Here is a 50,357-nt window from a genome sequence, read left to right on the forward strand (position 1 = left end):
GCTCCCACGCCGGATGCAGAGCGTCGCAGGATAGCCGGATTATCGTTCCGCACGCCACAGCACTTAGCGTTACACAAGTCTGCTTTTGATTCTGGCCGAAGGCCGTGGGAGCGAACTTGTTCGCGAAAGGGCTCGTATAGTCGCCGAAAATGCATCGACTGAAACATCGTCTTCGCGAACAGTTTCGCTCCCACGCCCTTCGGGCAGAAGCATGGAGACAATCTGCCACACAACCACGTCTAACCCGACATAAAAAAACCCGCATTTCTGCGGGTTTTTTCAATGCTCAGTCAACTCAGTTGACCTTGGCATCCAGTTCGCCACGGGCGTAGCGTTCGAACATGGCGTCCAGAGAGATCGGTTTGATCTTCGAGGCGTTGCCAGCGGTGCCGAAGGCTTCGTAACGCGCGATGCACACGTCACGCATGGCCACAACCGTCTTGGCCAGGTACTTGCGCGGGTCAAACTCGCTTGGGTTCTTGGCCATGAATTCGCGGATGGCACCGGTAGACGCCAGGCGCAGGTCAGTGTCGATGTTGACCTTGCGCACGCCGTGCTTGATGCCTTCAACGATTTCTTCGACCGGCACGCCGTAGGTTTCTTTGATGTCGCCGCCGAACTCGTTGATGATCTTCAGCCATTCCTGTGGGACCGACGAAGAACCGTGCATCACCAGGTGAGTGTTCGGGATGCGCTTGTGGATCTCTTTGATCCGCTCGATCGCCAGGATGTCACCGGTAGGCGGCTTGGTGAACTTGTAAGCGCCGTGGCTGGTGCCGATGGCGATGGCCAGTGCGTCAACCTGGGTGCGCTTGACGAAGTCAGCCGCTTCTTCCGGGTCAGTCAGCATCTGGCTGTGATCCAGAACGCCTTCAGCGCCAACGCCGTCTTCTTCACCGGCCATACCGGTTTCCAGCGAACCCAGCACGCCCAGCTCACCTTCCACGGAAACGCCGCAAGCGTGAGCGAAGGCCACAACGCGGCGGGTCACGTCGACGTTGTAATCGTAATCAGCTGGCGACTTGCCATCTTCGCGCAGCGAGCCGTCCATCATCACCGAGCTGAAGCCCAATTGAATCGAGCGCTGGCAGATGTCCGGGCTGGTGCCGTGGTCCTGGTGCATGACCACCGGGATGTGCGGGAATTCTTCGATGGCCGCGAGGATCAAGTGACGCAGAAACGGAGCACCGGCGTATTTGCGGGCACCCGCCGAAGCCTGAACGATCACCGGGGAGTCGGTCTTGTCGGCCGCTTCCATAATGGCGCGCATCTGTTCCAGGTTATTTACGTTGAAAGCTGGAACGCCATAGCCGAATTCGGCTGCGTGGTCCAACATCTGGCGCATGCTGATAAGTGCCATTGTCTGTCTCTCTCCCGGTAGGGTCGTTATCGTGCAAGCCTGCCGTAGTGGCGGCTGCTATTCAAGTTATAAGCATCGGCCATGAAGGCCATGCGTGTGATCCGAGTTATCTGGCCTTGCAGCCGCGACCGATCAGATCGTTGGTAGCGTCCCAGTAGACCAGGCCTTCGCTACCCTTGTTGACGAATGCCAACACGTTGTTGCTGTAAAGCGTTCCGCTGGCAGCGCCGGGTTCAGCCTTGAGCCTGAAGACCTGATCGCTCTGATTCAGACGGACATCGACTTCCTTTTGTGACGAGTCGATGTAGCGCCAGTGAACCTCTGCGTTGCTGTCGCAAACCCAGCGATTCCATGGATCATTCTGCTGCGGGGTGCCCATGCTCGAACAACCGCCGAGCGCTGCCAAAGCCACAAGGGCAAACAAGCCTTTCATCACGTCTCCTGCCTGCCCTGCCGAACCGGAATATCAGGGGCAGTTCTGTTCCTGTTTACTGTCGTCGGCCGGTTCACCCGTAACGTGCGCCTCGACCCGTTGAGTATTCTCGGTCGTAGGCACATTCACAGGGGCCGGGCTGAATAGTTGGCATGTCTTGGCGTGCGAGCCAGAACCGGTACAGCCAGCCAGTGCAACAACGCTTATCAGCGCCAGGGCAGCGATCTTCATGGTGAAACTCCTTCCTCGGAAAAAACATCCACTCAATAAAGACCGCTGAAGCCCGTCAATGTTGCCAGGCAGGTTTCAGGCCCCCGCTACAGGCAACCAATGTTGCCTGTGGCTCTGGGCATGAATTCATACCGATCCCACACTTCCTGACCGCCACGCTTATAGATCACCGGCACTGTCTCGGCCTGCCAGCCCGCCTGATAACAGCTCAACTGGAGCGGCTGGGTCGGGGAGTCACCCTCCACTTCTTCCGCCACTGGTTTGCCTGCGCAACCGGCCAGCAAACCTGCAACAAGAAACCACGGTAACGCCCTGACCATTGACCACTCCTTGTCCAAGGGCATTATTCAGGCCTTGGCACGTTGTTCGAGCATTTCAACCGCAGGCAGAACCTTGCCTTCCACGAATTCGAGGAACGCGCCGCCACCGGTCGAGATATAGGAAATCTGTTCGGCCACACCGTACTTGTCGATAGCCGCCAGCGTGTCACCCCCACCGGCAATGGAGAACGCCTTGCTTTCGGCAATGGCCTTGGCCAGCGTCTTGGTGCCTTCGCCAAACTGGTCGAATTCAAACACGCCGACCGGACCGTTCCACAGGATAGTCCCCGAAGATTTCAACAATTCGGCAAAGTGCGCAGCCGTCTGCGGGCCGATGTCCAGAATCATGTCGTCATCAGCAACGTCGGCAATCAGTTTGACGGTCGCAGTGGCGCTTTCAGCGAATTCCTTGGCAACCACGACATCGGTCGGCAAAGGCACGCTGACCTTGGCGGCGATGGCGCGAGCGGTGTCGAGCAGATCAGGCTCGTACAGCGATTTGCCCACCTTGTGACCGGCCGCAGCCAGAAAGGTATTGGCAATGCCGCCGCCGACAATCAACTGATCGCAGATCGCGCTCAGGCTGTTGAGTACGTCAAGCTTGGTGGACACCTTGGAGCCAGCCACGATGGCGGCCATCGGTTGTGCCGGCGCACCCAGAGCCTTGCCCAGCGCGTCCAGTTCGGCGGCCAGCAATGGGCCTGCCGCTGCCACCTTGGCGAACTTTGCCACGCCGTGGGTCGAACCCTCTGCGCGGTGAGCGGTGCCGAAAGCGTCCATCACGAACACATCGCACAGCGCCGCGTACTTTTGCGCCAGCTCGTCGGCGTTCTTTTTCTCGCCCTTGTTGAAGCGAACGTTCTCGAACAACACGACATCACCAGGCTTGACGTCAACGCCGTCCAGATAATCAGCCACCAGCGGAACGTCACGACCCAGTGCCTTGCTCAGGTAGTCAGCCACCGGTTTAAGGCTGTTTTCAGCAGAAAACTCACCCTCGGTCGGACGACCCAGGTGCGAGCAGACCATGACCGCAGCACCTTTTTCCAGGGCCAGCCTGATGGTCGGCAGCGATGCAAGGATACGTGCGTCACTGCTGACAACGCCGTCCTTGACCGGGACATTGAGGTCTTCGCGGATCAGTACACGTTTACCCTGCAGATCGAGGTCGGTCATCTTCAACACGGTCATGAGCATTCCTGTTTTTACTGTTATTGGTCAGCGACGCGCAGAAAATGATCAGCGACGTCGAGCATTCGGTTTGCAAAACCCCACTCGTTATCGAACCAGGCCAGCACATTGACAAGCCTCGGGCCGGAAACGCGGGTCTGACTCGCATCGACAATGGCCGAATGCGGGTCATGGTTGAAATCGCAGCTGGCGTGCGGCAGCTCAGTGTAAGCCAGCAAGCCTTTGAGCGGGCCGAGAGTGGCGGCCTCACGCAAAAGACGGTTGATCTCCACGGCGTCCGTGTCGCGCGACATCTGCAGCGTCATGTCCAGACACGACACATTGACGGTCGGCACACGAACAGCTTTGGCCTGAATTCGGCCGGCAAGTTCCGGAAGCAGCCGTTCGATTCCTCGGGCCAGACCGGTGGACACCGGAATGATCGACTGGAAAGCCGAGCGGGTGCGGCGCAGATCCTCATGGTGATAAGCGTCGATCACCGGCTGATCATTCATCGCCGAGTGAATCGTGGTGATGGTGATGTATTCAAGACCAATGGCCTGATCCAGCAACCGCAACAGCGGCACGCTGCAGTTGGTGGTGCAGGACGCCGCCGACACCAGCAACTCGCGCCCGGTCAGCCTGTGCTGGTTGATGCCGAACACCACGGTGGCGTCGACATCGCGCTCACTGGCCATCGGCTGGGAAAACAGCACACGCGGCGCACCGGCGTTCAGAAAACGCTGGCCGTCTTCCCGGGTGTTGTAGACACCTGAACACTCCAGCACCAGATCGACTTCCAGACCGGCCCAGTCGACACCTTCCGGCGTCGGGCTGCGCGAGACCCTGATGCGGTGATCATTGATGTGCAGGTATTGCCCTTCGACTCGCACCTCGCCAGGAAACCGGCCGTGGGTAGAGTCAAAGCGCGTGAGGTATTCGAGGCTGGCCATGTCGGCCAGATCGTTAATGGCAACCACTTCAAACCCGGCCTTCGCCCCCCGCTCGCACAGCGCACGAACAACGCAACGACCGATACGACCGTAGCCGTTCAGAGCAACTTTATAAGGGCGGGGCTGAGACATGGAGTTTTCGCCAAGGGATGGATCAGATTGCGTAAAGCTCGATAGGTATGGTGATGAATATGTGGGAGCGGACTTGTCCGCGAATGGAGCACTGCGGAATATATGATTCACCGCAATGCCCTCTTCGCGGACAAGTCCGCTCCTACAACATCAGTATCAAGCAGCTGATCAGTCTTCCAGCAGCTCTTCAGCAATGCTCAGGACGTTTTCCAGCGTGAAACCGAACTCTTCGAACAGGGCAGGCGCCGGGGCCGACTCGCCGAAGGTGGTCATGCCGATCACGCGACCTTCCAGGCCGACGTATTTGTACCAGTAGTCCGCATGAGCGGCCTCGATAGCGATACGCGCGCTGACCTGAAGTGGCAGAACGGATTGCTTGTAGCCCGCATCCTGGGCTTCGAAGACGCTGGTGCAGGGCATGGAAACGACACGGACGTTGCGACCCTGAGCGGTCAGCTTGTCGTACGCCTCGACGGCCAGACCGACTTCCGAACCGGTAGCGATCAGGATCAGTTCGGGCTCTGCAGCGCAATCGCGCAACACGTAACCACCACGGGTGATTGCATCCAGTTGCTGCTCGTCACGCGCCTGATGGGTCAGGTTCTGGCGGGAGAAGATCAGCGCCGAAGGACCGTCGTTGCGCTCAAGCGCGTATTTCCAGGCCACCGCCGACTCGACGGCATCTGCCGGGCGCCAGGTGTCCAGATTCGGCGTGGTGCGCAGGCTGGTCAATTGCTCGATCGGCTGGTGCGTCGGGCCGTCTTCGCCCAGACCGATGGAGTCGTGGGTGAACACATAGATCACACGCTTCTTCATCAGCGAGGCCATACGCACCGCGTTGCGCGCGTATTCCATGAAGATCAGGAAGGTTGCGCCGTACGGCACGAAACCACCGTGCAGAGCGATACCGTTCATCATGGCGGCCATGCCGAACTCGCGAACGCCGTAATGCAGGTAGTTGCCGTTAGGGTCTTCGCCGGTGATGCTCTTGCAGCCTTTCCAGATGGTCAGGTTGGAACCTGCCAGGTCAGCCGAACCGCCCAGAATTTCAGGCAGCAACGGGCCGAGTGCGCTCAAGGCATTCTGACTGGCTTTGCGGCTGGCGATGGTTTCGCCCTTGGCGTTGACTTCTGCCACATAGGCCTTCGATTTTTCAGCGAAGTCCGCTGGCAGCTGACCGCTCATGCGACGGATGAAATCGTTGGCCAGCTCCGGAAACGCGGCAGAGTACGCAGCAAAACGCTGGTCCCACTCAGCTTCGACCGCCAGGCCTTTTTCCTTCGCATCCCATTCGGCGTAGATATCAGCCGGAATCTCGAAAGGACCGTGGTTCCATTTCAGTGCCGTACGGGTCAGGGCGATTTCGTCGGCACCCAGCGGCGCACCGTGGGACTCTTCCTTGCCCTGCTTGTTCGGCGAACCGAAACCGATAGTGGTCTTGCAGCAGATCAGGGTGGGCTGATCGCTCTTGCGAGCCGTGTCGATGGCCGTTTTGATTTCTTCCGGGTCGTGACCGTCGACATTGCGGATCACCAGCCAGCCGTAGGCTTCAAAGCGCTTCGGCGTGTCATCGGTGAACCAGCCCTCGACTTCGCCGTCGATGGAAATGCCGTTGTCGTCGTAGAACGCAATCAGCTTGCCCAGTTGCAGCGTACCGGCCAGGGACGCGACTTCGTGGGAAATGCCTTCCATCATGCAGCCATCACCCATGAACACGTAAGTATTGTGATCAACAATGGTGTGGCCTGGACGGTTGAACTGTGCAGCGAGGGTTTTCTCGGCAGCGGCAAAGCCGACGGCGTTGGCAAAACCCTGACCCAGCGGACCAGTGGTGGTTTCGACGCCTGGGGTGTAACCGAATTCCGGGTGGCCCGGAGTACGGCTGTGCAACTGACGGAAATTCTTCAGGTCGTCGATGGACAGGTCGTAGCCGGTCAGGTGCAGCAGCGAATAGACCAGCATCGAGCCATGACCGTTGGACATGATGAAGCGGTCACGGTCAGCGAACGAAGGGTTCTTCGGGTTGTGCTTCAGGTAATCACGCCACAGTACCTCGGCGATATCCGCCATGCCCATCGGGGCACCCGGATGGCCGCTGTTGGCTTTTTGCACGGCATCCATGCTTAGGGCACGAATAGCATTGGCACGCTCACGACGGCTTGGCATCGCTGATCTCCTGGGGATTGAGAAATAGGACTGAGAAAATAAAGAGGGCCATTTTCCCTCACGGACAGGCCGGGGGCAATCACAGATAATCGACCATAGGCTTTTTTCCTGTGTAACGGACATTATTTAGCCTGTAAAGACTGGATCACCTGCACGCACGACAAGTTCATGAAGGTTGACCAGCGTCACTCGCCGGCAATATCAAAACTTTTTGATATTGCCCTTGCAGGGTCAGGAATCGCTCTCTAGACTGCGATGCCTATGAACCTGCGCGTACCTGCCATTCGCCATGATGCATGCGACGACCTCTCTGCTCTGTGCAAGGCCGGCGGCGATCCTTTACGGCTGAATGTATTGCGCGCACTGACCAACGATTCATTCGGCGTGCTCGAACTGGCGCAGATTTTCGCGATTGGCCAGTCAGGCATGAGCCATCACCTGAAGGTCCTGGCGCAGGCTGATCTGGTGGCAACGCGGCGGGAAGGCAACGCGATTTTCTATCGCCGCGCCCTGCCCCATACCGCGCTACCGGGTGGCAGGCTGCACGCGGCATTGCTTGATGAGGTCGATACGCTGGACCTGCCCGATGACGTTCAGGGGCGTATCGGCCTGGTCCATCGGCAACGCGCACTGGCCAGCCAGGATTTCTTTGCCCGGACCGCCGAAAAATTTCGCGCCCAGCAGGACCTGATCGCCGGCCTTGCACAGTACAGCGAAAGCCTGCTGACGCTGCTCGACAAACTGAGCTTCGGCGCGCAGGCGACCGCCCTGGAAGTAGGCCCCGGTGACGGCGGCTTCCTGCCGGAACTGGCACGGCGCTTCGGGCAGGTCATTGCGATGGACAACAGCCCGGTCATGCTGGACATGGCACGTGGCGTCTGCGAGCGTCGCGCGCTGGCTAACGTTGAGCTGAGACTGGCCGATGCACTGACCGGCAGTAAAGTCAGCGCCGATTGCGTCGTACTCAACATGGTGCTGCATCATTTTGCGGCACCGGCCGAAGCCTTGAGGCAATTGGCTGAACATGTAAAACCCGGCGGTAGCTTGCTGGTAACAGAATTGTGTAGTCATGACCAGAGCTGGGCCAGGGAGGCCTGTGGCGATCTCTGGTTAGGTTTCGAGCAGGAAGACCTGGCCCATTGGGCCATCGCTGCGGGGCTAGTTCCCGGGGAAAGCCTTTATGTAGGCTTACGTAATGGTTTCCAGATCCAGGTTCGCCATTTTCAGCGACCGGCTGGCGACACTCACCATCGGTAAAATGAAGGAAACCCGTAGAGATGAGCGAATACTCACTTTTCACCTCCGAGTCCGTGTCCGAAGGGCATCCGGACAAGATCGCCGACCAGATTTCCGACGCGGTTCTGGACGCCATCATCGCTGAAGACAAATACGCCCGTGTAGCGTGCGAAACACTGGTCAAGACCGGTGTGGCAATCATCGCTGGCGAAGTGTCGACGTCGGCCTGGGTCGATCTGGAAGACATCGTGCGTAACGTCATCCTCGACATCGGCTACAACAGCTCCGACGTCGGCTTCGACGGCGCGACCTGCGGTGTGATGAACATCATCGGCAAGCAGTCGGTGGACATCGCCCAGGGCGTTGACCGCAGCAAGCCTGAAGATCAGGGTGCTGGCGACCAGGGCCTGATGTTCGGCTACGCCAGCAACGAAACCGACGTGCTGATGCCAGCGCCGATCACCTTCTCTCACCAGTTGGTGCAGCGTCAGGCTGAAGCCCGCAAATCCGGCCTGCTGCCGTGGTTGCGCCCGGATGCAAAATCCCAGGTCACGTGCCGCTATGAAAACGGCAAAGTGGTCGGCGTCGACGCCATCGTGCTGTCGACCCAGCACAACCCGGATGTGTCCTATAAAGACCTGCGCGAAGGCGTGATGGAGCTGATCGTCAAGCACGTCATCCCTGCGCACCTGCTGCACAAAGACACCCAGTTCCACATCAACCCGACCGGCAACTTCATCATCGGCGGCCCGGTGGGCGACTGTGGCCTGACCGGCCGCAAGATCATCGTGGACACCTACGGCGGCATGGCCCGTCACGGTGGCGGTGCATTCTCCGGCAAGGATCCCTCGAAGGTTGACCGTTCGGCGGCCTACGCCGGTCGTTACGTGGCCAAGAATATCGTGGCGGCCGGTCTGGCCGAGCGTTGCGAAATTCAGGTGTCCTACGCCATTGGCGTCGCTCAGCCGACGTCGATCTCGCTGAACACTTTCGGCACCGGCAAGCTGTCCGACGACAAGATCATCAAACTGGTCCGTGACAACTTCGACCTGCGTCCTTACGCCATCACCACCATGCTCGACCTGCTGCACCCGATGTACCAGGCCACTGCGGCCTACGGCCACTTCGGCCGTACCCCGGTCGAAATGACCGTTGGCGATGACACCTTCACCGCCTTCACCTGGGAAAAAACCGACCGCGCCGACGCCCTGCGCGCTGCTGCCGGCCTGTAACCCCCCAGAAAGAAGCCCCGGACGACCTGGTCGTTCGGGGCTTTTTTTTGCCATCTATCGTGCCGATGCCGGAGCGTACGGAACGATAATCTCAACTATCGTGCCGACGCTCCGCGTCCGGTCTTGAGTGTGCGGCGCGGTTCGGAATTGTGACGCGGAGCGTCACGAACTGCATTCCGACGCCGGAGCGTGCGGAACGATAACCTCAACTATCGTGCCGACGCTCCGCGTCCGGTCTTGAGTGTGCGGCGCGGTTCGGAATTGTGACGCGGAGCGTCACGAACTGCATTCCGACGCCGGAGCGTGCGGAACGATAACCTCAACTATCGTGCCGACGCTCCGCGTCCGGTCTTGAGTGTGCGGCGCGGTTCGGAATTGTGACGCGGAGCGTCACGAACTGCATTCCGATGCCGGAGCGTACGGAACGATAACCTCAACTATCGTGCCGACGCTCCGCGTCGGCATGCCTTTCTGGACGCTCTGCGTCCGATCTGGAGCCGGCGGCGCAGGGCTCTGGCAAAACCCGGTAACCAGGCCATCCTTCTACACGCATCGCCAGCGGCTAGCCTCATCGGGCCAATCCCTAAAGCAAGGATGCTTCGATGCTGCCCACCGTTCGCCTGATGTCTTGCGCCCTTCTGTTTCTTCTCCCCGGCCTCGGCCATGCCGCCCCCTGCCCTGACTGGTCTGCGACCAAAGCAACCAGCGAAATAAATGCCCTGCAACAGAGAATCGCCGTGTGGGACGACAGCTACCACCGGCAAGGCATTTCGCAAATCCCTGACGAGCTTTACGATCAGGCGCGACAAAAACTCAGCGCATGGCGTTCGTGCTTTGCAGTGTCGACGCCTGAAGCCAGCCCGTTAAAGACAGCGGCTGGCACGGTGGCACATCCCGTTCCGCACACAGGCGTTAACAAACTGGCGGACGAAAGCAGCGTCAAAGCCTGGCTCAAAGGACGCACCGACCTCTGGATTCAACCCAAGATCGATGGTGTTGCCATCACGCTGGTCTATGACGAAGGCCGGCTCGTGCAGGCGATCAGTCGTGGTGACGGGCTCAAAGGCCAGGACTGGACGTCTCAGGCTCGGCTGATCAAGGCGATCCCTCAGCAGGTGCCCCAGCCTGAGCGCCTGATTCTGCAAGGCGAACTGTACTGGCGACTGACCGATCATGTGCAGGCGGCGGCCGGCAGCGTCAACGCCCGCAGCAAGGTCGCAGGCCTGCTGGCACGGCAGACGATTACCCCGCAACAGGCCGACGCCATCGGCCTGTTCGTTTGGGACTGGCCGACCGGCCCCAGTGAAATGAATCAACGGCTCAAGGGGCTGCAAGCCTTGGGTTTCAACGACAGCGTGGCTTATACGCAGCCGCTGGAAAATTTCACGCAGGCTGCCCAGTGGCGCAAGCACTGGTATCGCAACCCGCTGCCGTTCGCCACCGACGGTGTGAACATGCGCCAGGGGCAGCGTCCGTCTGCACAGCGCTGGCAGGCCAATGCGCCTTACTGGATTGCGGCATGGAAACACCCCTACGCCCAGGCCCTGGCCGAAGTGCGCAAGGTCAACTTCAATATCGGTCGCAGCGGCAGGATCACCCCGGTACTGGAATTGACGCCGGTACGGCTCGACGACCGCACTGTCAGCCGCATCAGCGCAGGCTCACTGCAACGCTGGCAAACGCTGGATATAAGGCCCGGCGATCAGATAGCCGTGAGTCTCGCCGGCCTGACAATTCCACGGCTCGATGGCGTAGTCTCCCGCGCCGCCGAACGGGCAGAAATGACCATCCCGCAAGCCAGTGATTTTCATGAACTGAGCTGCTGGCAAGCCACCCCCGGCTGCGAAAGCCAGTTTCGCGCCAGGCTGATATGGCTCAGCGGCAAGAAGGGTCTGGCGTTACCCGGCGTGGGTCCGGGTGTCTGGGACAAGCTTGTTGAACACGGCCGAATCTCGGGCTTGCTCGATTGGATGACGCTGAATCATGCTGAGCTTGCTAACATTCCCGGTTTCGCCGAACGCAGTAGCGCTAAACTGCTCGCCAGCCTGCAAACAGCCCGCGAAAGGCCGTTTCAGGCATGGCTCAAGGCCATCGGCGTGCCGCCGACAGGGAACGCGAAACTGCCGGATAACTGGGACGATCTGGCGGCACGCAGTGTCGAACAATGGCAGGCAGAGCCGGGTATAGGCCCCGGCCGCGCAGCGACACTCAAGGCATTTTTTCAGGACCCTCAGGTACACGCCCTGAGCCAGCAATTAAAGGCACAGGGTATTTCAGGTTTTTAAGTAGCGGACTTTCATTTTTTCGTCCGGGCATCGTCATCTTCAAACGGAGTTCATATGAAGTTTTTATCACCACTGATCCTTTTCACCAGTTGCACGCTGCTGACGACCACACTGTTGGCTGACGAACAGGCACCACCGCCTTCCGAGTGTCTGGTCAAAAGTCAGGAAATCAGCAGCAAGATTCAGGACGCCAAGACCGAGGGCAACAAGGCCGAGCAGACCGGACTGGAGAAAGCGCTGGTCGAGGTCAATGCCAACTGCACGGAAACCTCGCTGCTCAAACAGCGCGAGCAAAAGGTGCTGGACGCCAAACGCGAAGTCAGCCGCCGTCAGAACGACCTGAACAAGGCCATGGACAAGGGTGATCCGGAGAAGATCAACAAACGCAAAGACAAGCTTGCCGAGTCCCGCAAGGAACTGCAGGAAGCACAGACCGATCTGGAAAAAGTACAGCCGGACGACTGATAAATACGCTTGCGACACTGCCCGTCATGGGCAGCGTCGCAACCGGGCATTCAGGCCGCTGCCGGAAAGGCCGAGACGCCGAACAGCGCGACGATCAGGCCCATGCCGACCAGCCACACCAGCGAACGCAGGGCGGCCAGGTCGGCCAGATAGAAAATGATGTACAGCAGACGACTGGTGATGAACAGCACCGCCAGCACGTCGATGGTCACCAGCTGCGCATTGCCGGCAATGTGCGCAATGATCACTGCCGCAGCGAACGCCGGAGTCACTTCAAAACTGTTGAGCTGAGCCGCGTGAGCCCGACGAGGGAACCCCTCGAGCTTGTCGAGAAAGGCGCGCGGGTCATGATTGTGTCCGCTGCCGAATTTGCCGCTGCCGAACTTGGCAATGCCGGCACATAGAATCGGCAGCAATATCGCGACCAGCACGCACCAGAAAGCAACTGTCATACGTCCATCCTTATCGTTTTGGCTTCATCAGAAGCATTCGGGCAAAGCCCGCTCACAGACTATGAGCCGGGCGGTCCGCGAAAGGTTCTTGAAGAACGACCACCACCTGACGCATTTACACCAGTTTAGGAAAGATCAGGCTGAACGTGGTGAATTTTTCCGGCTCGCTCTGCACCGTTACCTGCCCCTCATGCAGGCTCATGATCGAGCGCACAATCGCCAGCCCAAGCCCCGTGCCGCCCTGCTGCCGTGCGCGGCTGACGTGTACCCGGTAGAAACGGTCGAACAGGCGTGGCAGGTGTTCGGCATCGATGCCATCGCCCGCATTGCGCACCGCAAGCACGACCTCATCTTTCAGGGCAGTGAGCTTGACCGTGATGACGCTGCCGGGCAGGCCGTGGCGGATGGCGTTGGACAACAGGTTCGAAATCGCTCGCTGAATCATCAGCCTGTCACCCATCGCTTTCGCGCTGCCCTGAACCTGCAAGGTGATCTCGCGCTCTTCAGCCGAGGACGAAAACAGTTCGGCGACCTTGTCTGCCTCTTCCCGGAGATCAATGACCTCGACCGGCAGCGGCGCAGCCGGCTGACTCACGCTGGCCAGAAACAGCATCTGGCTGATCATGCGCGACATGCGCTCCAGTTCTTCGGTGCAGGATTCCAGCGCCTGCTTGTACTCTTCGGAAGGACGGGGCCTGGACAGCGTGACCTGCGCCTTGCCCATCAGGTTGTTCATGGGCGAACGCAACTCGTGCGCCAGGTCGTCCGAAAACTGCGCCAGTTGCTGCACATCGCCATCCAGCCGGTGAAGCATGAAGTTCACCGCATGGGCCAGATCCCGCAGCTCGTCAGGCAAGCCCTTGACCTTCATGCGGTGGGACAGGTCGCGGGCCGAAATCAGCGCGGTCACTTTGCGAAACGCATTCAATGGCCTGAGGCCACGACGCACTGTCCACCAGACACCGAAGCCGATCAGCAGCAGAATCACCGGCAGCATCAGGAACGTCGACGTCATGTAGGCATGCAGCAATTCGGTGTCGCTTTCCCGGTCTATCGACAGCCTGATCAGAATGTCCTGATCCGTCCTCAGGCGTATCTTCTTGTAGCCCAGCAAAATCTTGTGACCCTTCGCCGAGGTCAACTCCTGGAAGCCCTGCGGCGGAACGTCGGCCTCCAGGACCGGCAGATTCCGTCCTTCCTCGTTACCGACACTCATCAACTGCTGACGAGGGGTGCCCGCGTCGAGGATGGTCAGCGCGAAGCTGTCGTGCCCGACGATCTGGTCGCGCAGCGTGTGGGGGTACTGAACGATGTCCTCGACGGCCAGAAAACCTTCGCTCAGGCCGTGTTCGATCTGCGCGAACTTCTCTTTCAGCGCATCTTCGGCACGCAGGTCCAACTGATGGGAAATGGCCGCGTACGCGAACGTCTCCATCACCAGCACCAGAAACGCGATCAACGCCGTCACCGTCAACCCCAGGCGCGTCGAGAGACGGGTCGGCGTCATTCGCGCACTTCCAGCACGTAACCGACGCCGCGCAGGGTGTGAATCAACTTGGTCTCGAACGGATCATCGATCTTCGCGCGCAGGCGCCGGATCGACACTTCCACCACGTTGGTGTCGCAATCGAAGTTCATGTCCCAGACCAGCGAAATGATCTGCGTACGCGACATGACCTCGCCACTGTGGCGCATTAACAGGTGCAGCAGCGCGAACTCCTTGGTGGTCAGGTCAATGCGCTGCTTGCCGCGAAACGCCCGATGCCGCCCCTGGTCCAGTTCCAGATCACCGACCTGCAACACCTTGGCGGTCGTGGTCTGCTCGCTGCGGCGCATCAGGGTGCGAACCCGCGCCAGCAGCTCGGGAAACTCGAATGGCTTGACCAGATAATCGTCAGCGCCCATTTCCAGCCCTTTGACTTTCTCCTCCAGGCGACCGCGTGCGGTGACCATCATGATGCGCGTGTTGACGGTTTTCCTCAGGCGGCTCAGCACTTCCCAGCCATCCATCTCGGGCAGGTTCACGTCCAGAATGACCACGTCATAAGCCTGATGCTGCGCAAGGTAAAGCCCGTCAAGGCCAGTGGCGGCGATATCGACGACATAGCCACTTTCGGTCAGACCCTGATGCATGTACTCGGCAGTTTTCGGCTCGTCCTCTACGACAAGGATTCGCATAATCAGGCTTCCTGTTTGATGAACGGATAATGACGATGCCGTGCAGTGTACTGAAAAGAAACACCCTTTCCGCCGGATAACAGAATCGTAATTTTCCGGCAATCCCTGTGATAACTCCCATTGCCTAAAGTCCTCCCAGCCAACTTCAGCGCTCAGGTGCCTGTTTGTTATTTTCTGCTTTGACGGGGTGATTCATGGGACTGGAGAACAGCGTACGCCTTCGACGTATCGATGGGTTGGCAGGGAGCCCGACATGAGGGCACGCGCGTTGTGTCTGTTGTTATTACCGTTTGTGGCACCCGGTGTTGCATCCGCCCAAGGCATCAGCCTGCCTCAGGCACTGGAAGCCGCATTTGCTCGCAACCAGGAGCTTGCCGCAGCCCAATGGGAAATCGGCATTGCGCAGGGTGATCGCCAACAGGCCGGGCTGATTCCCAACCCGGTGCTGTCGTGGGAGGTGGAAGACACCCGCCGCGACACCAGCACCACCACCGTGATGCTCAGCCAGGCACTGGAATTGGGCGGCAAGCGTGGCGCACGTGTCGACACCGCGAGCAAAGGCCAGGACGCGGCTCGACTGGAACTGGAACAGCGCAGCAACGAATTGCGGGCCGAGGTGGTTCAAGCATTTTATGCCGCAGCCCGGGCGCAGGCCGGTCTGGAGCTGGCGCGCCAATCCAGAGCGCTGGCCGAGCGTGGCCTGCATGTCGCCGAAGGGCGTGTGCGGGCGGGCAAGGTGTCACCGGTCGAAGCCACCCGCGCGCAGGTGCAGCTGGCGGAAACCGACCTGCTGGTGCGCCGCGCCGAAACCCTGAAAATCAACAGCCACCGTGAACTGGCCCGCGCCACCGGTTCACCGACCGCGTCTTTCGAACGTCTGGATTACACCGACCTCTCGCCGGGCCGACTACCGCCGACAGCGACAATGCTGACCGCCCTCGATCAGTCCGCCGAACTGCGCCTCGCCCAGACCCGGATCGAACAACGCGACGCCGCACTCGGCTCGGAACGCGCCAAGCGCATTCCCGACCTGACCGTCAGTGTCGGCAGCCAATACAGCCGCGAAGAGCGCGAACGCGTCAACGTTGTGGGCCTGTCGATGCCGCTCCCGCTGTTTGATCGAAACCAAGGCAATGTGCTCGCCGCCTCACGTCGGGCAGACCAGTCCCGTGACCTGCGCAATGCCGTCGAACTCAAGCTGCGCACACAGACCCAATCTGCCCTCGATCAATGGCGCACCGCGGCACAGGAAGTCGAGTCATTCGACCGCGTCATCCTGCCTGCCGCGCAACGCGCCGTCGACACCGCCACGCGCGGTTTCGAGATGGGCAAGTTCGGCTTTCTGGACGTGCTGGATGCGCAGCGAACACTGATTTCGGCCCGCAGCCAGTACCTGGAATCACTGGCGACGGCCACCGAAGCGAGGGTCGCCATCGAGCGGATCCACGGGGATCTCAACCGGTTCAGTCTCACCCCCTGACTGCCTTTTTCCGCCTACATCGAGCGTATCCAGAGGTGCTGCACGTACCTGATCGCCGGGAGCTTTCATGAATAACAAACGAAGCATTGCCATTGCGCTGGCGGTGGTGGTCATCATTGGTCTGGGCAGTCTGACGGTGAACCCGCAGATGCTGCCCTTCGCAACCGGCCCGGAGCCGTCTGACGAGGAACACGCCCACGATTCCGGGTCAGACCATACTGACGAACAAGGCCACAGCAACGAAACGAAAACACCAGGCGCTGCCGCATCAGAGCCACCCCACGAAGAAGAGGAAGAAGGGCACATCGAACTGACGGCCGAGCAGATCAGGACGGCCGGCATCGAGCTGGCCACCGCCGAGCCTCGGCAAATGAGCACCACCGTGACCTTCCCCGGTGAAATCCGCTTCGACGAGGACCGCACCGCGCATGTGGTACCTCGGGTCAGCGGCGTGGTCGAGTCGGTCAAGGTCGATCTGGGTCAGACCGTGAAAAAGGGCCAGGTGCTGGCGGTGATTGCCAGCCAGCAGATCTCGGACCAACGCAGCGAACTGAACGCCGCCCAGCGACGTCAGGAACTGGCGCGCCTGACCCTGCAACGCGAGAAGAAACTGTGGGAAGACAAGATCTCCGCCGAACAGGATTACCTGCAAGCGCGCCAGGATTTTCAGGAAGCCGACATCAACCTCACCAATGCCCGGCAGAAGATCAGCGCCATCGGTGCCAGCCTCAGCCCTTCCGCAGGCAACCGTTACGAACTGATCGCACCGTTCGACGCGATGGTCGTGGAGAAACACCTGGGCATCGGCGAAATGGTCAGCGAAGCGAGCAACGCGTTCACCCTGTCGGACTTGTCACGCGTATGGGCGACCTTCGGTGTCGCACCGAGGGATCTGGACAAAGTGGTGGTCGGACGCCCGGTCGTTGTCAGCGCGCCGGATCTGAATGCGCGGGTCGACGGCAAGATCGGTTATGTCGGCAGCTTGCTGGGCGAGCAGACCCGCGCCGCCGCCGTGCGCGTCACCCTTGCCAACCCGCAGGGCGCATGGCGTCCCGGCCTGTTCGTGTCGGTCGAGGTCGCCGCCGAGCAGTCCAGCGTTGCGGTCAGCGTGCCTGAATCCGCGATCCAGTCGATTGAAGAACAGCCGTCGGTTTTCGTGCGCAATGCTGAAGGTTTTCAGCTGACGCCGGTGACGCTCGGCCGCCGCGATGGCGGTCACGTGGAAATCGTCAAAGGCCTGGCCGCCGGCACGCCAGTGGCCGCCGCTGGCAGTTTCATTCTCAAGTCGGAGCTGGGCAAAGGCTCCGCCGAGCACGCCCATTGACCTGCGTCACACGAGTACACCTCCATGTTTGAACGGTTGATTCAATTCGCGATTGAACAGCGCATCGTTGTGATGCTCGCTGTGTTGCTCATGGCTGGGCTGGGCATCGCCAGCTACCAGAAACTGCCCATCGATGCCGTGCCTGACATCACCAATGTCCAAGTGCAGATCAACACCTCCGCGCCCGGCTTTTCACCGCTGGAGACCGAGCAACGGATCACCTTTGCCATCGAAACCAGCATGGCCGGCCTGCCCGGCCTGCAACAGACACGCTCGCTGTCGCGCTCGGGCCTGTCGCAGGTGACGGTGATTTTCGAAGACAACACGGACCTGTTCTTCGCCCGGCAATTGGTGGGCGAGCGCCTGCAGACCGCCAAGGACCAGTTGCCCGAAGGCGTCGACGTGGTGATGGGGCCGATTTCCACCGGCCTCGGCGAGATCTTTCTGTGGACAGTCGAAGCCCGCGAGGGCGCGCTGAAAGAGGACGGCACGCCTTACACACCGACTGATCTGCGGGTGATTCAGGACTGGATCATCAAGCCGCAGTTGCGCAACGTGCCGGGCGTGGCCGAGATCAACACCATCGGCGGTTTCGCCAGGCAATACCAGATAGCTCCCGACCCGAAAAAGCTGGCCGCCTACAAGCTGACGCTGAACGACTTGGTGGCCGCGCTGGAGCGCAACAACGCCAACGTCGGCGCGGGTTACATCGAGCGCGGCGGTGAGCAACTGCTGATCCGCGCACCGGGCCAGCTCGGCACGCTGGAGGACATCGCCAACATCGTCATCGCCAACGTGCAGGGCACGGCGATCAGAATCAGCAGCGTGGCCGAGGTCGGCATCGGCAAGGAAATGCGCTCCGGCGCCGCGACTGAAAACGGTCGAGAAGTGGTGCTCGGCACGGTGTTCATGCTGATCGGTGAAAACAGCCGCACCGTCTCGCAAGCCGTGGCCGCCAAGCTGGCCGACATCAACCGCACACTGCCCGAAGGGGTCGAAGCGGTCACGGTTTACGACCGTACCCATCTGGTCGAAAAGGCCATCGCGACGGTCAAGAAGAACCTCATCGAAGGCGCGATTCTGGTCATCGTGATTCTGTTCCTTTTTCTGGGCAACCTCCGCGCTGCACTGATTACCGCGATGGTGATTCCGCTGGCCATGCTGTTCACCTTCACCGGCATGTTCACCAATAAGGTCAGCGCCAACCTGATGAGCCTGGGCGCGCTGGACTTCGGCATCATTGTCGACGGCGCGGTGGTGATCGTTGAAAACGCCATCCGCAGGCTGGCACATGCCCAGAAGAAATACGGCCGCCTGCTGACCCGCAGCGAGCGTCTCCACGAGGTGTTCGCCGCCGCCAGAGAAGCCCGTCGACCGCTGATTTTCGGCCAGTTGATCATCATGGTCGTGTACCTGCCGATCTTTGCCCTCACCGGCGTGGAAGGCAAAATGTTCCACCCGATGGCCTTCACCGTGGTCATCGCCCTGCTCGGCGCGATGATCCTCTCGGTGACGTTCGTGCCTGCCGCCGTTGCCATGTTCGTCACCGGCAAGGTCAAGGAAGAAGAAGGCCTGGTGATGCGCACCGCTCGCCAACGCTACGCGCCGATATTGAGCTGGGTGCTGGGGCATCGCGCCATCGCCTTCAGCATGGCGTTGGTGCTGATCGGGCTGTCCGGGTTCACCGCCAGCCGCATGGGCAGCGAGTTCATTCCGAGCCTCAGCGAAGGCGACTTCGCCTTGCAGGCGCTGCGAGTACCCGGCACCAGCCTGACCCAGTCGGTGGACATGCAGCAGCGCCTGGAAAAAGCCATTCTCGAAAAAGTGCCAGAAGTGCAGCGCGTCTTCGCCCGCACCGGCACCGCTGAAATCGCCGCCGACCCGATGCCGCCCAACATCTCCGACAGCTACGTGATGCTCAAGCCGCAGAGCGAATGGCCTGACCCGGACAAGCCCCGCGAAGCACTGATCGCTGACCTGCAAAAGGCCGCCGCCAGCGTGCCGGGCAGCAACTACGAGCTGTCCCAGCCGATCCAGTTGCGCTTCAACGAACTGGTTTCGGGGGTGCGCAGCGACGTCGCAGTGAAAGTGTTCGGCGACGACATGAACGTGCTCAACCAGACCGCCGCAAAAATCGCCGCCACGCTGCAAAAAGTGCCGGGCGCCTCCGAAGTCAAAGTCGAACAGACCACCGGCCTGCCGGTACTGACCATCAACATCGACCGCGACCAGGCCGCACGTTACGGCCTCAACATGGCCGACGTGCAGGACGCCATTGCCATCGCGCTGGGCGGCCGTCAGGCGGGCACGCTGTACGAAGGTGATCGCCGCTTCGACATGGTGGTGCGCTTGTCCGAGCCACTGCGCACCGACGTGGACGGGCTTTCCAGCCTGCTCATTCCGGTGCCTGCGAACACCGGCAGCAATCAGCAGATCAGCTTTATCTCGCTGTCTCAGGTCGCCAGCCTGGACCTGGTACTAGGCCCGAACCAGATCAGCCGCGAGAACGGCAAGCGCGTGGTCATCGTCAGCGCCAACGTGCGCGGTCGCGACCTTGGCTCGTTTGTCGAAGAAGCGGGCACCACCCTCGACAACGGCGTGCAGATCCCGACAGGCTACTGGACCAGTTGGGGCGGGCAGTTCGAGCAACTGCAGTCCGCAGCGAAACGCCTGCAAATCGTCGTGCCGGTGGCGCTGCTGCTGGTCCTGGCGCTGCTGTTCATGATGTTCAACAACCTCAAAGACGGCCTGCTGGTGTTCACCGGCATCCCGTTCGCGTTGACCGGTGGCGTCATGGCCCTGTGGCTGCGCGACATTCCGCTGTCGATCTCCGCAGGCGTAGGTTTCATTGCCCTGTCGGGTGTCGCGGTGCTGAACGGTCTGGTGATGATCGCTTTCATCCGCAGCCTGCGCGAAGAAGGCCGCTCGCTGCACGACGCCATCAACGAAGGCGCCCTCACCCGCCTGCGCCCGGTGCTGATGACCGCACTGGTCGCCTCCCTGGGCTTCATCCCCATGGCCCTCGCCACCGGGACTGGTGCGGAAGTGCAGCGACCGCTGGCGACCGTGGTGATTGGCGGGATTCTGTCTTCCACGGCGTTGACGTTACTGGTGTTGCCGGCGCTGTATCAGTGGGCGCATCGGCGGGAGGAGGACGTGTTGCTGAAATAGTGTTTCAAGCAACCGTCCACGTGTCAGGACGCCCAGAACAGAGCGCCCTGACACTTTCACCTGCCCCCAGTGAACTTTCAGTCAAGGAAAGGTCGAAACCTTCGCTTTTGCCAGTAGATCCTGTCTGTAGCCTTTGTCCCGCAGGATTCGCAGATCTTTCCAGGTCGTCAGTCAGCAAGTGACTATACAGCTGCCCCGTTCAAGCGCTTATCGTCTGGTTACAAAACAGGCTTTCCGGCAGAGCCTCGATGGCAGCGCCCGGCATAAGGAGATGGAGAAGGTGATGAACAAGGTTCATGGCGCATGAGGCGCACCAGTATTTACGACCGTATTTCTGAACGCCGACTGGCTGATGAAGCCCTGGCGCGCGAGGAAGCTGAGCGCACTGCCGCGCAACAGGAACGTGAGCGCACTCAAGCGGCCATTCCCGTTCCACAGCCCTTGCGCGACGCACCCAGCAGTTTCAACTTCGGCGGGTTTCACTTCGGCTTTCCTGAAGGGTTCAGGTGCAGCGCAATCGAAGCGACTGTCGAAATCGCTGGAGAGCCTGTCGTCGTCTCCATCCAGCGCCGCGACGTGCCTGAAGAGGCCAACCTTGCCGAGGCGTTCGCCAAGGCCGTCAAAGCGCTGAAGCCGCTTCACGGTGCCATACAGGTCATTCGCCAGTATGAAACAGTACTGGCGGGCAATGCGGCACTGGGGCTGGATTTTCACTTTCGCGCGGGTTTTGAAGAGCGGCATGGGCGCTTGATTGGCGCCATCGTGCCAGTCGCCGATCATAACCTGCGCCAGTGGCTGAGCGTGGGTTGTGTGATTGATTCCGAAAAACCCGCGCTTAAAACCTGGCTGCTGGATTTCGACCACATGCTTCAAAGCCTGACCGCCCCCTGAACTCTACTTCACCGCTGACAGGACACGTTTTAATGGACTATTCGTTGCAGAATCTCAGCGTTGCGCTGGGTGATCAGACCTCCACGCCCCGCAGCACAAAGGGATAGCGGCGATGTTCGAAGCGGCTCGGTTGATGGACGAGATCGAACACACCGGTGCGCTGACGGGTTTTCTGCTCGGCGCGGTAGTGGGCATTGCGGCGGTGGCGTATGTGTCGTTTGCCTTTGCCACGTGCGGGTTCGGCGCAATTTTACTGGGCCTGGCTGTCGGCCTGGCGGGCAACGCCCTCGCCAGCCTCGGGGAGAGTATCGGCAGCGCCTTCAGCTCTCCCGCGGGGCAGATCGAATCGGCCTCGCCCAATGTGTTCATCAACGGTCGACCCGCCGCGTTTGCTATCGACAGCACGGCCGTTTGCGACAAGCACTCGCCCATCGTCAAGGTGGCCGAGGGTTCCAGCAACGTCTTCATCAACGGCCAGCCGGCGGCGCGCAAGGGCGACAAGCTGACCTGCGGTTCGAAGATCGGCACCGGTTCCCCCAACGTGTTCATCGGCGGCGGCACCCAACGCTACCTACCCGTCAATGAAGAGGTGTCGGCGACAGCCCGCTACGTGGTGGACATTCTGCTGGTGGTGGCCGGCGGCGCCAAAGCGGTCGTCAGCATCGCCAAGCTTGGTCTGCAGGCGGGCCTGAAAGCTGCCGGTCCTTGCGCCTTGCGCTTTATGGGCGGCATTTTGCTGAGCGATGCGGTTGTTCGGTTCGGCGTCGCTCCACTGGCCGAAAAAGTGTTGGGTGGCCTGCACGGCAACCCGGTCGACACCACCACCGGACGCAAGCTGCTGATCGACGAATCCGACTTCAGCCTGCCCGGCCTGATGCCGATCGAGTGGACACGCTTCTACGCCAGCGACCTCGATGTCGACAGCGCGCTGGGCAAGGGCTGGGTGTTGCCCTGGGAACAAAGCCTGCGACGCAAGGGCAGCTTTCTGTACCTCAGCGACAATCAGGGCCGCAGCGTGCCGTTCGTGACGCTGGACTACAACGAACGCATCTACAACGCACAGGAACAACTGTATCTGGTGCGCACTAACGGCGGTCATTACCTGCTGCAAACCTTGGACAACGTCTTTTACTACTTCGGCGAAGTACCTGACGATAACCAGCCTGTTACGTTGCAACGCATCGAAAACGCCCTCGGTCACTTCCTGCATTTCGTGCGCAGCGAAGACGGTATTCTGACCGATATCTGCGCCACCGGCGGGCAGCGCGTACACCTGCATTACGACGAAGTGACCCGTCGCCTGAGCACCGTCAAGCGCATCGTTGACGGCGAGGCGGTCGAAACACTGGTGCGTTATGGCTATGACAGCAACGGCCAGTTGAACAGCGTGTACAACCGCAATGGCGATTCGGTGCGCAACTTCAGCTACACCGACAGCCTGATGACCCGCCACGCCAATGCGCTGAGGCTCAGTTGCGAGTACCGCTGGGAAGTGCTCGGCGACAAGCCGCGCGTGGTCGAGCACTGGACCAGCGACGGCGAACACTTTCATTTCGATTATGATCTGGAAGCGCGCCAGACGCGGGTGACGGATGTGCTGGGCCGCCATGCCGACGTGACCTACAACAAGGACCGCCGCGTGGTGGCCAGCACCGACTTCGGCGGCCAGCCGTATCACATCGACCTGGACGACACCGGCAACATCACCGGCCTGACACTGCCGGACGGCAATCAGCTGGGCTTTGAATACGACGACCTGTCACGCCTGACGGCAGAAACCGACCCGCTGGGCCGAACCACGCGCTTTAAGCATCACTTCAAGACTACGCTCGTCAAACAAGTCACCTACCCCGACGGCGCCCTCTGGCAGGCTCGTTACGATGACCGGGGCAATCTCGTCGCCGAAATCGACGCGATGGGCCACAAGACCGAGTACCTCAACAGTGAGGATGGCCTGCCGCACACCATCATCGACGCGACTCACAAATCGAAGTACTTGTGGTGGAATAACCTGGCGCAGGTCGAACGTTTTCAGGACTGCTCGGGCAAGAGCACGTATTACCGTTACGACGAGCGCCAGCAACTGGTCGCCGTCACCGATGCCCTGAACAACACCACCACGCTGGAACGCAAACCCGGTGGCGAAGTGCTGTGCATCCATCATCCGGACGGCAGCCGCGAACGCTTTACCTACAACGCCCACGGCCAGGTGCTGACGCACACCAACGGCAAGGACCAGACCACTCACTTGTCACGCAACGCCCGCGGTCTGCCGACCCGGCGTCAGGACCCCAAGGGGCTGATGGTCGCGTACCAGTACGACAAGGCCATGCGCCTCACGGCCCTGACCAATGAAAACGACGCCACTTACACCTTCGCCTACGACAACGCCGACCACCTGATCGAAGAAAAACGCATCGACCAGTTGACCCGACGTTTCAGCTACAACCTTGGCGGGCATCTGACCCAGGTTGAAGAAACCGGCCACGGCGAAAAAGGCGAACGACCACAGCGCAGCACGCATTTCGAGCGCGACCCGATTGGTCGCCTGCTGGCCAGACTCAACGACGACGCCCGTCAGGATTTCACCTACGACGACAGCGACCGCCTGCTGTCCATTCAGCGCACGCCCACCGACGGCGGCAGAAAACTCGGTGTCACGGCTGAGAAGCTGGAATTCGCCTACGACATCCTGGGCCGCCTGACGCAGGAGACTTCACCCCAAGGCGCATTGACCTACGACTACGATCCGCTCAGCAACCTGACCACGCTGACCCTTCCGACCGGCCAGCACCTCAATCACCTGTACTACGGCAGCGGTCACCTGCATCAACTCAACCTCGACGGCCAGTTGATCAGCGACATGGAACGCGACGACCTGCACCGCGAGGTCTACCGCACCCAAGGTAAGCTGACCAGTTGCTTCGGCTACGACGCGTTGGGCCGCAAGGCCTGGCAGTACGCAACCACACTGCCCGCTGAAAAACTCTCACAGATCCAGAACCCGCTCATAAAACCAGAGCGCTACGTCGAACACGCCTACAACCCGATCCACCGCCGCTACGAGTACGACCCGGCTGGCGAACTGAGCCGCACCCTCGACAAACTGCGCGGCGAGGTCACCTACGAATACGAAGCCAACGGCCGCCTGCTTGAACACAACCCCGAAAAACGCTTCGAAGGCGAAGCGTACCGCTACGACGCCGCTGGCAACCGCCTGAACTTCAACACCAGCCGCTTCGACCGCGTCCAGGACAACCGCCTCAAGCAATGGAGCCACAACGAGTACAAATACGACGCATGGGGCAATCTGGTCGAGAAAATCGTCGGCATCGTCCTATGGGAAAAGCGCCCCAAGGGACGCTTCAGTCAATCACGCCACACCTCAAAGCACACTCAACGGATACTCCACAATCACCCGCACTTCATCCAGGTCCGATTCAAATGCGGTGGCCCGGGTTGTCGCTTGGCGCACGCGTAGCGACAAGTCTTTCAGTGAGCCGGTCTGCACGATGTATTTCGCCTCGATGTCGCGTTCCCAGCGCTTCTGATCGATCAGCGGGTTGCCTTGTGCGTCGCGGCGCATGTAGGTGCTGTTGGCGTTGGAGTAGTCGGCGTCGGTGCCTTTGCCGTAGCGGGTCATGAATGACAGGCCGGGGACGCCGAAGGTGGACATGTCGAGGTTGTAGGTGACCATCCATGAGCGCTCTTTGGGTGAGTTGAAGTCGCTGTACTGAATGGAGTTGGCCAGGTAGATGGAGTCGGACTGCCTGAGGTAGTCGAAGTCGTCATCGCCTTGGTTGCGCTGGTGCGAGAGCGACAGGGTGTGCGCGTCGTATTGCAGGGCGACTTTTGCACTCCAGATGTCGTTGTCGAATTCGCCGAGCAGTTTTTTGCCTTCGTCGGTGGCGTTGTAATAGTTCAGGCTGCTGGTCAGTGACAGGTCGTCGGAGAGGGGCAATACGTAAGACGCCGAGGCGTATTTCTGGTCCCAGGCATCTTTGAGTCGGCTGGTGTAGAGGCCAAGGCTCAGGCGATCGGTGGCTTGATAATCACCGCCGAAGTAGGCCACCCAGGGAGAGTCGACCGCGCCGCCGTAGAAGGTGACGAAGCCGTCGCGCATGTTGCTGGAGACGGGCTGGCTCATGGAGTGCAAGCGACCGCCCTGCAAAGCCAGGCCGTTGAAGCTGTTGTTGATCGCCGTGATGCCGCGAAAGCTTTCCGGCAGCAGCCGTGAGTCGCCGAAGGCAACCACGGGCGTGGACGGGAAGACATCGCCCACGTTCACGACGGTGTCGAAGGCTCTGGCCTTCAGCGAGCCGCCGACTTTGGTGTATTCGTCGCGGGCATTGCCCTCTCCATCGACCGGCAGCACGTCGAACGCGCTGCGCCCGCCGTTGCGTCCGTCACCCGTGTCGAGCTTGATGCCGATCATGGCAAAGGCATCGACCCCGACGCCGAACGTGCCCTGGGTGAACCCTGACTCGAATCGCCCGATGATGCCCTGCGCCCACGCTTCGGAGTAGCCATTGCCGGTAGGGCTGGACTCGCCGTTGCGATGGTCCCGGTTCATGTAGAAGTTGCGGTTGAGTACGGTCAGTGTACTGCCTTCGATGAAGCCTTCTTTTGGTTCTTCGGCAACTACTGCAACCGGCGTAACACCGGCAAGTGCCGAGCATAGGGCCAGTGATAATGTTTTAAATTGAGTCATGTGCGCTCCGTCCAATCGGCAGATTGTTTTAAACGTGTCGACCTGGCTTTTTATATATTCGAGAGCTGCCAGTGGGGCACAATCTTGAAGTGGCGAAGATAACGTCAAGGTGACGGGAAGATTACAAATAGGTAAGGAAGCGCGTTATAGGGTGTGCTCATTCAATAAAATGAAACATGCGCCTTGCCCTTGCGGGAATAAAAAAAGCGCCCCGAAGGACGCTTGAAGATTCGCCCCGGCCAAAGGAGCAGGGAGCTGCTACACAGGGCGAATGGGGGTGCAGCGGGTCGGCCATCAAAGGCATCAGCCTTCGGACTTGGTCGACCGTTCGGCCTCGGCTTTGTCGTCTGTATTGACGTACCGCTCGGCTTTGTTGCTGCTGTTCTGTTCCTTGAAGCGCAGTTCCTGTGCCAGGCGCATCTTGTCAGCAGCAGGGCTTGCGAACTCGTTACCGTCGTCGGCGAAAGCTGCAGTGGCGGACAAGGCAGCTACGGCGAAGACCATCGACTTGATCAGTTTCATCATCATTACCTCTTGGGTGTGTAAGAAGGTCCTTAAAAGCTCGGTGCTCGTCAGGGATGAAACAAGCTTACGCCGGGATAACTAACAGGAAGGTGAGCGGACAATGACAATACTGTTAGAAAGCTGACACCTGCGAGATAACCGATTTGTAATGTTTCAGCCACTTTCCGGTTAGTGTCGGCTTGTTAAGGTTAAGCCACCTTCAAACGGAGACACAGAAAATGCGCACTGCTAAATCGTTGTTACTTGCCCTGGCTATCCTGTCGCCCATGAGTGCTTTCGCTTACACCACGGATGAAGTCAAAGCCACCACGGTGATAAAAGAGCACCAGGCCAGCGTACAGAAATACGCCGCCATCCATAACAAACCCATGCCGGAGATCAAAGAGTATAAGTACGGAATGAAGCTGGACGTCGCCAAGGTCATCCGCAAATCCCCGGACCTGCAGACCTGTGCCGTGATGCCAAAACTGATGACCTACGAGGACTCCAAAGGCAAGCTGAACACTGTGCAGTATCAGGTCCTGAGCGGGTGCAGAAACAGCCAATGATTCTGAACCTGCCAGGGAGGCCACCCAGCGTTAAATCCCATCAGCCCGGACCATCCTCCGGGCTGATTTTTTTTCGTTTCTTGCCCGCTGAAAATGCTGCTCACCAACCGCCTGACCGTTTATTCCCGCCTTTTTTGCAACATCACCGTCTTTGCGTGGTCAACGCAGACCCGCTATGTCGTATCGCCATGTGTCTGGAGGCCGCTCGGGTCCATCCAACACAGTCTCGGTTACGGCGATCGAGAAACTGCAATCACGGATTTTGGAATGACGGATGCTTGAACTCGCTGCTGGTTTTATCTGCCTCACTGCGCTGCTGACCTATGTGAACTATCGTTTTATCGGTCTGCCTCCCACCATTGGCGTGATGGTCACTGCGCTGATGTTCTCGTTGCTTCTGCAGGGGCTGAGTTTTCTGGGCTACCCCGGCCTGGAAGATCGCGTTCAACAATTGATCGGCCAGATCGACTTCGGCGATTTGCTGATGAACTGGATGCTGTCGTTCCTGCTGTTCGCCGGAGCGCTGCACGTCAACCTCGGTGATCTGAAGAACTACCGCTGGCCCATCGGCCTGCTGGCGACCTTCGGCGTGCTGATCGCGACGACTGTCATTGGCGCGCTGGCCTACTGGATCTTTGCCTTGTTCGGCTGGCATGTCAGCCCGCTGTACTGCCTGCTGTTCGGCGCACTGATCTCGCCCACCGACCCGATTGCGGTGCTCGGCGTGTTGCGGACCGCCAATGCGTCCAAGCCTCTGAAGACCACTATTGTCGGTGAGTCGCTGTTCAACGACGGTACGGCGGTGGTGGTGTTCACGGTGCTGCTGGGCATTGCGCAACTGGGCGAGACGCCCACGGTCGGCGAAACCGCGCTGTTGTTCGTCCACGAAGCGATTGGCGGCGTGCTGTTCGGCGGGCTGATCGGCTACGCCGTGTACCTGATGATCAAGAGCATCGAGCAATACCAGATCGAAGTCATGCTGACCCTGGCGCTGGTCATCGGCGGCTCGGCCATGGCCACGGAGCTGCACGTCTCAGGCCCGATTGCGATGGTGGTGGCGGGTTTGATTATCGGCAACATGGGCCGCAATCTGGCCATGAACGACATGACCCGTCGTTACATGGACGGTTTCTGGGAATTGCTGGATGACATGCTCAATGCGCTGCTGTTCGCGCTGATCGGCATGGAACTGTTGCTGCTGCCGTTCTCGTGGCAGCACTTGATCGCCGCCAGCCTGCTGGCCGTGGCGATTCTGCTCTCGCGTTTTGTCACCGTGGCACCGGCCATTCTGCTGCTGCGTCGCTGGCGCAAGGTGCCGCACGGCACGATCCGCATTCTGACCTGGGGCGGCCTGCGCGGCGGCGTCTCGGTGGCCCTGGCGCTGGCCTTGCCCACCGGACCGGAACGCGACCTGCTGCTGAGCATCACGTACATTGTGGTGCTGCTGTCGATTCTCTTGCAGGGGCTGACAATCGGCAAGCTGGTGCATGCCGTCACCCGTTCACCACAGGCAAAAGAACCGACAGACCATTGATCAGACCAATGCAGCAGCACGCCGGTAATCACTGGGCGTCTGCTGCATTTCCACACGAAAGTGCCGGTTGAAGTTGGACAGGTTGGCGTAGCCGACCTCAAAACAGATGTCCGACACCGACATCTCGCTTTGCAGCAGCAACCGGCAAGCCCGCTGGATTCGCAACTTGCGCATCAGGTCAATGAAGCAGTGGCCGGTGGTTCGTTTGAAGAACCGTGAGAAGCCCGGATCGCTCATGTCCAGTCGTCGTGCGATCACCGAAAGCCGGATATCACTGGTCAGCTCTGTAAGCAGGTAATCGAACGCTTTGTTGATCCGCTCTGAACTGCGCGCATCGAGGGTGGGGGCATACCAGGCGCTGGCCAGCAGACGCACCTCCTGCGCGGGTGCTTTCATCAGCGTGTTGACCAGTTGCAGGAACAGAATCAGCCGCTCCAGCCCTTGGGCCGGGCCGATCCTTTCCAGCAGTTGCGCCGCCTGTAGCGCCGTTGCACCGGAAAACTCCAGCCCGCGACGCGCCTGCTCGAACAGGTGCTGCAAGTCACCCAGTTCCGGCAGCGTAGCGCGCAGTGCCAGCAGCGCTGCACCGTCGAATTGCAAGACCACGTCACGCCCGGCCAGGTGCTCACCGGGGGCCAGGTCACCCATCCAGTCGTGGGGCAGATCGGGACCGATCAGTGCCACATGGCCTGCACTGAATTCACCGATGTAATCCCCGGCCACCAGCTTGCCGCTGCCTTGGCGGATCAGATGGATTTCGAATTCCGGGTGGTGATTCCAGCGCGCCAACGCGTAGGGATAGTCATGCTCATACCAGCGAAAGCAATGGTCAGGCTGCGGGAGGATGACCTCCAGCTCGGCGGGACGCTGCTCGAACAAGGCAGTACGGCTGTCAGGCACTGGATGCCCCTTTTATCGTTATGAAGGCTCTGCGGACAGGTAAACATACGCTTTCCCGATCAGCGAGTGCTAGTTCGCGCCTGACCCGAGGCTGATACTTTTTTGATTTCAGACAGCCGGGCAGGCCTCGGTTAAAAAAGTATCAGTCCGGTGTTCTTGCTGCGTTTGTCCGGCTGCGCACGGGCTGCTGTAATCGGGCTGTCCACCAAGGCCTCCCAGCCGTGGTCAACAACAAAAACAATAGCTCCCGCCGTGCAAGGCGCGGAGTGGAGAGCACTACGATGAACATTCACAAAGCGCTTTTCCTGTCCGCAGGCGTGTCTGTCGCCCTCATCAGCCTGGCCAGTCAGGCCGCCGACACCGTGACCATCGCGACCGTGAACAACGGCGACATGATCCGCATGCAGCGCCTGTCGAAAATCTTTGAACAGCAGCACCCTGAGATCAAACTCAACTGGGTGGTGCTGGAAGAGAACGTCTTGCGTCAGCGCCTGACCACCGACATCGCCACACAGGGCGGCCAGTTCGACGTGTTGACCATCGGCACTTACGAAACCCCGCTGTGGGGCGCGAAACAATGGCTGGAGCCGGTCACCGGGCTTTCACCTGAATACGATCTGGAAGATATCTTTCCCTCGGTACGTCAGGGCCTGTCGGTGAAAGACACCCTTTACGCCCTGCCCTTTTATGGCGAAAGCACGATCACTTACTACCGCACCGATCTGTTCAAGCAGGCGGGCCTGAGCATGCCGGAGCACCCGACCTGGACGCAACTGGGCGAGTTCGCGGCGAAGCTTCATCAGCCCGACAAAGGTATTTACGGCATGTGCCTGCGCGGCAAGGCCGGTTGGGGTGAAAACATTGCGCTGCTCAGCACGATGGCCAACGCGTTCGGCGCGCGCTGGTTCGATGAGCAATGGAAACCCGAGTTGACCAGCCCGGAATGGACCAAAGCCGCCAACTTCTACGTCGATACCCTCAAGAAGTACGGCCCGCCGGGCGTGTCGAGTAATGGCTTCAACGAAACCCTTGCGCTGTTCAATAGCGGCAAATGCGCGCTGTGGGTGGACGCCAGCGTGGCAGGCTCCTTCACCACCGACAAAGAGCAAAGCAAGGTGGTCGACAGCGTCGGCTTCGCACCTGCGCCGGTTGAAGTGACCGACAAAGGCTCCTCATGGCTTTACGCCTGGTCGCTGGCGATACCGGCCACTTCGAAGCACAAGGACGCCGCCAAAGCGTTCATCACCTGGGCAACGTCCAAAGACTATATCGATCTGGTCGCCAAGACCGATGGCATCACCAATGTACCGCCCGGCACCCGGACCTCCACGTACAGCGAGGCCTACCTCAAGGCCGCGCCGTTCGCCAAGGTTACGCTGCAGATGATGCAACACGCTGATCCCGCGCAACCTTCAGCCAAGCCGGTGCCTTACGTGGGCATCCAGTACGTGACCATTCCGGAGTTTCAGGCAATCGGCACCTCGGTCGGCAAGCTGTTCTCTGCGGCGGTGACTGGACAGACCACGACCGAGCAGGCGCTCGCTGCCGCACAGGCCGTTACCGAACGCGAGATGAAACGCGCCGGTTATCCGAAGTAACCCGGCAGCCCTCACACTTATTGGACGGATGATGAACCCATGAATCGACTTGAAGGCAAAAGCGCGCTGATCACCGGATCGGCGCGGGGCATCGGGCGCTCGTTTGCGCAGGCCTACATTCGCGAAGGCGCCAGCGTAGCGATTGCTGATATCAATCTGGAGCGTGCGCAGGCCACAGCAGCTGAGCTAGGACCGAACGCTTATGCCGTCAGAATGGACGTGACGGATCAGGCGTCCATCGATCAGGCCGTCGCCGCGGTGGTAGCGCAGACCGGCAAGCTGGATATCCTGATCAACAACGCCGCGTTGTTCGATCTGGCACCGATTGTCGATATCACCCGCGACAGCTACGAGCGACTGTTTTCAATCAATGTCGCGGGCACGCTGTTTACCTTGCAGGCCGCAGCGAAGCAGATGATTGCTCAGGGCCACGGCGGCAAGATCATCAACATGGCCAGCCAGGCAGGTCGTCGAGGCGAGGCGCTGGTGGCGGTGTATTGCGCGACCAAGGCCGCGGTGATCAGCCTGACGCAATCGGCGGGGCTGGACCTCATCCGCCACGGCATCAATGTGAACGCCATCGCACCGGGCGTGGTGGACGGCGAACACTGGGATGGCGTCGACGCGATGTTCGCCCGCTATGAAAACCGGCCACTGGGCGAAAAGAAAAAGCTGGTGGGCGAGCAGGTGCCGTACGGGCGCATGGGCACGGCGGATGACCTGACCGGCATGGCGATTTTCCTGGCCTCGGCCGACAGCGAATACGTGGTGGCCCAGACCTACAACGTGGACGGTGGCAACTGGATGAGCTGAGCACTGACTGTTGCAAAGATGAGCCGAACCGCGCAAAAAAGCCCGGTCGCCGCTTCCATTGCCGAGGCGATTGGCTAAGATGCGCGGACCGCCTGCTGCCTGGGGCGGCTCATTGAGGTACAGGAGTACGAATGTCCACTGAAGAGGAGATCGCCATTTCCGGCGGTACACCTATGATTCCCGATCAGCGCCGGGAGCTGATGCTGCGTCAGTTGCGCAAGCATCAAGTGCTCAGCGTTCATCAGCTGATGGAGATGTTCGACTGCTCGCACATGACCATCCGCCGCGACATCGCCGTGCTGGAGCAGGAAGGTCGGGCCTATTCGGTAACCGGCGGTGCGCGTATCGCCAGCCAGGTACACAGCGAGCCCAGCCACCAATCGAAAGCGGTGGTCGAGCTGCCGCACAAGCAAGGCATGGCGAGGCTGGCAGCCGGTTTGCTGCACCCGGACATGACGATTTATCTGGACGCAGGCACCAGCACGCTGGAAATCGTGCCGCACATTATTGCGCTGTCCGGCATGACCGTGGTGACCAACGACTTCGGCGTGGTCAACGCATTGGCCGATGCGGCACACGTAGACGTTATTCACACTGGCGGGCTGCTCGATCACCCGAACCGCTCCAGCGTTGGCGGCCTGGCCGCTGCAACGTTGCGACAATTGGCAACCGACGTGGCGTTTATGTCCACCAGCTCGTGGGACCTGCAACGTGGCACCACCACGCCTTCGGCGCTGAAGGTCGAGGTCAAGCAGGCCGCCATGCAATCGGCCTCGCAAACCGTCCTGGTCGCCACCAGTTCGAAATACGGCACCTTCGGCATGTACAAGGTGGCCGGGCTGGACCAATTCGACACCATCATCACCGACACCGCCCTGGCTGAAGCCGCCGCCGACGGCATTCGCAAGCAACGCATCGAACTGCTGCTGGCGCCCGTAGGTGGACGTTCAAAGTAAATGCCGCCGCACTGGCGGATGCCAGAGGGCATAAATGGCAGGCATAAAAAAACCCGGTCTCGCGACCGGGTTTTTTGTGTCTAGCCGACTAACTGATGACTCAGTTGCCCGACTTCTTGGCAGCGCGAGTACGCTCGCTTTCGCCAAGGATTTTCTTACGCAGGCGGATCGACTTTGGCGTCACTTCGCAGAGTTCGTCTTCTTGTACGAATTCCAGCGCTTGTTCCAGAGTGAAACGGATAGGCGGAACCAGTGCGATGGTTTCGTCTTTACCGGAAGCACGCATGTTGTCGAGCTTCTTGCCTTTGGTAGGGTTCACACCCAGGTCGTTGTCGCGGCTGTTGATACCAACGATCTGACCTTCGTACACGTCTTCGCCATGACCCAGGAACAGCTTGCCACGGGCTTGCAGTGTTTCCAGGGAGTAGGTCAGCGCCTTGCCGGTAGCAACCGAAACCAGAACGCCGTTCTGACGGCCGGACATGTCGCCAGACTTCATCACGTCGTAACGGTCGAAGATGCTGGTCAGGATGCCTGCGCCGGAAGTCAGGGTCAGGAACTCGTTACGGAAACCGATCAGGCCACGTGCCGGGATGTTGTACTCAAGGCGCACACGGCCTTTGCCATCCGGAACCATGTTGGTCAGGTCGCCTTTACGGTTACCCATTTGCTCCATGATCGCGCCCTGCGCTTCTTCAGGCAGGTCGATGGTGACGTTTTCGTACGGTTCGTGCTTGACGCCGTCAACCATGCGGATGATCACTTCTGGACGACCGACACCCATTTCGAAGCCTTCGCGACGCATGGTTTCGATCAGTACCGAGAGGTGCAGCTCACCACGGCCGGAGACCTTGAACTTGTCGGCGGTGTCGCCTTCTTCAACGCGCAGAGCAACGTTGTACAGCAGTTCCTTGTCCAGACGTTCCTTGATGTTACGGCTGGTGACGAACTTGCCTTCCTTGCCGCAGAACGGCGAATCGTTAACCTGGAAGGTCATCGAAACGGTTGGCTCGTCAACGGTCAGCGGCTTCATCGCTTCAACGTTCAGCGGGTCGCACAGGGTGTCGGAGATGAACAGCTGGTCAAAACCGCTGATGCAGACGATGTCGCCGGCCGCTGCTTCTTCAACGTCGATACGGTGCAGACCGTGGTGACCCATCAGTTTCAGGATACGGCCGTTACGCTTCTTGCCGTTGACGTCGATGGCAACCACCGGCGTGTTCGGCTTGACGCGACCGCGAGCGATACGGCCAACACCGATGACGCCCAGGAAGCTGTTGTAGTCCAGTGCGGAGATCTGCATCTGGAACGGGCCGTCACGGTCAACCTTTGGAGCAGGAACGTGATCGACAATCGCCTGGTACAGCGGGGTCATGTCTTCAGCCATGTCGGTGTGAGCCAGACCGGCAATACCGTTCAGGGCCGAGGCGTAAACGACCTGGAAGTCCAGTTGCTCTTCGGTAGCACCCAGGTTGTCGAACAGGTCGAAGATCTGATCCAGAACCCAGTCCGGACGCGCGCCTGGACGGTCAACCTTGTTGATAACCACGATTGGACGCAGGCCGGCTTCGAAAGCCTTCTTGGTCACGAAACGGGTTTGCGGCATAGGGCCGTCCTGAGCATCGACCAGCAACAGCACGGAGTCGACCATCGACATCACGCGCTCTACTTCACCACCGAAGTCGGCGTGGCCCGGGGTGTCCACGATGTTGATGTGGTAGCCATTCCAGTTGATCGCGGTGTTCTTCGCGAGAATGGTAATACCGCGCTCTTTCTCCTGGTCGTTGGAGTCCATCACGCGCTCGTCGTTGAGCTCGCCGCGCTCCAGAGTGCCGGATTGACGCAGGAGTTTGTCTACCAGGGTGGTCTTACCATGGTCAACGTGAGCAATGATGGCGATGTTACGTAGATTTTCGATCACTTGTGTATCTCGATCAGAGGATTCGGTCTGCTGACTGTTTAAGGACAGCGATTACTATTTCGAGTCGGCAAAAGCCGTTACGGCATGACGACTGGTGTCGGGGGGCCGGTGACGCAAGCCACAGGCAAACAGCCCCGGGCACTTAGCTCGGTCGATAAACGCGCACATTGGCATGCCCCTCACTGAGCAAATGGTGAGCATGCAGGCGACTCATGACGCCTTTGTCGCAATACAGCAGGTACTGGCGCGTGTCATCCAGTGCCTTGAAGCGGCTATTCAATGCGTAGAACGGCAACGTCTGTATCTCCACGCCGGGCACTTGCAACGGCTGGTCTTCCTGGGCATCCGGGTGACGGATGTCGATGATGACCTGGCCGGCCAATGCCTGGCTGACTTCTTCAATGTCGACATTGCGGCTCAGATCGTCGATCACCCGATCGATCGAAACCAGCTTCGCGCGCTCGAGCGCTTGCTCGAGGATCGCCATGTCGAACTGCTTTTCTTCGTACTCAACGCGATTACGCTTGGCGTTGGTCTTGGGGTTGACCGAAATCACCCCGCAATACTCTGGCATGTGCCGGGCAAAATCAGCGGTGCCGATTTCAGTCGCCAGGTCCACGATATCCTGCTTGTGGCTGGCAACCAGCGGTCGCAAGACCAGCTTGTCGGTGGCCGAGTCGATCAGCGACAGGTTCGGCAGCGTCTGGCTGGAGACCTGCGAAATCGCCTCGCCCGTGACCAGAACGTCGATTTCAAGACGATCAGCCACGGCAGATGCAGCGCGTAACATCATACGCTTCAAAACTACACCCATATGACTGTTATCGACTTTCTGCAGAATTTCTCCGAGAACTTCCTCGAAAGGCACGCTGACAAACAGCACCCGCTGCGAGCTGCCGTACTTCTTCCAGATAAAGTGCGCAACTTCCATCACGCCCAGTTCATGGGCACGCCCGCCCAGATTGAAGAAGCAGAAGTGCGCCATCAGGCCGCGGCGCATGATCTGGTAGGCCGCCACGGTCGAATCGAACCCGCCGGACATCAATACCAGCGTCTGCTCCAGCGCCCCGAGCGGGTAACCGCCCATGCCCTGATGCTGGTCATGAACCACAAACAACCGTTGGTCGCGAATTTCCATTCGTACGACCAGATCGGGCTTTTTCAGCTCGATTCCGGCCGCGCCGCATTGCATCCGCAGCTTACTGCCGACGTATTTCTCGACATCCATCGAGCTGAAATCGTGTCGTCCGGCGCGCTTGCAACGCACGGAAAACATCTTGCCCGGCAGCAGGTCGGCGTAGTGCAGTTTGCACTTGGCAACGATGTCGTCCAGATCGCCCAGCGGGTACTCGGCCACCTGCAGAAAGTTGGCGATACCCGGCATGCAGCTCAGCCGATCCCTGATGCCCTGCAGCACTTTGGGGTCGGTCTGGCGGGTTTCGACCTCAAGGTTGTCCCATACGCCACCCACGACAATGTCCGCGTCCAGTTCCCGGAGCACGGTACGAATGTTCTTGCCCAGTTGCCGGATGAATTTCTTGCGCACCGGCGGGCTTTTGATGGTGATTTCTGGGAAAACTTTAACGATTAGTTTCATGGAAACGGTGCGTGAGGTGCCGACCAAAAAAGGGGGGCGCGGATTATAGCGGAAATTGCTCAGTGTTTAACCAGTTATCGTACACGCGATCACGCACGCACCAAAAAGAGTCGACGCACCATTTTGAAGCGCCATTACGGTGCGCTATTTTCCTGTCAGACGCGTTTTCGCCCCCTGAAAACCCGCCTTTGAGGCAAAAAACCCAACACGGGGCACTGGCATGCAAATTGCTCCCTTGTGAGGCAGGTTGCCTTGGCAGAGTATTCGCGCCGGCACCACCACATTTCAAGGGACCAAAACTCTACCAAGTCGGTCCCTAGCCACCCGGAGGACACCATGTCGAAGTCGGTTCAACTCATCAAAGATCATGACGTTAAATGGATTGATCTGCGCTTCACAGACACCAAGGGCAAGCAGCAGCACGTCACGATGCCTGCGCGCGATGCACTGGAAGACGACTTCTTCGAAGTCGGCAAAATGTTCGACGGTTCCTCCATCTCTGGCTGGAAAGGTATCGAAGCCTCCGACATGATCCTGCTGCCGGATGATGAAACGGCCGTTCTCGATCCGTTCACCGAAGAGCCGACCCTGATTCTGGTCTGCGACGTCATCGAACCTTCGACCATGCAAGGCTATGACCGCGACCCACGCGCCATTGCCCACCGTGCCGAGGAATACCTGAAGTCCACCGGTATCGGCGACACCGTTTTCGTAGGCCCTGAGCCAGAATTCTTCGTGTTCGACGAAGTGAAGTTCAAGTCCGACATCTCCGGTTCGATGTTCAAGATCTTCTCCGAACAGGCTTCGTGGATGACTGACGGCGACGTCGACGGCGGCAACAAGGGTCACCGTCCGGGCGTCAAAGGTGGCTATTTCCCACTGCCACCGGTCGACCACGACCACGAAATCCGTACCGCCATGTGCAACGCACTGGAAGAAATGGGCCAGATCGTGGAAGTTCACCACCACGAAGTGGCCACTGCCGGCCAGAACGAAATCGGCGTGAAATTCAACACGCTGGTTAAAAAGGCTGACGAAGTTCAGACCTTGAAGTACTGCGTACACAACGTTGCCGACGCTTACGGCCGTACCGCGACCTTCATGCCGAAGCCACTGTACGGTGACAACGGTTCGGGTATGCACGTACACATGTCGATCTCCAAAGACGGCAAGAACACCTTCGCAGGTGAAGGCTATGCCGGTCTGTCCGACACCGCCCTGTTCTTCATCGGCGGCATCATCAAGCACGGTAAGGCCCTGAACGGCTTCACCAACCCGTCGACCAACTCCTACAAGCGTCTGGTCCCGGGCTTCGAAGCGCCGGTCATGCTGGCCTACTCGGCCCGTAACCGTTCCGCGTCGATCCGTATTCCTTACGTCTCCAGCCCACGCGGCCGTCGTATCGAAGCACGCTTCCCGGATCCAGCGGCTAACCCGTACCTGGCATTCGCTGCCCTGTTGATGGCTGGCCTGGACGGCATCCAGAACAAGATCCACCCTGGCGACGCTGCTGACAAAAACCTGTATGACCTGCCGCCTGAAGAGGCCAAAGAGATTCCACAAGTTTGCGGCAGCCTGAAAGAAGCTCTGGAAGAGCTGGACAAGGGCCGTGCGTTCCTGACCAAGGGCGGCGTATTCAGCGACGACTTCATCGATGCCTACATCGAGCTGAAAAGCGAAGAAGAAATCCGCGTTCGCACCTTCGTACACCCACTGGAATACGAGCTGTACTACAGCTGCTGATCCCTTGATGGCGTGACAAGAGACCTCCTTCGGGAGGTCTTTTTTTGCCCGTCATTCCCAGCGTGAAGTTTTGTTCACCCTGCGCCACTGGTTCCGGTCGGTGACCTGGAGTTAAATCTGCACCTTCCCAACCGATCCGAGATGGAACCGCCATGCGCCTGCTTCTGGCCACTTCCCTGCTGACTCTGACGTGCATGTCTTCCTGCTTCGCGTTTGCCGCCGAGCAGAAACCCTCCACCATCGAGCCGCTGCTGCAAGCGATCAGCGAGCGCCTGTCCATCGCGGACCAGGTCGCCCTGAGCAAATGGGACAGCGGCAAGGCCGTCGAAGACCCGCCCCGCGAGCAGCAAGTCATCCTCGCCGCACAGGCCCGCGCGGCCGAATTCAAACTGGACCCCAATGATGTCCAGCGCCTGTTCCGGGCGCAGATAGAAGCCAACAAACAGGTACAGAATGCCCTGCTCGCGCAGTGGCACGCAGCGGGCAAGGCGCCCGATACGGTCAGGCTCAGCCTGGTAGACGACATTCGCCCGAAACTCGACCGGCTGCAGACTCAACTGCTGCAGGCCTATGCCGACTTCCAGCCACTGCGCAAAACCGAAAACTGCAAGATCCAGCTGGACGCCGCGCTGAAGCGCTATCAGACCGACGAGATTCATGATCAGGCGCTGGTCATGGCCACCGCCGATCTATGCTCGGCAAAACTCTGACACATCAGGCGGATAGCGCAGCATAGAGCGATGTGTTCTATGCTGACGGCCATTCGTGCCCCTTGTCGTCGAGAGTCTCATGCGTCAAAGCCTGATTTGCCTGCTGCTGTTGATCAGCCTGCCTGCCTTGGCGCAGATCTATAAGTACACCGATGCCAACGGCAACACCGCGTTCAGCAATCAACCGCCCAACGGCACCAAGACCGAAGTGGTCGAATTACCGCCGCTCAACAGCATCGAAACCCAGGCGCCACCGAGACCGGTCGTCAACAGCGCACCGCAATCGCCTCCCGCTTCGGCGCCTGCTCAACAGCAGCCACAGACGGCCTACGACGTACTGGAGCTGACTGACCTGCCCGCTGATGAGGCGTTACGCGCCAACAACGGCACCTTTATCATTGGCGTAAAGATCCATCCGCGGCTGCAACAGAACCACCGCCTGCAATTGCTGCTGGACGGCAACCTGTACGGGCAACCCTCCAACCTGCCGCGCTTTCAGGTGGTCAATATCGATCGCGGTGAACACAGCTTTGCGGTGGTGGTGAAGGATGGCGAGCGGATCATCCAGCAGAGCGAGACGATCACGCTGACCATCCAGCGCGTCAGCCTCGGCAAACCATGAACAGGCTTACCCTGCGCGGCCTGCTGATCTGCCTGCTAGGGCTGTCGGCGCTGCCGGCGATGGCCGACGTCTACACCTACATCGATGCGCAGGGTAACCGGGTGTTCACCGACCAGCCGCGCAAGAACGCCACACGTGTTGATATCCCGCCCAGCAACAACATGACCGGCACGCCACCGACCCGCACCTTGAAAGCCCGCCCGGCCAAACCCGAGCAGCAACCGATGTTTCATTATCAATTGCTGAGAATTCTGGTGCCGGAGCCGGACGCTGCGCTCAGTGTCCCCAGCGGAGACCTGATCGTGACCGTCACCAGCGATCCCGCGTTACAGCCGGGCCACAGTTATCGGCTGTTGCTGGACGGAATTCCCGTGGGCCAGCCCGGACGCAGTCCGGTTTTCCCGCTGAGCAACGTAGACCGTGGCACGCATCAGCTTTCCGTAGAGATTTTCGATGAGCTCGGCCGCGTTCTGGAGAAGACGCCCAACCAGCCCTTCCACTTGCAGCGCATGTCGCTGGCGCAAAAACGCGCCACACGGCCATGCAAGGATGAAGATTTCGGGGTCCGCCCGGAGTGCCCACTCAAGGACAAACCCGAACCGAAAAGCAGCCTCATCCCCTTCCTCTGACACGCGCCAACATGCAAGCACCTTTTTGGTGCGCAAATCGGCCACCTGCGCAACAATACAGCCCAGTTTGGTTCAGAAAGCCCCCACAGGTGGCGCTGTATGCGGGCACGCCTGCGAAAAATGACCTGTCTTTGCAGATAAAACGCTTCTTTTCGGAGCCTTGGTTTGTTTTTTGCAACTTCACCGGTACAGCACCGTATTGGTGGCTTTGCTCCTGCTGGCGCAGACCAACCAGCACCAGCATTGCGCGACTGCAATGTGCCAAAAGAGGTCAACACGATTCATGACTATCAGCGACGCGCTGCACAGACTGTTACTGGATAACCTGACAACTGCCACCATTCTGCTCAACGCCGACCTGCGACTTGAGTACATGAACCCGGCGGCGGAAATGCTGCTGGCCATCAGCGGTCAGCGCAGCCATGGGCAATTCATCAGCGAACTGTTCACCGAGTCGACTGAAGCACTGAGTTCACTGCGTCAGGCAGTGGAACAGGCACACCCTTTTACCAAGCGCGAAGCGATGCTCACCGCACTGACCGGCCAGACCCTGACCGTCGACTACGCAGTGACGCCGATCCTCAGCAAGGGCGATACCCTGTTGCTGCTTGAAGTGCATCCGCGTGACCGGCTGCTGCGCATCACCAAGGAAGAGGCCCAGCTGTCCAAGCAGGAAACCACCAAAATGCTGGTGCGCGGCCTGGCTCACGAAATCAAGAATCCACTGGGCGGGATTCGCGGCGCCGCACAATTGCTGGCCCGCGAGCTGCCGGAAGAAAGCCTCAAGGATTACACCAACGTCATCATCGAAGAAGCCGACCGGCTGCGTAATCTGGTCGACCGGATGCTGGGCTCCAACAAACTGCCATTGCTGGCCATGACCAACGTGCATGAAGTACTCGAACGGGTCTGCAGCCTGGTCGAGGCCGAAAGCCAGGGCTGCATCACGCTGGTGCGTGACTACGACCCAAGCATTCCCGATGTGTTGATCGACCGCGAGCAAATGATTCAGGCCGTGCTCAATATCGTGCGCAACGCGATGCAGGCCATCAGCGGCCAGAACGAACTGCGTCTGGGCCGGATCACAATGCGAACCCGCGCCATGCGCCAGTTCACCATCGGGCATGTACGCCACCGACTGGTGAGCAAGATCGAAATCATCGACAACGGCCCCGGCATTCCGGCCGAGCTTCAGGAAACCATTTTCTACCCGATGGTCAGCGGGCGCCCGGATGGCACGGGGCTCGGACTTGCCATTACCCAGAACATCATCAGCCAGCACCAGGGCCTGATCGAGTGTGACAGCCATCCCGGCCACACCACATTCTCGATCTTCCTGCCGCTGGAACAAGGAGCAGCTTCGACATGAGCCGTAGTGAAACTGTCTGGATCGTAGACGACGATCGTTCCATCCGCTGGGTACTGGAAAAGGCCTTGCAACAGGAAGGCATGACCACACAGAGCTTCGACAGCGCCGACGGGGTGATGAGCCGTCTGGCCCGTCAGCAACCGGACGTGATCATTTCCGACATTCGCATGCCCGGCGCCAGCGGCCTGGACCTGCTGGCGCGGATTCGTGAGCAGCATCCGCGCTTGCCGGTGATCATCATGACCGCCCATTCGGACCTGGACAGCGCGGTGGCGTCCTATCAGGGCGGTGCTTTCGAGTACCTGCCCAAGCCCTTCGACGTCGATGAAGCAGTCTCGCTGGTCAAGCGAGCCAACCAGCATGCTCAGGAGCAGCAAGGCCTGGACGTCGCCCCGACGCTGACCCGCACGCCTGAAATCATTGGCGAAGCGCCTGCGATGCAGGAAGTGTTTCGTGCCATCGGGCGTCTGAGTCATTCCAACATCACCGTCTTGATCAACGGTGAGTCGGGAACCGGTAAAGAACTGGTCGCCCACGCCCTGCACCGCCACAGCCCGCGTTCGGCTTCGCCGTTCATCGCGTTGAACATGGCGGCGATCCCCAAGGACCTGATGGAGTCAGAGCTGTTCGGCCATGAAAAAGGAGCCTTTACCGGCGCAGCGAACCTGCGTCGCGGACGCTTCGAACAGGCTGACGGCGGCACGCTGTTCCTCGATGAAATCGGCGACATGCCGGCCGACACCCAGACCCGGCTGCTGCGAGTGCTGGCTGATGGCGAGTTCTATCGGGTCGGCGGTCATACGCCGGTCAAGGTGGACGTGCGGATCATTGCCGCCACTCACCAGAACCTGGAAACCCTCGTGCAGGCCGGCAAGTTTCGCGAGGACTTGTTCCACCGTCTGAACGTGATCCGCATCCACATCCCGCGCATGTCGGACCGTCGTGAAGACATTCCGACCCTGGCCAGGCACTTCCTGAGCCGCGCTGCGCAAGAGCTTTCCGTCGAGCCGAAACTGCTCAAGGCCGAGACCGAGGAATACCTCAAGCATCTCCCGTGGCCGGGCAACGTTCGTCAACTGGAGAACACCTGCCGCTGGATCACGGTCATGGCCTCAGGCCGCGAAGTGCATATCAGCGACCTGCCACCGGAACTGCTCAGCCTGCCGCAAGACGCCGCACCGGTCACCAACTGGGAACAGGCATTGCGTCAGTGGGCCGATCAGGCGTTGTCTCGCGGTCAGTCGAGCTTGCTCGACAGCGCGGTGCCGACGTTCGAGCGGATCATGATCGAAACCGCCCTCAAACACACCGCCGGCCGCCGCCGCGACGCTGCGGTGCTGTTGGGCTGGGGCCGTAACACCTTGACCCGCAAGATCAAGGAGCTGGGCATGAAGGTCGATGGCGGGGATGACGACGAGGCGGATGAGGGCTGAGTAGCTCTCGTTGACTCAGCGCTATCTGGCTTTCAGGCTTCTGCCCGAAGGGCGTAGGAGCAAACAGGTTCGCGAAGGCGGTAGTTCAGACGATGCAGTTCGGAGAATGCACCGGCCCTTTCGCGAACCCGTTAGCCCCCACGGGCTTTGGCCAGAATCAAAAGCAGACTTGAGTATTACGCTGTCTGCTGCGCGGTGAGCGTCAGTCAGGTTTGTGCATAACGTATCACTCAGCCAGCGATGGCTTTTCCCACAGGTTGATCCCGCCTTCCACCGCAAAGCTGTCGATCTCGGCCAGCTCTTCCGGGCTGAACGCTAGGTTCTTCAGCGCGCCAACGTTCTCGATGATCTGCTCCGGGCGGCTGGCGCCGATCAGCGCGGACGTCACGCGTGGATCTCGCAGGGTCCAGGCCAGGGCCATTTGCGCCAGGCTCTGACCGCGACGCTGAGCGATTTCATTCAGGGCGCGCACGTGGGCGATGTTCTGCTCGGACAAGTGCGACGCCTGCAAGGAACCGCCGCCCGGACGATTGACCCGTGCATCCTTGGGCACGCCGTTCAGGTATTTGTCCGACAGCAGCCCCTGCGCCAGCGCAGTGAAGGCAATCACGCCCGCACCCAGCTCTTCGGTGGCCTCCAGCAGGTCTTTTTCAACCCAGCGATTGAGCAGGTTGTAAGCCGGTTGGTGAATCAGCAACGGCACTTTCCACTCTTTCAGCAGTGCAGCGATTTCGCGCGTCTTGGCGCCGGAGTACGACGAGATACCGATATACAGCGCTTTGCCCTGCTGCACCGCAGTGGCCAGCGCGCTGGCGGTTTCTTCCAGCGGGGTGTCCGGGTCGAAGCGGTGGGAATAGAAAATATCGACGTAATCCAGCCCCATGCGTTGCAGGCTCTGGTCCAGGCTGGCAAGCACGTATTTACGCGAGCCACCGCCCTGCCCGTAAGGCCCCGGCCACATGTCCCAGCCTGCCTTGCTGGAGATGATCAGTTCATCACGGTAGTGTTTGAAGTCTTCGCGCAGCAGGCGGCCAAAGTTGATCTCGGCGCTGCCGTAGGGTGGGCCATAGTTGTTGGCCAGGTCAAAATGGTTGATGCCCAGATCGAACGCCGTGCGCAGCATGGCGCGCTGGGTGTCGATCGGGGTGCTGTCGCCAAAGTTGTGCCACAAGCCGAGCGACAATGCCGGAAGCACCAGCCCGCTGCGGCCGGTACGGCGATAAGGCATGTCTTCGTAACGATTTTCGGCAGCGATGTAGGTCATTGAATCCTCTCTTGTCTGGGGATACTCGAGGCGTCTTCACTGCGTTGGCGAACAGAAGGTATCTGATCGCACGCGCAATCATGGCTTTTGCCAGACAGCCTGCTGAATGTCGACCCGCTTGGGTATCAAGTGGTTGTCGTAAAACAGATCAGCGGTCGCCTGCTGCGCACGCACGATCTCGGCGGTAATCGGCAGGCTGGGCGATACAGGCCGGTGGTCAAGATACTGAGTGATCACCGCTTCGGACAACCCCATGCTACGCGCCAGGGTCTGAATGCTTTCAGTGCGATGCGAGCGAGCCAGCCCGTCGGCCACCGTCAGTTCGTCGAGAACCTGCTGCACGAACGCAGCGTTTTTCTCGGCAAAGGCCCGGCGCGCCGTATAGAACGGTCCGGACAACCCCAACCCTTCGCCATTGGCCAGCAGACGGCTGTGGCCTTCGCTCATGGCGATGGAGTAATACGGGTCCCAGATCGCCCAGGCATCGACACTGCCGTTCTCGAACGCGGCACGGGCATCGGCCGGGGTCAGGTAGATCGGCTGGATATCCTTGAACGTCAGACCGGCCTTGTTCAGCAGGCGCAGTAACACGTTGTGGGAACTGGAGCCTTTCTGAAGGGCGACCTTGCGGCCTTTCAGGTCAGCGACGCTGTGCAGCGGGCTCTCGTTACGCACCAGTATCGTTTCTGCGTGCGGCTTGGACGGTTCCGTGCCGATGTAGACCAGGTCCGCACCCGCCACCTGAGCGAAAATCGGCGGGATGTCGCCGGTCGAGGCGATGTCCAGACTGCCGATGTTCAGCGCTTCAAGCATCTGCGGCCCGGCGGGAAACTCGATCCATTTGATTGCCGTATCAGGGAAACGCTTTTCCAGCAGAGCGTTTTCCTTGGCCAGCACGAGTGTGATCGAGCCCTTCTGGTAGCCGATGCGCAGGGTGTCGGGCTCGTCGGCAGAGGCTGTATTGAGCAAGCCGCTGAACGCCAGAATGGCAGCGATGAAAGTGAATGGTTTCATGGGTAATCCTTTAATTCAGTGGTCTAGGCCCTAAAGCCATTGCCATACACAAATCTGCCTTTGATTCTGCCCGCAGGGCGTGGGAGCGAACTTGTTCGCGAAAGCTCTATTCCGGGCGATACATCTTCAGCGGATGTCACGACCCCTTCGCGGACAAACGAAGCGTCGCCCGGTCCGCTCCCACGGCCTTCGGCCAGAATCCAGAGCGGACTTGTGTGTAACGATGAATGCACGGTCACAATCAAAATCTATAAACGGGCCGCTGCAGCCCCAGGTTCTCGCGCAACGTGGTGCCTTCATATTCAGTACGAAACAGCCCGCGCCGCTGCAACTCCGGCACCAGCCATTGCGCGACGTCTTCCAGACCGCCCGGCAGATGCGGCACCAGCACGTTGAAGCCGTCCGCTGCGCCTTGTTCGAACCAGCGTTGCAGCTCGTCGGCGACCTGAGCAGGTGTGCCGATCAGGCTGTAGTGCCCTCGCCCACCGGCGATCCGTCGCCCCAATTGTGCGAGGGTCAGGTTTTCCTGATCAGCCAGCTCAGTGAGCAGTTTTTGTCGACTGCGCTGGCCGCTGTCGGTCAGCGGCAGCTCGGGCAACGGGCCGTCCAGCGGGTAGCCCGACAGGTCAAAATTGCCCAGCATGCGCCCCAACAACGCGACGCCCACTTGCGGCTCGACCAGGTCCTGAAACGACTCGAATTTCGCCTTCGCCAGCGCTTCGGTTTCTGCCAGGACGATGAACACGCCGGGCATGACTTTCAGCGAATCGGCGTCACGCCCGTAAGCGCTCAAACGGCCCTTGATGTCGGCGTAGAACGCCTGAGCACTGGCCAGCGAGGTCTGCGCGGTGAACACCACTTCTGCCGTCTGTGCCGCCAGATCGCGGCCGACTTCCGAGGAACCGGCCTGCACCACCACCGGCTGACCCTGCGGCGAGCGCGCCACGTTCAGCGGGCCTTTGACGCTGAAATGCTCACCCACGTGATCCAGCACATGCAGTTTGGCCGGGTTGTAATACTCGCCACTGGCCTTGTCACGGGTGAAGGCGTCGTCTGCCCAGCTGTCCCAAAGGCCAGTCACCACCTGATGAAACTCTCGCGCCCGGCTATAGCGCTCGGCATGGCCGACATGTTCGGCGCGACCGAAATTCTGCGCCTCGGCGGCGGCATCCGACGTCACCAGATTCCAGCCTGCCCGGCCACCAGACAGATGATCCAGCGAGGCAAACTTGCGGGCCACGTGGTACGGCTCGTTGTAGGTGGTGGTCGCCGTTGCAATCAGGCCGATGTGGTCCGTCACGGCGCTCAACGCCGAGAGCAGCGTCAGCGGCTCGAAATGATCCGAACGTGCCATGCGACTGGCGATATCGCCGGTCGCTGCAGCCACGCTGTCTGCCACAAACAACGTATCGAATTTCGCCGCTTCCGCCACCTTGGCCAAATGCCGGTAGTGCTTGAAATCCAGTCCGGCGTCCGCAGGCACATCCGGGTGACGCCAGGCCGCAACGTGGTGCCCGGTGGCCATCAGAAAAGCGCCCAGTTTCATCTGTCGAGCAGTCGTGCTCATGCCTCACTCCTTACTGTGTAGCTGCGGGCAGCGACTCAAAAATCCTTGCGCAGCTGCACGCCGAAATAACGTTCGTCATCACGTGGCACGGACCGGTAAACGTAGTTGCCGCCCGTCGCCAGCATCGGTGAGTAGGACTTGTCGGCCAGGTTTTTACCCAGCAGCGCCACGCGCCAGCCGCTGTTGTAGTCGGCCAGTGCCACGCTGGCATTCCAGATGCCATAGGCACCCTGTTTGGTGTCCGGGTTCTGGCTGATGTCGTACTGCACTTCACTCTGCCAGCTGTAATCGGTGCCCAGTTCGATGTCCAGGCCGTTGTCCAGCGGGATGGTGTAATCGGCGCGAACGTAGCTTTTCCAGTCCGGGCTGTAGGGCAAGGTCTTGCCATCGACATTGCACGACGCCGCTGCACCGGCCGGGCAGGCAAACGTGTCGATCCGCGCACGGGTGTAGGACAGCGCGCCGGAAAACTTCAGGTTGTGGGTGGCCTGCAATGCGTAATCCAGCTCGACACCTTCGGTGCTGACGCTGCCTGCGTTGATCAATCGCGTCACGACCTGCCCGGCGACGCTGTCGAAGAAGTTCGCCTGATAGTTGTCGTAATCGCTGTGAAACACCGCCAGGTTGGTGGTCAGGCGATTGTTCCAGGTGGTGGCTTTGACGCCGACTTCCCAGGTGTTCGAGGTTTCCGGTTTGAGGGCCTGGGTATCACGCGGCTGCATGTTGAAGAACACGTTATAGGCCGGCCCCTTGTAGCCACGCGAATAGGTGATGTACGTCATCACGCTGTCGCTCAGGTCGTATTGCAAACCGAGACGCCCGGACTTGCCGTCTTCGTCCACCGAACCCGAACTGCTGGTTGCCGGCTGAATACCGCTGACGGTGGTCGCGGATGTCGACACCCGGCGGTGATCGTATTCCAGATCATCATGGGTCCAGCGCGCACCGGCAATGGCGCGGAAATCAGGTGTGAAATTGAAGGTGGTTTCGCCAAACACCGAGTAGCTGTCGGTGGTGGTGGTGTAATCCGCAACGCCACGGTCCTGAGTCGTCGGCGTGATCAGCGTGCGCTGATAGGTTTCGTCGCTCTTGCCGTGCATGTAGAACAGGCCGCCGACGTACTCGACAAACTGACCTTTTGGCGACGCCAGCCGCAGCTCCTGGGAATACTGGTTGAACTCAAGATCGCCCTTGTCTTCCGTGCCGGGAAACGCAGCCGTGACGGTGCCGAGGCGGTCGCCATCCTGATACTGCGTGTTGTCCCAGCCACGCCAGGCGGTGATGGACGTCAGGGTGTAATCGCCCAGTTGCCAGTCGAGCTGGCCGGACAGGCCTTTGTTGACGTCTTCGACATGGCTGCGGTAGTCGCTGACCACGTTTCGATTGTCGCTGTCGGCGCGCACCGGCGACAGCGCACTGGCGAACGCCGGGGTCAGCGCCTTGCTGACCACACCGTTGGGCGCGTCATCGTGAGACTGCATGTAGTCCGCGGCGAGGGTGAAGGTTATGTCGTCGTTGGGCGTGAACTCCAGCTTGCCGCGCGCGCCTTTGCGGTTGTAGCCGTTGACCTCCTGACCATTGAGCGTGTTGTCGACGTTGCCGTCGTAACTGCCGAACAGCGTGGTGATCGAGCCTTTGAGGGTCTGCGGAATCAGGCTGCCACCAATGCCGAACCGGGTGCGGCTTTCGTTGCCGCTGTAATACGACTGGTCGATATAACCGTGAGTCGCTTCGGTCGGTGCCTTGGTGGTGACGTTAAGCACACCGGCCGACGCATTCTTGCCAAACAGCGTGCCTTGCGGGCCGCGCAGCACTTCGATGCGTTCGAGGTCGAGCAAGTCCAGCGTGGCCTGACCCGGACGCGCATACACCACGCCATCGATCACGGTCGCCACGGTCGGCTCGACGCCCGGCGAGGTGGAAATGGTGCCGACACCGCGAATGAACAGCGAGGTGTCCTTGTTGGAAGCGCCCGTGCGGAAGTTCAGCGACGGCACTTGCTGCACAAGGCTGGCGACGCCATTGCGGTTGTCCCGCTCCAGTTGTTCGCCCTGAATCACCGAGACGGCGACCGGCACTTTTTGCAGCGATTCTTCACGGCGCGTGGCCGTCACGGTGACGGACTCCAGCGCCACGGTCTCAGCGTTTTGCGCAGCGTCAGTCTCCGCCATGACCGGAACCCAAGGCATGGCTGTCAGCCCCATCAGCAACCAGCCATAACGACGCCCCCGCGCCACATGAGCCTGATCGATAGCGTGCGCCAGAAGTGTGTGTCTGACGCCGTCTCCACGTGTTGTGTGCATCTGCGTGCCTGCCTGAAATATGCCCTGATCCGACAGTGCGGTACGCACTGGCGCCTATTCGTGCTGGCTAAACCGGGTCCGGGCATTCGCGGTGGCGAGTAGCAGACAACCATCTTTGTTAGCGCTAACATCGCCAGTATCGAGAATCGACTGATAGATCGTCCAATACTGAAAAATTAGTTTTATATTCTTTTTACTTTTATGCGAAGTGATCAAACATGGCCGATGAGAAACCCGTGACACGCAAACGCCGAGGCGCAGGCCGGGTCACCATCACCGCCGTGGCCCGTCACGCGGGGGTGTCGGCCATTACCGTTTCGCGTTATTTCAATCAGCCGGAGCAGGTATCACCGGAGTTGCGCGAGCGCATCGCAGCAGCGGTCAATACGCTGGGCTACGTGCCTAATCTGGCCGCAGGCGGTCTGGCGTCGGCGCGTAACAAAGTGGTGGCGATGGTGGTTCCCAATATCTCCGGGCCGATCTTCGCCAACACCATTCAGGGCTTCAGCGACACGTTGAGTCGGCACGGTTTCCAGTTGTTGCTGGCCTCCAGCTACTTTTCCGCCGAACAGGAAGAAAGCGCAGTGCGGGCCTTTCTGGGCTGGTCTCCGGCAGCGCTGGTGCTGACCAGTCGCTTCCACAGCGACGCCACCGAAAAAATGATCGGGCAGACCGACATTCCGGTGATCGAAACCTGGGACCATCAACCCGAGCGCAGCCCGATCCAGATCGGTTTCTCTCACTACGATGTCGGCGTGACGGCTGCCCGCTACCTACACGCCAAAGGCTATCGCCGCATGGCGTTCGTACAGAACAGCGTCGCGGGCGACTTCAGCGCACTGGAGCGGCGAGATGGCTACGTCACCACCGTCGAAGGGCTCGGCATCAAAGGGCCTGTGTCATCACCGAAAATGCTTCGTCTGAAATACCGTCTTCGCGAACAAGTTCGCTCCCACGCCCTGCGGGCAGAAGCCTGAAAGCCCTGTTTTCCGGGCTCTTTGAGAGCGTGAGGAACGAGCGTTGATCGCAAGAACACCTATCGTGCCCATGCTCCGCGCTTAGCGTTATACACAAGTTCTTTTGATTCTGGCCGAAGGCCGTGGGAGCGAACTTGTTCGCGA

The 50,357-nt window shown here is 59.9% G+C and carries 38 protein-coding genes and 2 pseudogenes; 21 read left to right on the forward strand and 19 right to left on the reverse strand.

Annotation, left to right across the window (positions count from 1 at the left end; all coding sequences use genetic code 11):
• Positions 1 to 295 precede the first annotated feature (295 nt).
• The 7 genes from fba to tkt all read right to left on the reverse strand — a co-directional run bounded on the left by fba (position 296) and on the right by tkt (position 6,765).
• Positions 296 to 1,360, reverse strand: coding sequence for a class II fructose-bisphosphate aldolase (gene fba / locus BW686_RS14700; RefSeq protein ID WP_084917977.1), 1,065 nt, complete (start codon positions 1,358 to 1,360; stop codon positions 296 to 298).
• Positions 1,361 to 1,466: 106 nt separating this feature from the next.
• Positions 1,467 to 1,793, reverse strand: a complete 327-nt coding sequence (locus BW686_RS14705) for an MliC family protein (RefSeq protein WP_084917979.1) — start codon at positions 1,791 to 1,793, stop codon at positions 1,467 to 1,469.
• A gap of 33 nt (positions 1,794 to 1,826) precedes the next feature.
• Complete coding sequence (locus tag BW686_RS14710; protein ID WP_084917982.1) at positions 1,827 to 2,024, reverse strand: hypothetical protein; 198 nt, start codon at positions 2,022 to 2,024, stop codon at positions 1,827 to 1,829.
• An 86-nt stretch (positions 2,025 to 2,110) separates the two neighbouring features.
• Positions 2,111 to 2,344 (reverse strand): hypothetical protein, encoded by a 234-nt coding sequence (locus BW686_RS14715; RefSeq protein ID WP_084917985.1) that lies wholly within the window; start codon positions 2,342 to 2,344, stop codon positions 2,111 to 2,113.
• 27 nt (positions 2,345 to 2,371) lie between these two features.
• The gene (locus tag BW686_RS14720; RefSeq protein ID WP_084917988.1) at positions 2,372 to 3,535 is read right to left on the reverse strand and encodes a phosphoglycerate kinase; all 1,164 of its coding nucleotides are present in this window, start codon (positions 3,533 to 3,535) and stop codon (positions 2,372 to 2,374) included.
• 20 nt (positions 3,536 to 3,555) lie between these two features.
• Positions 3,556 to 4,599 carry an erythrose-4-phosphate dehydrogenase gene (gene epd / locus BW686_RS14725; protein WP_084917990.1) on the reverse strand — a complete coding sequence of 348 codons (1,044 nt, stop codon included), beginning with the start codon at positions 4,597 to 4,599 and terminating at the stop codon, positions 3,556 to 3,558.
• Between the two features lie 168 nt (positions 4,600 to 4,767).
• The gene (tkt, locus tag BW686_RS14730) at positions 4,768 to 6,765 is read right to left on the reverse strand and encodes a transketolase (protein WP_084917993.1); all 1,998 of its coding nucleotides are present in this window, start codon (positions 6,763 to 6,765) and stop codon (positions 4,768 to 4,770) included.
• A 261-nt stretch (positions 6,766 to 7,026) separates the two neighbouring features.
• Here tkt and BW686_RS14735 point away from each other — a divergent pair, with 261 nt between their 5' ends.
• The 4 genes from BW686_RS14735 to BW686_RS14760 all read left to right on the forward strand — a co-directional run bounded on the left by BW686_RS14735 (position 7,027) and on the right by BW686_RS14760 (position 11,983).
• Positions 7,027 to 8,022, forward strand: coding sequence for an ArsR/SmtB family transcription factor (locus tag BW686_RS14735; RefSeq protein ID WP_084917995.1), 996 nt, complete (start codon positions 7,027 to 7,029; stop codon positions 8,020 to 8,022).
• A gap of 20 nt (positions 8,023 to 8,042) precedes the next feature.
• On the forward strand, positions 8,043 to 9,233 hold the full coding sequence (gene metK / locus BW686_RS14740; RefSeq protein ID WP_002555698.1) for a methionine adenosyltransferase: 1,191 nt from the start codon (positions 8,043 to 8,045) through the stop codon (positions 9,231 to 9,233).
• A gap of 602 nt (positions 9,234 to 9,835) precedes the next feature.
• Positions 9,836 to 11,518 carry an NAD-dependent DNA ligase LigB gene (gene ligB, locus BW686_RS14755; RefSeq protein ID WP_084918000.1) on the forward strand — a complete coding sequence of 561 codons (1,683 nt, stop codon included), beginning with the start codon at positions 9,836 to 9,838 and terminating at the stop codon, positions 11,516 to 11,518.
• Between the two features lie 54 nt (positions 11,519 to 11,572).
• Positions 11,573 to 11,983: a DUF1090 domain-containing protein gene (locus BW686_RS14760; protein WP_084918003.1), complete on the forward strand. Its 411-nt coding sequence runs from the start codon at positions 11,573 to 11,575 to the stop codon at positions 11,981 to 11,983.
• 50 nt (positions 11,984 to 12,033) lie between these two features.
• On the opposite strand, the gene BW686_RS14765 is transcribed toward BW686_RS14760, so the two are convergent.
• The 3 genes from BW686_RS14765 to BW686_RS14775 form a co-directional block, all read right to left on the reverse strand.
• Positions 12,034 to 12,435: an MAPEG family protein gene (locus BW686_RS14765; RefSeq protein WP_084918005.1), complete on the reverse strand. Its 402-nt coding sequence runs from the start codon at positions 12,433 to 12,435 to the stop codon at positions 12,034 to 12,036.
• Between the two features lie 115 nt (positions 12,436 to 12,550).
• The gene (locus BW686_RS14770) at positions 12,551 to 13,942 is read right to left on the reverse strand and encodes a heavy metal sensor histidine kinase (protein ID WP_084918007.1); all 1,392 of its coding nucleotides are present in this window, start codon (positions 13,940 to 13,942) and stop codon (positions 12,551 to 12,553) included.
• Positions 13,939 to 14,613 (reverse strand): heavy metal response regulator transcription factor, encoded by a 675-nt coding sequence (locus BW686_RS14775; protein WP_003382360.1) that lies wholly within the window; start codon positions 14,611 to 14,613, stop codon positions 13,939 to 13,941. Before BW686_RS14775 ends, BW686_RS14770 begins: the two co-directional genes overlap by 4 nt.
• 253 nt (positions 14,614 to 14,866) lie before the next feature.
• Here BW686_RS14775 and BW686_RS14780 point away from each other — a divergent pair, with 253 nt between their 5' ends.
• The 5 genes and pseudogenes from BW686_RS14780 to BW686_RS14800 form a co-directional block, all read left to right on the forward strand.
• Entirely contained in the window at positions 14,867 to 16,093 is a 1,227-nt protein-coding gene (locus BW686_RS14780; RefSeq protein ID WP_084918009.1) for a TolC family protein, read from the forward strand.
• A 67-nt stretch (positions 16,094 to 16,160) separates the two neighbouring features.
• Positions 16,161 to 17,417 (forward strand): efflux RND transporter periplasmic adaptor subunit, encoded by a 1,257-nt coding sequence (locus BW686_RS14785; RefSeq protein WP_084918011.1) that lies wholly within the window; start codon positions 16,161 to 16,163, stop codon positions 17,415 to 17,417.
• Positions 17,418 to 17,441: 24 nt separating this feature from the next.
• Positions 17,442 to 20,588 (forward strand): CusA/CzcA family heavy metal efflux RND transporter, encoded by a 3,147-nt coding sequence (locus BW686_RS14790; protein WP_084918013.1) that lies wholly within the window; start codon positions 17,442 to 17,444, stop codon positions 20,586 to 20,588.
• A 303-nt stretch (positions 20,589 to 20,891) separates the two neighbouring features.
• A complete protein-coding gene (locus BW686_RS14795; RefSeq protein ID WP_084918015.1) occupies positions 20,892 to 21,479 on the forward strand; it encodes a hypothetical protein in 588 nt (195 codons plus the stop codon).
• Between the two features lie 112 nt (positions 21,480 to 21,591).
• Positions 21,592 to 24,825: pseudogene (locus BW686_RS14800) on the forward strand (DUF6531 domain-containing protein); the annotation flags it as partial.
• A 39-nt stretch (positions 24,826 to 24,864) separates the two neighbouring features.
• Here the strand turns inward: BW686_RS14800 and BW686_RS14805 are convergent.
• Positions 24,865 to 26,190: an OprD family porin gene (locus tag BW686_RS14805; RefSeq protein WP_084918017.1), complete on the reverse strand. Its 1,326-nt coding sequence runs from the start codon at positions 26,188 to 26,190 to the stop codon at positions 24,865 to 24,867.
• Positions 26,191 to 26,493: 303 nt separating this feature from the next.
• A complete protein-coding gene (locus BW686_RS26850) occupies positions 26,494 to 26,718 on the reverse strand; it encodes a hypothetical protein (RefSeq protein WP_179149271.1) in 225 nt (74 codons plus the stop codon).
• A gap of 215 nt (positions 26,719 to 26,933) precedes the next feature.
• On the opposite strand from BW686_RS26850, the gene BW686_RS14815 reads away from it, so the two are divergent.
• Together BW686_RS14815 and BW686_RS14820 are read left to right on the forward strand one after the other, a co-directional pair.
• The gene (locus tag BW686_RS14815; RefSeq protein WP_084918023.1) at positions 26,934 to 27,263 is read left to right on the forward strand and encodes a DUF2790 domain-containing protein; all 330 of its coding nucleotides are present in this window, start codon (positions 26,934 to 26,936) and stop codon (positions 27,261 to 27,263) included.
• Between the two features lie 274 nt (positions 27,264 to 27,537).
• Positions 27,538 to 28,797 (forward strand): cation:proton antiporter, encoded by a 1,260-nt coding sequence (locus BW686_RS14820; protein ID WP_084918025.1) that lies wholly within the window; start codon positions 27,538 to 27,540, stop codon positions 28,795 to 28,797.
• On the opposite strand, the gene BW686_RS14825 is transcribed toward BW686_RS14820, so the two are convergent.
• Positions 28,798 to 29,697: a helix-turn-helix domain-containing protein gene (locus BW686_RS14825; RefSeq protein WP_084918027.1), complete on the reverse strand. Its 900-nt coding sequence runs from the start codon at positions 29,695 to 29,697 to the stop codon at positions 28,798 to 28,800.
• Between the two features lie 281 nt (positions 29,698 to 29,978).
• Here BW686_RS14825 and BW686_RS14830 point away from each other — a divergent pair, with 281 nt between their 5' ends.
• The 3 genes from BW686_RS14830 to BW686_RS14840 all read left to right on the forward strand — a co-directional run bounded on the left by BW686_RS14830 (position 29,979) and on the right by BW686_RS14840 (position 33,064).
• Positions 29,979 to 31,295, forward strand: a complete 1,317-nt coding sequence (locus tag BW686_RS14830; protein WP_084918030.1) for an ABC transporter substrate-binding protein — start codon at positions 29,979 to 29,981, stop codon at positions 31,293 to 31,295.
• A gap of 39 nt (positions 31,296 to 31,334) precedes the next feature.
• Positions 31,335 to 32,108 carry an L-iditol 2-dehydrogenase gene (locus tag BW686_RS14835; protein WP_084918032.1) on the forward strand — a complete coding sequence of 258 codons (774 nt, stop codon included), beginning with the start codon at positions 31,335 to 31,337 and terminating at the stop codon, positions 32,106 to 32,108.
• Between the two features lie 131 nt (positions 32,109 to 32,239).
• Entirely contained in the window at positions 32,240 to 33,064 is an 825-nt protein-coding gene (locus tag BW686_RS14840; RefSeq protein ID WP_084918034.1) for a DeoR/GlpR family DNA-binding transcription regulator, read from the forward strand.
• A 100-nt stretch (positions 33,065 to 33,164) separates the two neighbouring features.
• Here BW686_RS14840 and typA read toward each other — a convergent pair whose 3' ends face one another.
• Positions 33,165 to 34,985, reverse strand: coding sequence for a translational GTPase TypA (gene typA, locus BW686_RS14845; protein WP_084918037.1), 1,821 nt, complete (start codon positions 34,983 to 34,985; stop codon positions 33,165 to 33,167).
• A gap of 142 nt (positions 34,986 to 35,127) precedes the next feature.
• Positions 35,128 to 36,582 carry a tRNA uracil 4-sulfurtransferase ThiI gene (gene thiI / locus BW686_RS14850; protein WP_084918039.1) on the reverse strand — a complete coding sequence of 485 codons (1,455 nt, stop codon included), beginning with the start codon at positions 36,580 to 36,582 and terminating at the stop codon, positions 35,128 to 35,130.
• 336 nt (positions 36,583 to 36,918) lie between these two features.
• On the opposite strand from thiI, the gene glnA reads away from it, so the two are divergent.
• From glnA to ntrC, 6 genes are all read left to right on the forward strand, one after another.
• Positions 36,919 to 38,325: a glutamate--ammonia ligase gene (glnA, locus tag BW686_RS14860; protein ID WP_084918044.1), complete on the forward strand. Its 1,407-nt coding sequence runs from the start codon at positions 36,919 to 36,921 to the stop codon at positions 38,323 to 38,325.
• A 152-nt stretch (positions 38,326 to 38,477) separates the two neighbouring features.
• Positions 38,478 to 39,035 (forward strand): chorismate mutase, encoded by a 558-nt coding sequence (locus BW686_RS14865; RefSeq protein ID WP_084918046.1) that lies wholly within the window; start codon positions 38,478 to 38,480, stop codon positions 39,033 to 39,035.
• Positions 39,036 to 39,114: 79 nt separating this feature from the next.
• On the forward strand, positions 39,115 to 39,657 hold the full coding sequence (locus BW686_RS14870) for a DUF4124 domain-containing protein (RefSeq protein ID WP_084918048.1): 543 nt from the start codon (positions 39,115 to 39,117) through the stop codon (positions 39,655 to 39,657).
• The gene (locus BW686_RS14875) at positions 39,654 to 40,286 is read left to right on the forward strand and encodes a DUF4124 domain-containing protein (RefSeq protein ID WP_084918050.1); all 633 of its coding nucleotides are present in this window, start codon (positions 39,654 to 39,656) and stop codon (positions 40,284 to 40,286) included. Before BW686_RS14870 ends, BW686_RS14875 begins: the two co-directional genes overlap by 4 nt.
• Positions 40,287 to 40,569: 283 nt before the next feature.
• A complete protein-coding gene (gene glnL, locus BW686_RS14880; protein ID WP_084918053.1) occupies positions 40,570 to 41,655 on the forward strand; it encodes a nitrogen regulation protein NR(II) in 1,086 nt (361 codons plus the stop codon).
• The gene (gene ntrC / locus BW686_RS14885) at positions 41,652 to 43,088 is read left to right on the forward strand and encodes a nitrogen regulation protein NR(I) (RefSeq protein ID WP_005896211.1); all 1,437 of its coding nucleotides are present in this window, start codon (positions 41,652 to 41,654) and stop codon (positions 43,086 to 43,088) included. The genes glnL and ntrC overlap by 4 nt, the downstream gene beginning before the upstream one ends.
• Positions 43,089 to 43,314: 226 nt before the next feature.
• On the opposite strand, the gene mgrA is transcribed toward ntrC, so the two are convergent.
• The 4 genes from mgrA to BW686_RS14905 form a co-directional block, all read right to left on the reverse strand.
• The gene (gene mgrA, locus BW686_RS14890; RefSeq protein ID WP_084918056.1) at positions 43,315 to 44,352 is read right to left on the reverse strand and encodes an L-glyceraldehyde 3-phosphate reductase; all 1,038 of its coding nucleotides are present in this window, start codon (positions 44,350 to 44,352) and stop codon (positions 43,315 to 43,317) included.
• 78 nt (positions 44,353 to 44,430) lie between these two features.
• Entirely contained in the window at positions 44,431 to 45,366 is a 936-nt protein-coding gene (locus BW686_RS14895; protein ID WP_084918059.1) for a sulfonate ABC transporter substrate-binding protein, read from the reverse strand.
• A 241-nt stretch (positions 45,367 to 45,607) separates the two neighbouring features.
• Entirely contained in the window at positions 45,608 to 46,933 is a 1,326-nt protein-coding gene (locus tag BW686_RS14900) for an LLM class flavin-dependent oxidoreductase (RefSeq protein ID WP_084918061.1), read from the reverse strand.
• Positions 46,934 to 46,968: 35 nt separating this feature from the next.
• Positions 46,969 to 49,284: a TonB-dependent receptor gene (locus tag BW686_RS14905; protein WP_086934818.1), complete on the reverse strand. Its 2,316-nt coding sequence runs from the start codon at positions 49,282 to 49,284 to the stop codon at positions 46,969 to 46,971.
• 170 nt (positions 49,285 to 49,454) lie between these two features.
• On the opposite strand from BW686_RS14905, the pseudogene BW686_RS14910 reads away from it, so the two are divergent.
• A pseudogene (locus tag BW686_RS14910) lies at positions 49,455 to 50,127 on the forward strand (LacI family DNA-binding transcriptional regulator); the annotation flags it as partial.
• Positions 50,128 to 50,357 lie beyond the last annotated feature (230 nt).

This window comes from Pseudomonas syringae (assembly GCF_002157375.1).
GTDB classification, from domain to species: Bacteria; Pseudomonadota; Gammaproteobacteria; order Pseudomonadales; family Pseudomonadaceae; genus Aquipseudomonas; species Aquipseudomonas syringae_T.

Excerpts from the sequence above, each read along its gene's own strand:
- BW686_RS14875 (WP_084918050.1), top strand. The coding sequence starts at position 39,654 with ATGAACAGGCTTACCCTGCGCGGCCTGCTGATCTGCCTGCTAGGGCTG.
- BW686_RS14815 (WP_084918023.1), top strand. The coding sequence starts at position 26,934 with ATGCGCACTGCTAAATCGTTGTTACTTGCCCTGGCTATCCTGTCGCCC.
- BW686_RS14805 (WP_084918017.1), bottom strand. The coding sequence starts at position 26,190 with ATGACTCAATTTAAAACATTATCACTGGCCCTATGCTCGGCACTTGCC.
- ligB (WP_084918000.1), top strand. The coding sequence starts at position 9,836 with ATGCTGCCCACCGTTCGCCTGATGTCTTGCGCCCTTCTGTTTCTTCTC.
- BW686_RS14760 (WP_084918003.1), top strand. The coding sequence starts at position 11,573 with ATGAAGTTTTTATCACCACTGATCCTTTTCACCAGTTGCACGCTGCTG.
- BW686_RS14735 (WP_084917995.1), top strand. The coding sequence starts at position 7,027 with ATGAACCTGCGCGTACCTGCCATTCGCCATGATGCATGCGACGACCTC.
- mgrA (WP_084918056.1), bottom strand. The coding sequence starts at position 44,352 with ATGACCTACATCGCTGCCGAAAATCGTTACGAAGACATGCCTTATCGC.
- BW686_RS14795 (WP_084918015.1), top strand. The coding sequence starts at position 20,892 with ATGAGGCGCACCAGTATTTACGACCGTATTTCTGAACGCCGACTGGCT.
- thiI (WP_084918039.1), bottom strand. The coding sequence starts at position 36,582 with ATGAAACTAATCGTTAAAGTTTTCCCAGAAATCACCATCAAAAGCCCG.
- ntrC (WP_005896211.1), top strand. The coding sequence starts at position 41,652 with ATGAGCCGTAGTGAAACTGTCTGGATCGTAGACGACGATCGTTCCATC.
- BW686_RS14780 (WP_084918009.1), top strand. The coding sequence starts at position 14,867 with ATGAGGGCACGCGCGTTGTGTCTGTTGTTATTACCGTTTGTGGCACCC.
- glnL (WP_084918053.1), top strand. The coding sequence starts at position 40,570 with ATGACTATCAGCGACGCGCTGCACAGACTGTTACTGGATAACCTGACA.
- BW686_RS14820 (WP_084918025.1), top strand. The coding sequence starts at position 27,538 with ATGCTTGAACTCGCTGCTGGTTTTATCTGCCTCACTGCGCTGCTGACC.
- epd (WP_084917990.1), bottom strand. The coding sequence starts at position 4,599 with ATGTCTCAGCCCCGCCCTTATAAAGTTGCTCTGAACGGCTACGGTCGT.
- BW686_RS14865 (WP_084918046.1), top strand. The coding sequence starts at position 38,478 with ATGCGCCTGCTTCTGGCCACTTCCCTGCTGACTCTGACGTGCATGTCT.
- BW686_RS14705 (WP_084917979.1), bottom strand. The coding sequence starts at position 1,793 with ATGAAAGGCTTGTTTGCCCTTGTGGCTTTGGCAGCGCTCGGCGGTTGT.
- BW686_RS26850 (WP_179149271.1), bottom strand. The coding sequence starts at position 26,718 with ATGATGATGAAACTGATCAAGTCGATGGTCTTCGCCGTAGCTGCCTTG.
- BW686_RS14900 (WP_084918061.1), bottom strand. The coding sequence starts at position 46,933 with ATGAGCACGACTGCTCGACAGATGAAACTGGGCGCTTTTCTGATGGCC.
- BW686_RS14840 (WP_084918034.1), top strand. The coding sequence starts at position 32,240 with ATGTCCACTGAAGAGGAGATCGCCATTTCCGGCGGTACACCTATGATT.
- BW686_RS14830 (WP_084918030.1), top strand. The coding sequence starts at position 29,979 with ATGAACATTCACAAAGCGCTTTTCCTGTCCGCAGGCGTGTCTGTCGCC.
- BW686_RS14835 (WP_084918032.1), top strand. The coding sequence starts at position 31,335 with ATGAATCGACTTGAAGGCAAAAGCGCGCTGATCACCGGATCGGCGCGG.
- tkt (WP_084917993.1), bottom strand. The coding sequence starts at position 6,765 with ATGCCAAGCCGTCGTGAGCGTGCCAATGCTATTCGTGCCCTAAGCATG.
- BW686_RS14785 (WP_084918011.1), top strand. The coding sequence starts at position 16,161 with ATGAATAACAAACGAAGCATTGCCATTGCGCTGGCGGTGGTGGTCATC.
- BW686_RS14720 (WP_084917988.1), bottom strand. The coding sequence starts at position 3,535 with ATGACCGTGTTGAAGATGACCGACCTCGATCTGCAGGGTAAACGTGTA.
- BW686_RS14770 (WP_084918007.1), bottom strand. The coding sequence starts at position 13,942 with ATGACGCCGACCCGTCTCTCGACGCGCCTGGGGTTGACGGTGACGGCG.
- BW686_RS14790 (WP_084918013.1), top strand. The coding sequence starts at position 17,442 with ATGTTTGAACGGTTGATTCAATTCGCGATTGAACAGCGCATCGTTGTG.
- BW686_RS14775 (WP_003382360.1), bottom strand. The coding sequence starts at position 14,613 with ATGCGAATCCTTGTCGTAGAGGACGAGCCGAAAACTGCCGAGTACATG.
- BW686_RS14710 (WP_084917982.1), bottom strand. The coding sequence starts at position 2,024 with ATGAAGATCGCTGCCCTGGCGCTGATAAGCGTTGTTGCACTGGCTGGC.
- BW686_RS14895 (WP_084918059.1), bottom strand. The coding sequence starts at position 45,366 with ATGAAACCATTCACTTTCATCGCTGCCATTCTGGCGTTCAGCGGCTTG.
- glnA (WP_084918044.1), top strand. The coding sequence starts at position 36,919 with ATGTCGAAGTCGGTTCAACTCATCAAAGATCATGACGTTAAATGGATT.
- fba (WP_084917977.1), bottom strand. The coding sequence starts at position 1,360 with ATGGCACTTATCAGCATGCGCCAGATGTTGGACCACGCAGCCGAATTC.
- metK (WP_002555698.1), top strand. The coding sequence starts at position 8,043 with ATGAGCGAATACTCACTTTTCACCTCCGAGTCCGTGTCCGAAGGGCAT.
- BW686_RS14765 (WP_084918005.1), bottom strand. The coding sequence starts at position 12,435 with ATGACAGTTGCTTTCTGGTGCGTGCTGGTCGCGATATTGCTGCCGATT.
- BW686_RS14715 (WP_084917985.1), bottom strand. The coding sequence starts at position 2,344 with ATGGTCAGGGCGTTACCGTGGTTTCTTGTTGCAGGTTTGCTGGCCGGT.
- BW686_RS14870 (WP_084918048.1), top strand. The coding sequence starts at position 39,115 with ATGCGTCAAAGCCTGATTTGCCTGCTGCTGTTGATCAGCCTGCCTGCC.